Origin of the sequence: Brevibacillus fluminis, from assembly GCF_052072235.1 — a bacterium.
Lineage (GTDB): Bacteria > Bacillota > Bacilli > Brevibacillales > Brevibacillaceae > Brevibacillus_D > Brevibacillus_D fluminis_A.
In genome coordinates this window covers 4,101,405-4,159,075 of record NZ_CM125436.1, presented here as the reverse complement: position 1 = coordinate 4,159,075, position 57,671 = coordinate 4,101,405, and the positions used below count along the sequence as shown (strand labels likewise).

Here is a 57,671-nt window from a genome sequence, read left to right as displayed (position 1 = left end):
TGGCGAGCGCAGGGCCGGGCGAAGGAAAAACGACGACCATCGCGAATTTGGCTGTTGTCATGGCGATGACAGGCAAACGGACGATCCTGGTCGATACGGATTTGCGCCGTCCAACCGTGCATCGCGCTTTCCAGCTCACAAACCGTGTCGGACTGACCAATTACTTGACCAGGCAAGCCCGGTTTCCCGAAATCATCCACACGATACCGGAGATCCATTTGGATGTGATCACGTCAGGGCCAACGCCTCCCAATCCTACCGAGTTCATCCAATCCAATGCGATGCAGTCGCTCGTTCATGAACTTGGCCGGCTTTACGATATCGTCCTGTTCGATGCACCGCCGATTTTGCCCGTTACAGATGGACAACTTCTCGCCAGCTATGTAGATGCGGTCCTTTTGGTATTGCGGGCCAGTAAAGTGTTGCAGACAAATGCGGAGCGGATGAAAAGCTTGCTCGACCATGTCGGCGCAAATGTGATCGGCACTGTGCTCAACAACAAAAAGATGGATACCAACGTGTATCATTACTAACTTTATCCATTGCGGGTGATGACCGATGATTGACTTGCACTGCCACATTTTGCCTGCCCTCGATGATGGCGCCAGCTCCTGGGACGAAGCCGTTGAGATGGCGCGGCATGCGTCTGCAGACGGGATCACGGATATCGTGGCCACTCCGCATACGCATAACGGGATCTATGTGAATCATCGTGATGACATCGTACCCAAGGTGCTCGAACTCCAGCAGCGGCTCGATCAACGGGGCATTGCGATCCAGCTGCATGCAGGGGCCGAGATTCATATGCATCTGGACCTCGTTGACCGTATCCTGTCAGGCGAAAGCCTCAGCCTGGCTGACGAGAGAAAATACGTCATGATTGAAATGCCCAGCCACCATCTGCCGATGTTCGCCGATGACATGCTGTACGAGCTTTCCACGCGAGGGATTACGCCAATCATCTGCCATCCGGAACGAAACAGCTATTTGCAAGAACATGCGGAACGGCTGGTGAAATGGATCTACCAAGGTGCCGTCATGCAAGTCACTGCCGCGAGCGTGATCGGATTGCGGGGATGGCGGATCAGACGGCTGACAGATACGATGTTCCGGCACAATTTGGTGCATATCATCGCAAGCGACGGACACAACATGGCGGGACGCAAACCGGAGCTGGCGGCGGCTTACACCTATTTGCGAAAGCACCATCCGGACGTGAGCGACATGCTTCTCACCAACGCAGAATTGATCCTGCGGGGCCAGCCATGCATCGTTTGGGAACCGGCGGAACCGCCGAAAAGGCGAACACTGTTTTTTCTACCAACCATATTGAGAAGAAGGTGATCGGACTTTGAATGTAATCATTATCGGCAGCGGCTATGTAGGGTTGACGACGGGGAGCGCACTCGCTTACATCGGGCACAACGTGACATTGATTGACAAAGATGACGACAAAATCAAGTGTTTGAACAGCGGGAACGTCCCGATTCGCGAACGGGGGCTAAAGGAGCTTTTGAACGAAGCTCGCGCCACAATCAGATTCACGTCCGATTGGGACGATTTCGATCAGCAAGCGGATGTCGTGATCATTGCGGTCGGAACACCGAGCAAAGAAAACGGCGACGCTGACCTGACCCACGTCGAAGAGGTCGCCGCCATCATCGGCCAGCGTCTCTCGAAAGGCGCATACCCGGTGATCGTGAACAAATCGACGGTTCCGGTCGGGACCGCCAGACGAGTCGGCTCGATCATCGAGCAGACGCTGCGGCGCAGAGGCATCTTCCAGAACGTGCACGTCGCCTCGAACCCGGAATTTTTGCGGGAAGGGGAGGCGTTGTTCGATACATTTTATCCGGATCGCATCGTGATCGGGGTCGAGTCGCAGGCTGCTGGGGACGTGCTCAGGCGCCTGTACCAGCCGCTGATTGCGCAGGACTTTATTCCGCCGCAAGGGTTGCCGCGCCCCGAGCGTTTTGCTGAGCCCACCTTTTTTTCTACCGATCAGGCAAGTGCGGAACTGATCAAATACGCCGCGAATGCATTCCTGGCGATGAAAATTTCGTTCATCAACGAATTCGCCAACCTTGCTGAAAAAGTCGGGGCGGACATCGCGGAAGTGGCAAAAGGCATGGGCTTGGATAAACGGATTGGCCCGCGCTATCTGCAGGCAGGCATCGGGTGGGGCGGCAGCTGCTTTGGGAAGGACACGAGAGCCATTTTGCATACAGGTCGCCAGTATGACTGCGAAATGCGCCTTGTACAAGCGACGATCGACAGCAATGAGCGGCAGCGCGAGCAGGTGGTCCGCAAGCTGAAGGAGCATATGAAAGCGCTGCGGGGGAGGACGATCGGCATTCTCGGCTTATCGTTTAAGCCCAATACAGATGATTTGCGCGATTCACCCGCGATTGCGATCATCCGCCACTTAAACGAGCTGGGCGCACACGTAAAGGCGTATGACCCGATGACCATGCGAAAATGCCAGGACGCGCATCCGGAGCTTTTCGTCGAGTATTGCGAGACGGCGGAGGATCTCTTTGAAAATTGCCATGCGGTCGTATTGGCGACCGAGCTGGAGGAGTTCCGCCATTTGCCGTATGACAAGCTCGGAAAAAAAATGAAGAGACGCTTTCTGCTTGATGGACGGAATGTCCTGGATGAAAGCGCACTAACGCAAGCGGGTTTCATTTACAGGGGGATAGGCAGGTGCTATGAGTCATGGGAAGAAGAGTCCTCATCACAGGCGGCGCAGGGTTTATAGGGAGCCATTTGGCAGATGATCTCCTGCGCCAGGGAGATGAAGTGGTTGCCGTTGATAATTTTGATCCTTTCTATGAGCGGGAAAGAAAAGAGCGCAATCTGAGAAACCAACGCGATTATCGCAACTACACGTTCATCGAAGCGGATATTCGCGACGGCGAGAGGATGGCGTGCATACTATCCGATCAGCGGCCGGAGATCGTCGTGCATCTGGCTGCGAAGGCCGGGGTGCGGCCGTCCTTGCTGGACCCGAGAGGCTACGTGGAAACGAATGTGAACGGCACGTTGAATATGCTGGAGGCAAGCGTGCATACCGGTGTGAAAAAGTTCATTTTCGGATCAAGCAGCTCGGTGTATGGCGATTCGCCCCATACGCCGTTTTCTGAAGCGGAACACCCCCGGCCGCTCTCTCCTTATGCCGCCACCAAAGTGGCCGGCGAGGCACTGTGCAGAAGCTATGCGAATTGCTACAAGCTGCCAACCGTGTCTTTACGCTTTTTTACAGTTTATGGCCCGCGCCAGCGTCCCGATTTGGCGATTCATACCTTCGCTTCCAAAATCAGCAGCGGTGAAAAAATTACGCTGTTTGGCGACGGAAAGAGCAGCCGCGATTATACGTATGTGAGCGACGTCATCGCCGGGATTACGGGCGCCATGGCATTTGATGGGGACTGTCTGTACGAAACCTTCAACCTGGGCAGCGACAGACCGGTACTGCTTTTGGACGTAGTCAGCGGCCTGGAGGAGGAGCTGGGGCGAAAAGCGGCATTTGACTGGCTGCCGATTCAAAAAGGAGATGTCCCTTACACGTGGGCGGATTTATCCAAATCAAGAGAATGGCTGCGGTACGAGCCAAAGACCGAGTTTCAGACCGGCTTGCGGCGCTTTGTAGAATGGTTCCGTTCGGGTGAATCGGCATGGAACGAATCCTGACGCTCTTCTCCGGCCATTTTGTGCGAAATGTATTCATCCTGATGACAGGAAGCGCATTTTCGCAATTGCTGCTGATCGCAGCGTCTCCCGTCATCAGCCGCATGTATAACGCGTCGACTTTTGGGATTTTCGGCATTTTTACCGCGATCATTTCGGTCCTTAGCGTCATCATCTGCTTGCGCTACGAGCAGACGATCGTGCTGCCGGAGAAGGAAGAAGATGCAGCAGCGTTGACCGCGCTTGCGCTAAGCATTGTCGGCGCATGTACGGCGCTTGTCCTGCTGATCGTCGTTTTTGCCCGCGGGTACCTCGCGACCTTGTTTCGAGTGCCCGAGTCCCTGTTTTGGTGGGTGCCGCCTAGCATCCTGTTGCTGGGAATCTCGCAAATCATGCGGTATTGGAATACGCGGAAGCAGCAATTCGGATTTTTGTCCATCACCGAAATGTCACGGTCGCTGACCACGATTGCGGTGCAGCTGCTGGCCAACTTTTCGGGTGTGTACGGGCTGATCGGCGGCAAAGTTTCGGGCGATGCCGTAAACGCATTGCAATCGATGGGAAAGTACCTCCAAACACAAAGGCAGGCTGTCAAATCTTCTTTTTCGCCCCAGCAGATGATGGCACTGGCCAAACAATATGCCAGCTTTCCGCTCTACGGCACTCCGCAAGCACTGTTCAATTCGCTGTCACAGCAGCTGCCCATTTTTTTGTTGACGTTTTTTTTCGGCGTGGAGATGGCGGGGTTTTACGCCCTGACGTACCGGGTCCTTATTACCCCGATCTACTTTGTGTCCGAGCCTGTCCAGCAAGTGTTTCTTCAAAAGGCGTCCGAGCTGCATAACGGCGGGAACAGCATGTTTCCTTACTTTGTCCGTTTGACCCTCCTCCTGCTGGCAATCGCCATCGTGCCATGCTTGATCGTCATTTTGTATGGTGAATCACTCTTTCATCTCGTCTTTGGCGAGCATTGGATGATGGCGGGTACGTTTTCCAGCGTATTGGTTCTCTGGGTGCTGACGAGCTTCATCAACGTCCCGAGCACGACGGCACTGACGGTCTACCATCTGAACAAATTTGCGCTCATTTTTGGGATCGTGTCGAATGTGCTGCGCGCGCTGTCCATCATCATGGGCGGGTATTTTCACGATGTCATGCTTTCCTTGCTGCTATACTCGCTTACCGGCGCAGTTGCAAACGTGTTTTTGATTCTGTATGCGGGGAGAATCATCGTTCGGAAAGGGCGGGAGTACGGCAAAGCGGAACCTGACGTCACTTGAAACAGGGAGGCAGGGATGTCCTGCCAAGCGATCGGAAAGGAGCTGTCATCTTGCGAAACGAACTGACCAGCATCTCTATCTTTTTGCCGAACCTGGCCGGTGGCGGCGCCGAGCGCATGATGCTGAATTTGGCGGAGGGCTTCATTGCGCAAGGTATACAAGTGGATTTTATCGTGGCCAAAAGAGAGGGAGCGTACAAAGACCAGTATGAGGGGAAAATTCGGTTTATCGATCTGAATGCCAGTCGCGTGCTGTGGGCGATTCCCAAATTGATGGCGTACCTGAAAAAAAAGCGGCCCTCCGTTTTTTTGACGACGCTGGATCATGCCAATGTAGCGGCCCTGCTTGCCAAGCGGCTGTCCCGCGTTCCGACCAGCATCGTAATCAGGGAGGCAAATACGCTCTCAAGCGTGACCGGACACACAGGAAGCATGAAGGAAAAACTGCTGCCATTTTTGATCAAGCGGCTCTACAAACATGCAGACGGGATTATTTCCGTCTCTGCCGGCGTCGCTCAAGATTTGGCGTCGCACGCTGGCATTCCGCTGGAAAAGATTCACGTCATCTATAATCCGGTGGTCAATGCCGATTTGCTGGAAAAAGCGGAAGAACACAATGACCATCCCTGGCTGCGTGAAGGAGAGCCGCCTGTCCTTTTGGCGGCGGGGAGACTTACGAAGCAAAAAGACTTTCCCACGCTAGTGAAAGCGTTCGCCATGCTGCGTGCCGAGGCGCAGGCAAGACTGATCATTTTAGGGGAAGGCGAGGAGCGCCAAACATTGGAAAAGCTTTGCGTGGAACTTGGCGTACGAGAGGATGTCGATTTGCCAGGCTTTGTGCAAAACCCGTTCTCCTATATGTCCAGAGCGAGCGCGTTCGTTCTTTCGTCGACATGGGAAGGGCTGCCCGGCGCATTAATCCAAGCCATGGCATGCGGCTGTACGGTCGTCAGCACGGATTGCCCAAGCGGTCCGGATGAAATTTTGAATGGCGGCACGTTCGGGATACTGGTGCCGCCGGGCGATGCGGGCAGTTTGGCTGCCGGTATGGCGGAAGCGCTCCGCAATCCGTTTCCGTCATCGCTCTTGAAGGAGCGGGCGGCCGCCTTTTCAGCCGGGACCATCACCGAGCAGTATGCGGACCTGCTTGTACACGTGTCTTCGAAAGGAAGCGGGCTGCAGAGGACGACGGTATGACAGGGGTTCTCCTCTTTTTTTCCGTCTTTTCCTTGTTCATGATCAGTCTGGAAATCATGCGCGTCAGCCGAATGAAACGGGCAGACTATTTGACCTTGATTACGCTGGTGTTCATTCTCTTTTTCGGCGTTGCGCCAATTCTTTGGTACTGGGCTGTTGAAAACCGCGTGCCCCATTACTGGGGCGTCTATGGCGATTTCGCGGAGGAAAGCTTTCTCATCATCCTGGTCTGTTTGGTGACGGCCTTTTTTTTCGCGATGCGGCTCGGCTGGTCGATCGGCACTTATTTCTGTGTCCGCCGCCAGCCCCAACCGCTGGCTGATGAAACCTTCTGCATCAAAAACATCACCGTTCCGGCATGGGTGCTCTTTTTCCTCTCGTTTGTCTCCTATTATCTCTACACCAAAGCGTACGGAGGTTTTATCGGCATTTTTCACTATACGACCGCGATCCGCGGCGGCTGGATCGATGTGGAAAATTCATGGTCGTTTCTCCAGCGGTTCGGCGGGCTGTCCATGTTTTCTTCCTATCTTTTCTACTGCGGGCTTATGTACCAGGCTCCGCGCTTCCGCAAGCCCGTGCATTTGTGGGCAGGCTTCGCAGTGTCGTTTCTCTTTTCCATCTATGTTTTGCTGACATGGGAAGGCAGACTGGGCCTTGCTACCTACATTCTCACCTTTTTTTTAACCCGCATGATCAACAATCCGAAAGACACGCGCATGTGGAAAACGGCCGGATTATTCACTACGTTTGGAATTTTGCTTTACTACAGCCGTTCCGCCATCGCGCTTGCGAAAGACGCCCTCTTGGGAAGCACAGCAGCCGAGCAAAGCCATCTGGCCCAGTTTGACATTTTCGATTTTTATTTGAAAGAGTTCTCGTTTCCGCTTGTATCCATCTACACGTCTGTAAAAGAAACGTACCACGGCTTCTTTTCAACACGGTTGTTTCTCGACTATCCGACCGCTGTTCTCTATTTGATCCCCAAAAGCTGGATGCCGCCGATTCCTGACAAAATCTCAACGATCAATACGCATTTCATTGACCCTGGGTTCGTCGGGGAAATTCCAACGGACATGATCTCTCTTGGTGTCTACAATCTGGGCGTGTTTGGCGCACCGGTGCTCGCGGTCTTGTTCGGCATCTTTGCGAGAGTGCTCCAGCATCAAATGACGAAAATTTATCCCAGTTCGCTCCGAGCGATTATGACCGTTGTGTTTGGGTTATGGATCGCAAAGTCGGTCATCTATAACGATCCGGTCAATATGCTGATGGCCGTTTTCTATATCGCAGCTGGCGGCGGGATCACGTGGGTCTACATGAAGCTGCGCCCTGCAGCGAGGAGGAGTTATTTGTGAGGAAAGAGGCCAGACCGTTTCGTCTCGCATTGGTCACAACCGGCCTTACGTATGGAGGTGCTGAAACGCAGGTTGTCAATTTGGCGATCGCGTTTAAGCGGCGCGGCTGGGAGGTCATGGTGGTGACGTTGATCCCGCCGCTTGCATATGTGGAGGAATTGTCCGAGAACGGGATACCGGTAGAGTCGCTCAACATGTCGCGCGGGGTTCCCGACCCGCGGGCGATTTTTCGATTGGCTCGGCTGCTGCGGAAATGGCGGCCATCCGTCGTGCACAGCCATATGGTACATGCCAATCTGCTCGCGCGCATCGCGAGGCCGATCGCGGGCGTGCCTGTGCTCATTTCCACTGCCCATAACATCAAGGAGGGGGGGAAGTGGCGGGAATGGGCCTACCGACTCACCGAGTGGCTGTGCGATTTGACGACAAACGTCAGCCAGGCTGCGGTTGAGCGCTATGTCCGCGTAGGAGCTGCATCGGCGCACAAAATCGAGTTTATGCCAAACGGGGTTGATGTGGACAAATTCGCGCCGGATGATGCGGGGCGACAACTGGCGAGGAAACTGCACGATGTCGAGAGCAGCTATGTTTGGCTTGCGGTCGGCCGGCTGGAGCCGGAAAAAAATTACCCGCTGATGCTGGAGGCATTTTCGCGGATCACGACACGATTTCCTAGCGCTGTGCTTTTGATTGTGGGGCAAGGGAAGCTAAGACAGGAGCTGGAGAGGATCGCCGCTGAACTGGGCCTTGAGCGGCACGTACGATTTTTGGGTGTGAGAAAAGACATCCCCCTTCTAATGAAGGCGGCAGATGCATATGTATTATCCTCAGATTGGGAGGGGATGCCGATCGTCCTGCTAGAGGCATCAGCTAGCGCATTGCCCTGTGTGGCAACCAGAGTCGGCGGCAATCATGAGGTGATTCTGCATGGGAGAAGCGGACGATTGACGCAGCCGGGCGATGCGGAAAGTCTAGCAAAGTCGATGATGAGGCTGATGGAATTGCCGGAGGATGCCCGAAACAGGATGAAACAAGCTGCCAGGAATCATGTCGTGGATTGCTATGACCTCACGCTGGTTGCGGATCGTTGGGAAATCATGTATCGCCGATTGATGAAGGCCAAAAACATCCTCCCTGTGGGCGAGATGGCGATGGATTCCTAGGAACAGTCGAACGCGAATTTCCGCAGAAGGAGAATGAATGTGAAAATTGTCCAGATCATCACACGCTCGGAAGTCATTGGGGGGGCACATGTCCATGTGCTGGACATCGCAAAGCATTTGGTGAAAAAGGGCAACGAGGTCATCATCTATGCAGGAGGAGAAGGCCCGTTCACCGAGGAGATCGGCAAGCTCAATCTTCCCTATCGGGCACTGGCTCATTTGGTACGACCGATCTCCGTAACGAAAGATTGGCAAGCGTTTTGGGAAATTCGCGAAGCATTGCAAAGAGACAACCCCCAACTTGTCGCCACCCACTCCTCAAAGGCAGGGCTGCTCGGCAGGCTTGCGGCAAGGTCGCTCGGCATCCCGGCGATTTTCACCGCGCATGGGTGGGCATTCACGGAAGGGGTGCCGCCCCGCAGGAGGTTGTTTTACCGGATGGTGGAGAGGCTGGCAGCGCCTTTTGCCACGAGGATCATCACGGTTAGCGAGTATGATCGCGAGCTGGCGCTGCGCTATCGCGTCGGTTCGCAGCGCAAGGTCGTCACGGTGCATAACGGGGTGGACGGGATCGATCGCGGGCTGCTAGCAGACCCTGGCCGCGAGCAGGTGCGGCTGATCATGATTGCGAGGTTTGAAGAACAAAAAGACCATCGCACGCTGCTCACCGCATTGTCGCCATTGCGCCACCTCCCGTGGGAATTGGATTTGGTCGGGGACGGTCCGCTGCTCGCACCGATGAAGCAATTGGCCGCAGAGTTGGGACTTGGCGGCAAGGTTCACTTTTACGGAGCAAGGCGCGACATCCCCGAGCGGTTGGCGAAAGCGCAAATCTTTTTGCTCATCTCCAAGTGGGAAGGATTTCCGCTCAGCATTTTAGAGGCGATGCGCGCAGGCTTGCCCGTCATCGCGTCTTCGGTAGGAGGAGTTTCGGAAGCGATCGTCGAGGGGGTGACCGGCTGCTTGATTCCCCAGCAAGATGCCCGCACGCTGCAAGAAAAGCTGGAACGGCTGCTGCTGAACCCTGATCTGCGGAAAAGCATGGGAAAAGCCGGCATGCAGCTCTATCAAGAGCAATTCACGGTTGACATGATGATGAAGAAAATGATTGACGTCTATGAAGACGCATTGGGACGCTCAAGCCAGCTTCAACATGCGGGCACGGCCATTAACGAAAAGAGGATGTGAACACAAGTGAAAGTACCATATGCTCTCCCGTATATCGGTGAGGAGGAAATTCAGGAAGTCGTCTCCGCCCTTCGGTCCAACTGGCTCAGCAAAGGCCCGAAAACGCTGGAATTCGAAAAAGCTTTTTCATCGCTCGTGGACAGCGCTCACGCGATCGGGCTCAGCTCGTGCACGGCAGGCCTGCATATCGCACAAGTGGTTTCCGGAGTGGGGCCAGGCGATGAAGTGATCACGACGCCGTACACCTTCGTCGCCACGGTGAATACCATTCTCCATTGCGGGGCGAAGCCGGTTTTCGCCGATATTGATCCCGTCACCTTGAATATCGATCCGGAGCAAGTTGAGCGTATGATCACGCCGAAAACGAAAGCGATCATCCCGGTTCATTTTGCCGGATACCCGTGCGACATGCGGCCGCTGCTCGCGCTTGCGGACAAATACAAGCTGACGGTCATCGAGGATGCTGCCCATGCCGTGTATACCCAATATCATGGAAAACCGGTCGGAAGCATAAGCGAACTGACATGCTTCAGCTTCTACGCTACGAAAAACCTCTCAACCGGCGAAGGCGGGATGGTCACCACGAACAATCCGGAATTGGCGGACAAACTCAAAGCCTACAGCTTGCACGGCATGAGCAAGGATGCATGGAACCGCTATTCGGACAAGGGAAGCTGGTTCTACGAGGTGCGTTACCCCGGCTTCAAATACAACATGACCGATCTGCAGGCGGCGCTCGGATTGCGGCAATTGGAGCGACTTGCGCATATGCAGCAAATCCGCATGACGTATGCGCACGCCTATCTCGATGCGTTTTCCCAGCTGGAAGAGCTTGTTCTTCCTGTCGATTCGCCAGAGCACCGGCATGCGTGGCATCTGTTTTTTATCCGGATTAGGCAAGGCGCGCTGACAATCACGCGGGATGAATTCATCGACCTGCTGAAGGAAGAGGGGATCGGCACCAGCGTGCATTTTATCCCCGTTCCTCTTCATCCGTACTATCAGCAGGCGGGATATCGGATCGAGGATTATCCAGTCGCCAAGGAAGCATATGAGGGAGTGATTTCGCTGCCGCTTTATCCGGGCATGACGGTCGAACAGGTGAATTACGTCATCGATGCTGTGGTCGGCATTGTGAAGAAGTACCGGAGATAGGGCGATGAACAGAGCCTATTTCATGATGAAACGAATGATCGATGTCATTCTCGCAGGGGCAGGCGTCTTGCTGATCAGCCCGATCTTGCTGGTGATCGCTCTGTGGATCAAGGCAGATTCGGCGGGGCCAATCCTGTTTCGCCAGCAAAGAGTGGGCCGTCACGGAAGGCTGTTCTGGATCTACAAATTCCGTACGATGGTCCATGCCGGGTCCGGCAATCAAAAGCTGCTGACGATCGGCCGCGATCCGCGAATCACGCGCAGCGGGGCAATCCTGCGAAAATACAAGCTGGATGAGCTTCCACAGCTTTTCAATGTGCTGAAGGGGGAGATGAGTCTGGTTGGGCCAAGGCCCGAGGTTCCTTATTACGTGAGGTACTATACGGACAGCCAGCGGAAAGTGCTTCAGGTGAAGCCCGGCATTACCGATTGGGCTTCCATCAAGTACAAAGACGAGAGCTTGCTGCTCGATCAGGCGGATGAACCCGAGGACACCTATATCAAGCACATCATGCCGGACAAATTACAGTTGAATTTGCGTTACATCAACGAGGCATCCATTTTCAAAGATATCCAGATCATCCTCCAAACGATGCTGAAAATATGCAAGTGACCCGTATTGCAACACATGGCATCTGGTGAGAAAAGGTGAGGAAAACATATGGATTACCGGAAACGAATGTGGATTCTTGGCGGTTTGGATGTGTGCACGGTCGCGGCTGCGGTAATTCTCGCCTATGCGCTCCGCTTTGACGTCCACATTCCGCCTGACTATGTGGCCAGCCTGCTGGTGTCGATCCTCGCAAATAGTCTCCTGACGGTTATCCTCTTGCGAAAATACAAAATGTACCGGAGAGTCTTGCGGTATGCGAGCGTAGGAGAGCTGTTGGCCATCGTCAAATCGGTGGCGCTTGCAAAGATCAGCATCTTTTTGCTGGATTTGATCTTCGATGTGTTTTTTCCGCAGCTCCACAGTCCGTTGTCAACCGAGCTTATCTCCTTCTTTCTGATCATCATCGGGATTGGGGGCACGCGGATCTTTTGGCGGATCTACTCGAACGCGTTCCTGCGGGCCAAAACGGATCGGACGAGCAAAAACGTGTTGATCATCGGGGCTGGCAACGCGGGAACACTGGTCGCGAAAGAATTGCTGCAATCGCCTGATTCCGGGCTGGTCCCGGTCGGGTTCATCGATGACAACAGCAAAAAGCACAATTTGCACATCCTCGGATTGCCGGTCTTCGGATCGAGACAGCTGATCAAAGACTTGGTAATCCGGCATGCCATCACCCATATCGTGATCGCCATGCCGTCCGCACCCAAGAAAGAAATCGCCGCGATCATCGAGGTATGCAAGCATACGAACGCCAGCATCAAACTATTGCCCAGCGTATCAGACGTTGTCAATGAAAAGGTTACCATTCAAGCAATCCGCGATGTCCGGATCGAAGACTTGCTCGGCAGGGAGGCGATCACGATGGACCTGTCGGAAATCGCCGGCTATTTGCAAGACCAAGTCATTTTGGTGACCGGTGCCGGCGGATCGATCGGTTCGGAATTGTGTCGGCAAATCAGCAGGTTCCGCCCGAAAAAGCTGCTTTTGCTTGGGCGCGGGGAGAACAGCATCCATGAGATTGAGCAGGAGCTGGTGAGCGGGCGCTTGCGCAAGCAGCAGATCGAAACGATCATCGCGGACATTCGGGACCAGGGCAGGATGTGGGACGTGTTCGAGCAGCATCGGCCATCGGTTGTCTTCCATGCCGCAGCGCACAAGCATGTCCCGCTCATGGAGCAGAACCCGCTGGAGGCAGTGAAAAACAACATTTTCGGGACAAAAAATGTTGCGGAGTGCGCGCATCAGTTCGGAGTTTCCAAATTCGTCATGATCTCTACCGATAAAGCGGTCAATCCGACGAGCGTGATGGGTACGACCAAATGCATCGCCGAGATGATCATTCAGGGCCTCGATCGGATCAGCCAAACCAAATTCGTCACCGTTCGCTTCGGCAATGTGCTGGGGAGCCGCGGGAGCGTCGTGCCGATTTTTAAAAAGCAAATCAAGAACGGCGGACCGGTTACGGTGACGCATCCGGAGATGGAGCGATTTTTCATGACCATTCCGGAGGCGGTGCAGCTTGTCATACAGGCGGGAGCGTTCGCCGATGGCGGGGAAATCTTCATTCTCGATATGGGGCAGCCCATCCGTATCGACAAGCTGGCCCGCGACCTGATCCGCTTGTCGGGATTGGTGCTCGACGAAGACATCCACATTCAATATACCGGCATGCGCCCCGGAGAAAAATTGTTTGAAGAGCTGTTCACCATGGAAGAAGGCTTGACGGCGACGAAGCACGACCGTATTTTCATCAGCAACTCGCTTGCGTTTTCCTGGAACGGCCTGATGCAATCGCTGTTTGAACTCGAATTGATCGCCTTTCGCAAAGGGAGCATTCGTCAGGAGGAGATCATCGCACAGCTGAAAAAAATCGTTCCGACCTACGTGGTCATCCAGCCATCTCCCCCGATCTATCAGAACGCGGAGATTGCTGCGATCGACAGCGTCAAACCGAGCGAAAAGATGCGTGTGGCAATCAGCGGAGCGCAGCCGATGGGGTTGACGAAATAATGAAGGAGATGGCGTCATGAAAGTGAGCAAAGCGATTATACCTGCAGCCGGATTAGGGACGAGATTTCTGCCCGCCACAAAAGCCCAGCCAAAAGAAATGCTGCCGATTGTCGATAAGCCGACGATTCAATATATCGTGGAAGAAGCCATTTCATCAGGCATCGAGGACATCATTATCGTGACCGGACGCGGGAAGCGAGCGATTGAAGATCACTTTGACAAGTCATATGAACTCGAAGCGATTCTGGAAGCGAGCAACAAGCTCGAAGAGCTGAAGGATATGGAGCGGATCAGCAACATGGTGAATATCCATTACATTCGCCAAAAGCAGCCGAGAGGGCTCGGCCATGCGGTCTGGTGCGCGCGGAAATTCATCGGAAACCAGCCGTTCGCCGTGCTGCTGGGGGATGATATCGTAACGTCGGAAATTCCGTGCCTGAGCCAGCTGATGGATATTTTCCATGAGTTTGAGAGCAATGTGATCGGTGTGCAGAAAGTGCCGCTGTCGGATGTAGGCCGCTACGGAATTGTCGGGGGAGAGCCGGTTGCATCCAACAGCCGGGTTTTCCGTGTCCAGGACATGGTGGAAAAGCCTGCCGTGCATGATGCCCCATCGCAGCTGGCGATCATGGGCCGCTATATTTTGCGTCCCGAAATCTTTGACATATTGGAGTATCAAGCACCAGGGGTGAATGGGGAAATCCAGTTGACCGACGCACTGGTGCAGTTAGCCGAGCAGCAGAGCATCATGGCCTATGAATTTGAAGGGAACCGCTATGACGTGGGGAGCAAGCTCGGCTTCATCAAAGCGACCATCGATATTTCACTGTCAAGAAACGACCTGAAAAAAGATGTGATCGGCTTCCTGCTTGACCGCGCAGAAAAACTGACGATTCCGCATAGCTGAAGGCAGAGTCGATGCCATACGGGAACGTGATGAGAGCATGCATGCTGAAGATCAAACAAATCGCGATGATCAAAGGCAAAAAGCTATGGATCGGGATTGGCATCGCCGCCGCGATCGGTGCCGCCGCTAGTTGGGGATATTGGGCATTGGAGCCGAGCCATCATTTCGAGCATGCGCAGATCCCCGTTCTCGCCCAGAGCGGAACGCCTGAAACGAGCGAGCCGGGAACGCCAGGAAGTGATGAAAGCCAGCCGAATCCGGCACCAGCTCCCGCAGCGGCGGCAAACGCGCCGGAGAGGCATACGGATGAGGTCCCCCAATCATTCAACGTCCTGCTGCTCGGGGTGGATACGGAGGAAAGCACGGTCTCCCGCAGCGATGTCATCATGGTGGCGCATATTGTTCCTTCGCTCAAAAAGGTCAACCTGCTGTCGATCCCGCGCGATACCCGCGTGCTCCTTCCGGGGGTCGGGTACACCAAAATCAACCACGCGCACTATTTGGGCGAGCAGGCAGGAGGGAATCACGGGGGAACGGAGAAAGTTGCGGAGACGGTCAGCAGCTTTTTGCAAATTCCCATCAATTACTATGCGAAAACCAATTTTGACGGCTTTCGCCATTTTATCGATGAAATCGGTGGACTTGATATCACGCTGGACAAACCGGTGAAGCTGACATGGGATGAGATGACGATTCCTGCGGGCAAGCAGCATCTGAATGGTGACATGACCTTAAAATTCGTCAGGGAGCGGTACTCGCTCAAAAATGGCGATTTTGACCGGCAGGCCGATCAAGCGCTTGTCCTGAAGGCAATTTTGGAAAAAATGCTGGAATCGCAGACGATTCCCAAAATACCCGCATTGACGGAGCGCGTGTTTCAGGACGTAATCGACACCAATTTCAGCAAAAGCGACATCGTCAGCCTGGCATGGCTTTTCGAAAACATGGACGCAGAAAATATCCGCTACATGCAAATTCCCGGCGGCAGCGGGGTCTTGATGGACCCGCTCGTGAAGCGGGAAGTGTATTACTGGATTCCGAAAAAAGAGAAACTGCGCCAGTTGATCGATGAAAATTTTGGCCGGGACGGCAGTGAGCAAAAAAAATCCCCGGTGTTGCGAATGACCGGGGAAATGCCGTAGGCGATTGCGTTTTTAGCGCACCAATAGCCAATCAAAGGTGGAGCCGGTCGGGGCGGAGGTGGCAAATGCCACGTCAAATCCAGATGCTGATTTGGACGTGATCCGCCAAGTCGTCGCCCATGTTGTGGACAGGAAGAGGCCGTAATTCGCATCGGCTTCGGACGTGGGAAAATCAACATGGGCGGTTGTTGCGCCCCGGGGAATCGAAACTTTGATTCCGCGGAGGTTTTTTGCTTCGGTCGTAGTCGCAGAAATGCCTTTTGTCGACATGAGCGATATGGCAGGTGGAGGAAAAATCGTGGCATCGTTCGTATAGACCGCTCCTGCGGTCATTTTTTTGTCCAGGTTCGCTTTGCTCAGGCTGTCCGCCGGATACGCCTTGATGTGGACGGCTGCGCTTTGCGGGCTCGACGTGAGGTTTGCCAGCGTGACTTTCACCGTGGTATTCGCGCTGTCCAGCCCGACATCGCCAAGAGCCAGCGCTGGCGTCGCATTGGCATATACGTCCGTATATTTCGATTTGGCCAAACTGATCGTACCGCCGGCCATCCCGACCGCGAATGTTTTGCGAATCATCCCGGCGCCGCTGCCATTGCTGACGACTGTCATTTCAATCGTTCCGTAAAACGTATCGCTTTTCGCCAAAAGCTGAATATCCGCTTTTTGGTTGGCGCTGTTGCCTGCAAAAATGACGACAATCAGTTTTTCGGTAAACAGGGAGTGAACCGTGTCTTGCCAGCTGGAGCCGTTCCAGACGAGGAATTTGCCCAGCGTTTGGTCAAAATACGTTTGGCCGGTAGTTGCAAGCTGGGACGGACGAACTGCGGTCGAGCCCGCTTCGATCAGCATGACGTCTCGCGTGCCGCTTGGCGTTTGAATTTTTGGCTTGGAGCCGCCGGCGGGGAACCAGATTTCACCCGCAGCATTTGCGGAGCTCGGAGCGGCAGGCAGCTGCAGCGAGCCCTTCACCTGATTGCGGCCCATCGAGCTTTCGATGCCTGAAATCGCGCCGACGCCCGAAAATTCTGGAACAGTCACACCGCTCATGAACCCGTCCTGGACATCATTGTTTTCCAAAATAAAGTCGGCGTAGGCAATATCCGAGTAGATCGCGGAAACTTTGCAGCCCCAAAAGACATTTCGGACAATGTGCATCGTTTTGAGGTGCTTGATGGAGGAAGTATTTTTCGCGAGGGCGATTTCGATCAAATAGCGTGCGTTTTTGCAGTACGTACGGTTTTCCGCAAACGTAAGCTCTTCTAATGTAAAGACGTTCGTCGGGGTGGTGGATTCGATTTTCAGTACGCGAGGGTCGGGGTAGGCAGTAGGATTGGAGGAGTAGATGTTGTTGCCGGTGATCGAAATGCTGGTGAACATGCCACCGGTCATTTTGTCAGGCTGGTCATTGATCAAATGGAAGGCGATATTGAAGTATTCGATATGGTTTCCGAAGAAGTTTACACCTTCCAAATTGTTTGCCTTAATGGCCGTGGAGCATTTCCAGAAATTGCAGCCTGTCACATTGAGGCTTTCCACGGCAGTATAGGTGACTTTGCTGTCAATCCACATCCCGATGTCGCATTCGGTGAAAATGGACTCCGAGATGGTTCCAATATCGTAATAGTCGGTATACAGCCCGACTTTGAAGCCCCCGTTAATGTGAACGCGATGCAAAAAAGCTTCTGAAATATTGTGAAGGAAGAGGGCATAGGCGGGCTTGGCCGTCGCATTGAAGCGCAAATCTTCGATGCCCAATCCATAGATGATGCCATCTCCATCGGTCCTGTTCGTTTTGAGAATGGCATCGGAGCCCGTATAGAGGATTTCTGCGCCTCTTTCATCCCCGTTGTCTGCCGTGCCTTTGTAGGAATCGCCCATCAGTTTGGTGTTGGCGCTGATCAAGAGGGGCTGGGAAGTTACATAAACACCTGCCGGAAAATAGACGACGCCACCATTCGTATAGCTGGCGTTGATCGCCGCTTGAATGGCTTTCGTATCGTCCTGCGAGCCGTTTCCTTTTGCACCATAGGTCAAGACGTTCAGAATGTTGGCAGAAGCCAAACCGTGTCACTTCCTTTCTTTTGCTATCTCAATTTGCGTGGCTATGCATCAACTTTTCATTTTTTGAAAGTTGGAAAAAGGTTATGCCATTTTATTCGAAAGTACCCCTCCCGGCATCCACAAACGTATAACTCTCGAAAAATATGCGAGTAACGATCTTTTATACCTCTTAGGACCGGATCAGCTTGTGCTTGACGGAAAACATGACTGCTATGGATAATTGGGATGGTAGCGAAAGGAGACATTCCATGGAGCCATTATTCCATCCTCTCACCATTTCATTGGCTGAGCGTGCGGCTTTATTGGTTGTGGCGGCACTGCTGCTCACACGGGTAAAAGCGTTTCGCAGCATTCTCCATCACCGGGCGACGTTGAAAGAAAAACTGATCATGGTGCTGATTTTTTCGGGCATCTCGATTTATGGCACCTATTTGGGCATCCCGTACCAAGACGCCATCGCCAATTCGCGCGTGATCGGGACGGTCATGTCCGGCTTGCTGGCAGGGCCGTGGGTAGGCGCTTTCACCGGTGTGATTGCCGGCATCCATCGCTATTCGCTGGGCGGCTTCACCGCGCTTTCGTGCGCTGTGTCCACCGTGACCGAAGGGGTGCTGGCGGGGCTGGTCTATCATGCTTTGCGCAAAAAACGCGATGTCACCTGGCAGACAGCGCTCGTCGTCGGCTTCATCGCGGAATGGATGCAGATGGGCATCATTCTGTTGTTCTCCCGCCCCTTTGACCAGGCGCTGGAGCTGGTCAAAACGATCTCCATCCCGATGTCTCTCGTGAACTCTCTGGGAATTGCTATTTTTATGATTATTGTCGGTCTGGTGCGGACGGAGGAAGATCGGATCGGGGCGCTGCAAGCCCAGCGTACGCTGCGGGTTGCGGACAGGACGCTGGCCTTTTTGCGGGAAGGCTTGACGCCTGAGGCGGCGGCTTCGGTGGCAGAGGAGATTTTGCGCACGACAAATGTCGCGGCGGTCGCGATCTGCGATACCAAGAAGGTGCTGGCACATGTCGGTGCAGGTTCCTCGCACCATCTGCCAGGCCGGGAGATTATTACAAACGCCACGCGCGAGGTGCTGGAAAAGCAAGAAGTAAAGATTGCCGAGACGAAGGAAGAGATCGGGTGCACGGAGAAAAACTGCACGCTCCGTTCGGCGATTATCGTGCCGCTTTTGACCAAGCGAGGCGCGGTGGGCGTGCTGAAGCTGTACCAGGATCGCACGCGCAAGCTGTCCGCGGTCGACCTGGAGCTGGTTCGCGGCTTGGGCGCACTGATTTCGACGCAGCTTCAGATCGCGGAGCTGGAAAAGCAATCGCGCTTGCTGGCTACCGCAGAAATCAAGGCGCTGCACGCGCAGATCAATCCCCATTTTTTGTTCAATGCACTGAATACGATCGTGTCCTTCATCCGCTTCCGGCCGGAAAAAGCCAGGGAGCTGTTGATCTATTTAAGCGATTATTTCCGGCGCAACCTGCACGACAGCGGCGGGTTCGTGACGCTTGCGCAGGAGATTGAGCACATCGAAGCGTATGTCGCGATCGAGCGGGCCCGCTTTGATGACAAGCTCAAGGTGCATGTGGAAATTGAAAGCGGTGTCGAGCAGACGATCGTGCCGGGACTGGTGCTGCAGCCGCTGGTGGAAAACGCCATCAAGCACGGCTTGCTTCCCAAACGCGAAGGCGGAAGCGTTTCCATTCGGGCGCGGCGCGTCCAGAACAGCCTGGAGCTGACGGTCGCCGACGACGGGGTCGGGATGGAGCGCGATCCGTTTGCCCCGCTGGCACAGGCGCGGGAAGGGGCGGATCGGTTGTCCGGAATCGGCCTCGCCAATGTGAAAGGCAGGCTGCATTCCATCTACGGCCCGCCTTATGGCATCGCGATCCAAAGCGAAAAAGGGAGCGGGACGATCTGTACCATCACACTTCCGTTGGGAGGGGAAAGCGTTGCTCAAAGTGTTTATCGTGGATGATGAAATGCCGGCACGCGCGGAGCTGCGCTATTTGCTGCAGCAGTATGACGACATCGAGGTGATCGGCGAAGCGGCGAGCGGCGAGGAAGCGTTGGAGCGGATTCCGGAGCTTGCGCCGGATGCCGTTTTTTTGGACATCCAGCTGCATGACCGCGATGGCGTCGATGTGGCGATCCATTTGCAGAGCACGCAGGAAAATCCGCCCGTCATCGTTTTCGCCACGGCTTATGAGATGCATGCTGTGCGCGCTTTTGAAGCGGAGGCGGAGGATTACCTGGTCAAGCCGATCAGCGAGGTGCGGCTGGACAAGGCGATCCGCCGGTTGCGCAAGACGGTTGGCAGGACCGGGGAAAAAAGCGGGGAGGACGCCGGGCTAACCATCAAACAGGTGACGGCACTGGTGCAAAGCGCGCTGGAGGAGCAGAAGCCAAAGCGGATTCCGGTCGAGAAAAACGGCAAGATTTTGCTCATCGATCAGCAGGAGATCGTTTATGCCACCGTAGATGGCCGATATGCCCGCATTTACACCGATTGCGAGCAGTATGCGACGTCGTTTACGCTGCAGGAGCTGGAGTTGAAGCTGCCTGCGAACCAATTTTACCGGACGCACCGCGCTTTCATCGTCAATTTGGCGATGACGGCGGAGCTGATCCCCTGGTTTAAAGGCTCCGTCCATCTGATTATGAAGGACAAGGAAAAAACGGAGATACCCGTCTCGCGCAATGCGGTGAAAGAAGTAAAGCGTCTTCTTGGCTTTTAGCCAGAGGGCGCTTTTTTCGTGAATGCGTACCAAAAAACCACCGCGTGGTACCGTTCATCGTGAAATCGGTTTCAATTTCAAACGTCTATAGTGCCATTCACGCATGAATTTTGACTGTTTAGCCAATTTTCATTTTTCCTTTCCCGAATCTTTCGTACACTTCTGACAAGTCATAATTCTTCTATTTTCATTATCAGAAAGGAGTCAACAGAATGAAACGAGGACTTCTCTCAATCATCATCTGGGCGGCCATCGCGGCTGCAGGTGCGGCAGGGTTCGGTGCGCTGGCGCTCTCGCGGGGCGAATCGGTCAATACGATTTGGCTGCTGCTCGCCGCTGTCTGTACGTATGCATTCGGGTATCGCTTCTACAGCCGCTTCATCGCGAACAAGGTGATGGGGCTTTCTGACAGGCGCGCAACGCCTGCGGAAATCAACAATGACGGCAAAGATTTCGTGCCGACGAACAAATGGGTGCTGTTCGGCCACCATTTTGCCGCGATCGCCGGAGCGGGGCCGCTGGTCGGTCCGACGCTTGCCGCGCAGATGGGCTATTTGCCAGGCACCATCTGGATCATCGTTGGAGCCGTTTTGGGCGGGTGCGTGCAAGACTTCGTCATTTTGTTCGCGTCGATGCGCCGCAACGGCAAAAGCCTGGGGCAAATCGCCAAGGAAGAGATCGGGCCTGTCGGCGGTGCGCTGGCACTCATCGGGATTCTCGCCATCATGATCATTTTGATCGCGGTTTTGGCGATGGTTGTTGTAAACGCTTTAGCAGAATCGCCGTGGGCGACCTTTACGATTTTCATGACGATCCCGATCGCCCTCTTGATGGGCGTCTACATGCGATTCATCCGGCCGGGGCGCGTCATGGAGGCCTCCATCATCGGACTTGTCCTGCTGTTCATCTCGCTTTATATGGGGCAAGCGGTAGCGGCATCGCCGACCTGGGGTCCTGCCTTCACGTTCGGCAAAGTGCAGCTGGCGCTGATGATCATCATCTACGGCTTCATCGCATCCGTGCTGCCGGTATGGCTGCTGCTGGCGCCGCGCGATTACCTCAGCTCGTTTCTTAAGGTGGGCACCATCGCGGTGTTGGCCGTCGGCATTATCTTGACGCTGCCGCCGCTGCACATGCCAGCTTTCACCCGATTCGTCGATGGCACGGGGCCGGTTTTTGCAGGCAATCTGTTCCCGTTTTTGTTCATCACGATCGCGTGCGGTGCGATTTCGGGCTTCCACTCGCTCGTCTCTTCCGGCACGACGCCGAAAATGATCGCCAAGGAGTCCCATGCGACGGCGATCGGCTACGGCGGGATGCTGATGGAGTCGATGGTCGCAATCATGGCGATGATCGCCGCTTGCGTGCTGACGCCAGGCATGTACTTTGCCGTCAATGCGCCAGCCGCCGCAATCGGGGTGGATGCCGCCGCTGCGGCCGAGGCGATCAGCAAATGGGGCTTTGTGGTTACGCCTGACCAAATCACCGCGCTTGCCGCAGATGTGGGCGAAAAGACCATCCTGTCGAGGACGGGCGGTGCGCCGTCGCTTGCGATCGGGATGGCGACCATCTTCTCGGCGGTTGTGGGCGGCAAGGCGCTCATGGCGTTCTGGTATCACTTTGCGATCTTGTTTGAAGCTGTCTTCATCCTGACGACGATTGACGCCGGAACTCGTGTCGGGCGCTTCATGGTGCAAGATTTGCTGGGGAACGTGATTCCGAAAATGAAGCAGATCGACTGGCTCCCGGGCAACCTCGTCGGTTCCGCCGTCATCACGGCAGGCTGGGGCTACTTCCTGTATCAAGGGGTAACCGATCCGTTAGGCGGCATTTATACGCTGTGGCCGCTGTTTGGTATCGCCAACCAGATGCTTGCGATCATCGCGTTTGTCGTCGGCACGACGATTATTTTCAAAATGGGCAAGGCGCGCTACGCATGGGTGACCTTGTTACCGATGGCATGGCTCGCATCGGCGACGATGTACGCGGGCTGGCTCAAAGTGTTCTCCTCCGATGTCAAAATCGGGTTCTGGGCGCACGCCCAAGCGTTCGCTGCCAAGCTGGCGGCGGGCCAACTGCCGGCAGGAGTGAAGACGGTCGAGGCGGCGAAAAAAATGATCTTCAATGATCAGATCGATACGGTGGTGTGCGTCATCTTCATGGTGATCACGCTGGCCGTCGTCATCGATGCCCTGCGCCTCTGGTTCACCATCCTGCGCGGCGGCAGCTACACGCTGCAAGAATCGCCGTACGTCGAATCGAAGGGCGACCCGATCGAGACGGGCCATCATGTGGCATGAGATACCGGCGCAAAAATCTGAAAACGTTGCTGCGGCGCATCCGGACCGTGATCAAGACCATTTTCGGCATGCCTGACTATGACCGCTATCTGGATCACTGGTACCGTACCCACGCCAAGCCGGGCGAATTTCCGATGTCGGAAAAAGAATATTACGTGTGTGCGCTGAAAGACCGCTACGAACGCGGCGGCGTATCGCGCTGCTGCTGACGGATTGATAATCCAAAGCAGCTAAAATGCTGGAGGCCTTGTAGAAGGGCCTCCTTTTTTATTTACACCACCGCTGTTTCCGTTCCATTTGACAAACGGCCTTTGATCAAGTAACCTGAAAAAAACATTGTACTAGATAAACTAGTACAACTAGAACAAGAGGTGGGAGCCGTGTGGTTCCAAATCGATCAGCGGTCCAGCACACCCCTGTACGCACAAATCATCAACGGGGTAAAGGAGGCGGCGGCAAAGGGGATCATCACGCCCGGGGACAAATTGCCGACCGTGCGCGAGCTGGCTTCCTCCATCATGATTAACCCGAATACCGTTGCCAAGGCGTATCAGGAGCTGGAGCGCGAAGGCATCATTGTGACGATGCGCGGCCGCGGAACGTTTCTGGCCGCGCCCGGCCAGCGGCTGTCCAAGGAAGAGAAGGCTGCAGCGATCGCGCCGTTTTTGGAAAAATTGCTTGTTGAAACCCACCATTTGCAGATGACAGAGAGCGAGCTGCTCGACATGCTGACAGCGGGCGTTCGCGATTGGTATGAAGAGAGGAGGAAGCAGCGATGACACAGTTGGCCATTCAGACGCAACGGCTGACGAAGCGATACGGCGGTGTGACTGCCGTAGACAACGTGAATCTCGCCATTGAGCATGGCGGCGTTTACGGGCTGCTCGGCCCCAATGGCGCGGGCAAAACAAGCCTGTTGAAAATGCTGCTCGGCATAGTCCTGCCGTCAGAAGGCGAGGGATACTTGTTCGGCAGGAAAATGGATGATGCGACCGGGGAGGTACGGAAGCGCGTCGGTTTCGTGCTGGAGCCGCAGACGATGTATCCGGATCTGAAGGCAGACGAGCTGATCCGTTTATGCGCCGGGCTGTATCCCGCTTGGGACGATGAGCGCTGCCGCAAGCTGAAGCAGATGTTCGCCCTGCCGTGGAACCGCCGCATCCGGTCCTTTTCAAAGGGGATGAGGACACAGCTGGCCCTCTTGATCGCATTATCTTCCAGGCCGCGGCTGCTCATCCTCGATGAACTGACGAGCGGGCTTGATCCAATCGTCCGGCAGACCTGCCTGCAGCTGGTCATGCAGGAGGTTGCTTCCGGTGATACCACCGTGCTCTTTGCCACCCATCAAGTCCACGAGGTCGAGCGGCTGGCGGATCATGTCGGGTTTTTGATCAACGGGAGGTTGATCGTCGATCGCTCGCTCGATGCGCTGAAGGCGTCCTCGCGAATGATCCAGGCCGTTTTTTTGGCAGGGGTTCCCCAAGAGGTTCGTCAAATGGAGGATGTCATCCGGATTCAGGAAGAGGGCAAATTTTGCACGATCACGATTTCGGGCAAGTGGGAGAATTGCTTGGAGAGGGTGAAAGCCGCCCGGCCTGCCCATGTGGACGTTCGGGATGCCGGACTGGAGGAGCTGTTCATCCACGTTGCGCAAAAGGAGGGGTATCGGTATGAGCCGATTCGCTTGGATTAAACCGCTCCTGCGCAAGGAATGGATTCAAAACCGGCTGCTGTTCGTCGTCACCTTTCTTTTGCTCAGCCTGTATCCGACGTTGTCCGGGCTGCTGTACTGGTTCGGGATGGCGTACGAGGATCGTACGTTGACAGGGTGGGCGCGCGCGTTGGAGAAGATGCTGTTGCACAACGATGGCAGCACGCTGACGTTTCTCGGCATCTTTTTGATCCCGACGATCGCAATCCGTTTGATTGGGGATGAACGGCAGGAGCATACCTTGCAGTTTTTGGTCGCGCTACCGATCAGCCGGACACAGATAGCGCTCGTGAAATATATCGCCGGGCTGTTGTTCGTCTGGATCACGGTGTTAGCCAATCTGCTGTTCGTCGTCATCATGACCGAGCTGATCCCGGCCGCCTATCAGATCGGCGACGCCTTCCGCTGGCACGTCGCGACGGGCATGGTGCTGACAGCGCTATACAGCCTTGGATTTCTTTGTGCAACCGTGACCGGCAGACGTATGGCAGCGTATTTGCTCACGGCACTCGTGCTGTTTTTCCCCAAGCTGCTGGCCGCTCTTATGCTGAACCTTTGGTGGAGCGATGCGGAGCCATCGGCTGTCATGCACTTCAATGACTGGACCGACAGACTCTCCCTTCATGTCTATCTGTTTAAGGTAAGCGGCAATTTGCACGAGGGCACGACGTTCGCGCTCACTGCCGTCATGGCGCTGATCAGCGCAGCGCTCCTGACGTTCTCGCTAGCGCTGTTCCGGCGCAATCAGCTGGAACGCAGCGGGTACGCCATAATATTCACGTCCAAGTAAAAGCAAAAAACCAGCCGGTCATGGCTGGTTTTTTGGCTCATTTGAACGACGCGTCCTGATAAACGGCTTTGCCGCCCAACATCGTCAACAGCACTTTTGCGGTATGGATTTGGTTGGCTGGGATGTTGAACAAGTTTTTGTCGAGCACGACCAAATCCGCTTTTTTGCCAAGCTCGATCGAGCCGGTAATGTCGTCGACAAAGTTGTGATAGGCGCCATTGATCGTCACGCTGGCGATCATATCGGCGAGCGTCGCCCGTTCCTCGGGCCACAAAATGTCGGCCGGATCAGTGGAGGCAGAGCCTTCAGGCAAGCGGGTCACGCCGGTCTCAATGCTATGCAGCGGACCGAATTCCTGTGTTACGGGAAAATCGCTTGAGGAGGCGAGCGGCACGCCGAGATTGATCAGGCCTTTGATCGGATACTCTTTTTCCGCGCGCTCTTGACCGAGATAAGGCACCTGGATGTCGTTGTAATAACCCGGCTCCTTGAACGCCCAGAACGGTTGGGCGACCGCCACGACGCCGTCCTTCTTGAAGCGCGGCACATCTTCAGGGCTCACCAGCTGCATATGCGTGATCGCATGGCGCGCATCGCGTTTGCCGTTCTCCGCTTCGGCGAATTCGATGCCATCCAGCGCGAGAGCGACCGCTGCGTCACCGATTGCGTGGTGGTGGAGCTGGAAGCCTGCATGATCCAGGGCGGCAGCAGTCGTTTTGTACGTAAACGGGTCCCAGATGACTTCACCGTGCGAATCGACGTTGTGGTACTTTTCCTTCAAATAGCCGGTGCTGCCCTCAATGACGCCATCCAAAAAGATTTTCACCGTATTCACCTGAAACAGAGGGCCTTTGTTCTCCTCGCGCACCTTGACCAGATCGGGGACCTGCGACATGCCCAATGCAGGGTCCGCTACCAGTGAATTGCGGAACCGGATGGTGAGCTTGTCCGCTTTCTCCAGGTTTTTGTACGCTTCGATGACCGGCTTGCCGCCGACCATCGGCTCGTGGACGCCGGTGATGCCGCGCTCGTTCGCCATCTTTTCGAAAATCTCCAAGCCTTTGGTGTACTCGTCGACGGTCGTGGCGGGGATCAAGCCGTCAAGCAGGTCTTTCGCACTGTCGCGCAGCGTCCCCAGCGCATCGCCATTGGCATCCCGCTCAATGATGCCGCCGGCCGGATTTTTGGTCGTTTTGGTGATGTTCGCGAGTTCGAGCGCCTTTGAATTGACCCAGTAGGAGTGGCCGTCTTCCGAGGTCAAGACGATCGGGATCTGCTTGCTGATTTCATCAAGCCATGCCTTATCCGGCCCTTTCCCCGGAACGACGGTATTGCTCCAGCCCATGCCGGTAATGAACGTGCGCTTCGGATTGGCCGCGATGAAATCCTTGATCGCCTTTTTGTACGCATCGACCGATTCCAGCCCGAACAGATTGACCTGGAACACCTGCTTGACCGTCTCGCTCGCATGGGCATGCGCGTCGAAAAATCCGGGCAAGAGCATCTTTCCGGCCAAGTCGACCACTTTCGTTTTCGGGCCGATGTAGGCGCGAACGTCGCTATTCGAGCCGACGAACACGATCGTATCGCCTTTGACGGCTACGGCTTGGGCCCAGTTTCTGTTTTTGTCCACCGTATAGACGCTGCCGTTTTGAAACACGAGATCTGCTGCATGTTCGCTGACCTGTGCCGGAGCCGGAGCAGCCGGCGCCGCTTGGGCAAAACCCGCGCCAAGAAGCAGTGCGGTCAGCAAAACACCCGAGAATGTTCTTTTCTTCATGCAATGTTCCCCCTGATACCATTTGGTTTCTGTTTGCCATGAATCCATGCAGCAGCTCTCGGTGTCATTATTGCAGTTTCAATTCCGACCAGATGCGGTCGAGTTCTTGCGATTTTTCGCCCAGATCGACCATGTATTGACCGCGCTTCATATCTTCTTGCGGAGGATAGACAGCAGGGTCTTCCAGAATCGCTTTGTCCATCAGCTTGTGCGCTTCCATGTTCGGATTCGCATACGGGAACTCCTTGGAAATTTCCGCGCTGATTTCAGGCTGCAGAATGAAGTTGATGAACGCTTCGGCTGTCTTCTTGTGCGGGCTGTTTTTCGGAATGACGAAATCGTCCTGCCACAGCTCGAAGCCTTCCTCCGGCAAAATCGTTTTGATCGCCGGATTTTCGCGACGCGCCAAGGAAGCTTCCGCCCCGTACACGATCCCGGCGGTCGCCTCGCCATTGAGCAGGAGCGTTTTCGGGCTGTCGCTGTCGAATGCTTTCACGTTCGGCTTCAGGTCGATCAACAGCTGCTTTGATTTTTGCAAGACGGCGGAATCGGTCTCATTGATCGATTTGCCCTGCATGATATTCGCGAGTCCGATCATCGAGCGCGCGTCATCGAGGACGACGAGCTGCTGCTTCAGCTCAGGATTGAACAAATCTTTGTAGCCTTTGATCGGAATCTTCACTTTGTCGGTGTTCACTGCGATGACGACATTTCCCCACAGATAAGGAACGGAAAATTTCGACTCCGGATCGGATGGGGTCGTCAAAAACTCTTTGCCGACATTCTTCAAATTCGGAATGTTCGCATGATCGATTTCCGCAAGCAGGTTTTGCTTCTTCATCGCTTCGACCATATAGCCGCTGGCGACGGACAAGTCATAGCTGGAGGAATCGACCGCCAGCTTGGCAAACATCTCTTCATTAGATGCATAGGTCGCGTAGTTGATTTTGACGCCGTACTTTTGCTGGAATTGATCGAGCACGCTTTGCGGAATGTACTCGGACCAGATGAACAGGTTGAGTTCTTTGGATAGCCCGTCGTCTTTGGAGCCGGCAGCTGCACCTGTACCTGCATCGCTCGCCGTTTCGTTCGGAGTGCTGCCGGACGAACAGCCGGCAATGAGGGAAGCGCCGAGCAGCATCGTGGCAGCCAGGCTTGTCCATTTTTTCAGATTCTTTTTCACAAATACCTTCCTTCCGTCGTGTAGTGGTAGGGTACCAAATTCGATGTTGGGATTACCTCTAACTATCCATCATACCTGTCACTTCTTACATAAGCAAGGGATATGCCAGCATTGTCAGCAAAACGAAAGACCGTGCCGCCCAAGGGATTTGCGAAAAACAGCGGCAGATGAAAGTGATCAAAACTTCCCGCTTTTGAGAATGGACGACTCATTTGTGGGAATATTTCGATCTGTCTTGCTGTTTCGCTTCTCAGATTCCTTTAATGACAAACGGTGTGACATGTGAAATGATAGTATCGGGACGGCGACTGCCCTGAAACTTTTTCACAGATGATTCGTCTATATTGGTTGTATAGAGGATAGAAACCAGGAGGTCACAAATGGCAGCAAATAAAACCAAGAGAAAAAAGAAAAGCAAGTTGCCGCTTTTGGTCATCTCGTTTTTCGTCTTTCTTCTCTTGAGCATCTTTGGGGGATACTTCGCGCTACTGTATGCAGGTCAGCAACTCATTGACCCGCAAAAACTGGAGGATATCAAAACGGAAGCTTCCGTGATTTATGACAAAAACAACCAGCCGGTTGGTACGTTGGCGGTTCAGGAGACACGCGACTATGTGCCGATCAGCAAAATGCCGCCGAACCTGATCAACGCGTTCGTTGCGGTCGAGGACAGACGCTTCTTCGAGCATAACGGCGTCGACTTGTTCCGGGTGGCCGGAGCGATCATCAAGGACGTTCAGCAAGGCTCGATGGCTGAAGGGGGAAGTACGATCACCCAGCAGCTGGCGAAAAACGTGTTTCTCTCGCATGAGAAAACATTCTGGCGCAAAACGAAAGAGATGAGCATCGCCATCAGTTTGGAGCGCAAATACTCCAAGGATGAAATCATGGAGATGTATTTGAATAAAATTTACCTGGGGCATGGCGTCTACGGTGTCGAAGCCGCCTCCCAGCTTTATTTCAACAAGCACGTTAACGAGCTTGATAACGCGGAAGTGGCGATGCTGGCTGCGATTCCAAAAGCGCCGTCCACCTATTCGCCGTTTGCCAAGCCGGCACTGGCGAAAGAGCGCCGCGACACCATCTTGCGGCTGATGAGCGAGCAAGGGTACATTACAGCGGAGCAAAAGCAGCAAGCGCAAGCCGAGCCGCTGCCGACACGCAAAAACCCGACGGAAGCCGGGATCAAGCCAGGCTATGAAGCGTACATCGATTACGTGGTACAGGAAGCGGAAGACAAATACGGCGTGCCGGAAGAGATGCTGTACCGCGGCGGATGGAACATTTACACCGCGCTCGACACCAAGGTGCAGGATGCCATGATCAAGCAGTTCAAGGACGCAAACAACTTCCCGCCCGATGGACCGAAGCAGCAGGTCGAGGGCGCGATGGTCGTGCTTGACCAGCATACGGGCGGGATCGCCGGAATAATGGGCGGCCGCAACTATGTGCACAAAGGCTTCAGCCATGCGACCGACATGCGCAGACAGCCGGGATCGACGTTTAAGCCGATTGCCGTCTATGCCCCGGCGATCGATATGGGGAAAGCCAACCTGTACAGCCAATTGAATAACATGCGGCAAAATTTCAATGGTTATGAACCTCGAAATTACAACAACAAATACAGCGAAACGATCTCCATCCAGGATGCCGTGGCACAGTCCATCAACGTGCCGGCTGTGTGGCTGCTGAATGAAATCGGAGTCAGCAATTCGCTCGATTACTTGAAAAAATTCGGCATCCAGCTCGACCCGCAAAACGACCGCAACCTGGCGATCGCACTCGGCGGCTTGAGCAAAGGGACATCGCCGTTGGAGATGGCGCAAGCCTACTCCGCTTTTGCCGATGGGGGCAAAATGTCCAAAGGCTACGTCATTACAAAGATTTCCAATGAAAAGATGGGCTTTGAAAAATCGGTGTCGCCTGAGCAAACACAGGTCATTTCCCCCCAAACCGCTTGGGATATGCACCAACTGCTGGCAGGCGTCGTACAATACGGAACCGGGAAAAACGCCCGGATCAAAGGCTTCGATGTCGTCGGGAAAACGGGAACCACGCAGTCGACATTGGTCAACGGTGCTGACAAGGACGCATGGTTCGTCGGTTATACCCCGGAATATTTGGGTGCGGTTTGGATGGGCTTCGATACCGAGGATAAGAGCCATGTCATGCGCAAGGAAAGCGGCATTCCGGCGAAAATGTTCTCCAAGGTCATGACGGAGGCACTGGCAGGCGTCAAATCCAAAGGCTTTACCCGCCCGGATGGCGCGAAAGATGAGCAGCCGCCGGAACAGCAAGTAACCGGACCACAGCTTGCTGCGGATTTGACGATCGATGGCGACAAGCTGAAAGTGGTATTGAGCTGGATCGGCAACGAGGGCTCGGACGTGACGTATGACATTTACCGTTTCACCGATTCGATTGATAAGAAAGAGCTGATTGCGGCAGATGTGAAGGACACGTCCTATGTCGACACGCTGACACAACCGACGATGTACTCGTATCTGGTCATCCCGCGCGACGCCCAAGGCGTGGAAGGCCCTCCATCCAATCCGGCCAAAATCGATACAGCCAAGCTGGATAAATTGCTGGAAGATGCGAAGCAGCATGATGACCAGAACCAAGGCGAAACCGATGGCCAGGGCGATCAACAGCCGCCAGTGGATAACCAGGGGCAACAGCCAGGCGACCCGAATCAGCCGTCAGATGGCAGCCAAACGGGACAGCCGGGCGTGGACAATCAGGGGCAGCCGATTCCGCCGACTGGCACAGATACGCAGCCGCCGGCCGATTTCCAGCAAACGCCGAGCGGCACGCCGGACGTCAGCACGCAGCAGGAGCAGCCGGCGGACCAGCAGCCGCAGGAAACAGGGAAGGGCAAGAAGAAGCACAAGGATCGCGACAGCCAGGATTCAAATTAGCAAGCATCTTCTATTTTCAGCGCAGCCGCCACATGCTACAATAAAGAAAAGAGTAGGAATGCACGACGGGAGGGAATAGCGATGGCAGACCTTGCAAAAGTGAATCTTAACGAATTCTTTGGAGAAAAACTAGCGTCAGCAAAGATATACTTTGAACGTGCGCTTGATTGCAAACATACCGAATTCGATGATTTGTACCCGTATATGAATGAGCAACCCCAGTTCTTCTGGTACAAACGTTATGTTGCATGGGCAGAGCTGCTTACCGTCGTCAAGCTTGCCGATCAATTGGGCATTGACTGGACACCGCAATTTTCCGAGGCGCAGGCCGAGTTCATCCGCGGCAAAGTGCTGCAAGGAAAAGTGCTGGATCATTGGTATCCCGAAGGGGATAACAAGCAAGAAGAAGAGCTTAGCGAAATGAAAGAATAAGCTGACATACAAAAGGGCTAGTCCGCAGTCATCAGGCATGATGCGGAGTAGCCCTTTTTTTGTATCATCAATTCAACCAGTGATAGACGATGCCAGGCGTCTCTTCATCGGCATCCGTCGGCAAATAAAACCGGGACGGATTTTTCCAATTCAGCTGCGGCTTCGGTTGATCGGAGATGATGACCTCCGTCCCGGGCGACGCAAACGAGTACAGCTCCTCAACGTCCGCGTTGTGCAGCCGGATACAGCCGAGCGAGACGTCGTGCCCGATGCTCTCCGGCTTGTTGGTGCCGTGGATGGCATGGTTCGCGCTCGTAAACACCATGCCGCGCGTCCCGTACGCATTGGTCGCACTGCCGGGCTGGCTGATTTTTTGCAGGATGGCAAAGTACCCCTCGGGCGTCCGTTCCTCTCTGCCGATTCCGATCGGATATTGCCGCACCAGATGTGGACCGCTCATCACCTGCAGCTTGAACATTTTTTGCTGGACAAACAGCTGCATCGGCTCGAACGGGATGGCCGGTTCCGGATAAAAAGGAAGCGGGAGCACCTTGCTCATGCTTTTCCAGACGTTGTCGCTCACGAGCGCATCCGGATGATACGGAAAATCGATGTACCTCGCTTCGCCCGGCAGCGCCCTCTGTGGTGCGCCATCCCCTGCCTGCTTCGGAGGAACCAGGAGCTGAGGAATTGCCGGGAGGCTGTTCGCCGGATAGGGGCGGGCCAAATCATCCAACCGCTCAGGCAGTTTTCCCGTGCGCTGGTAGGTGCGGTACAGGGCATTGCGGAGCGTCAGAGTCTCTTCCAGCGCAACGCGCTCTTCATGGAACGCCTTGCGCGCGCTCGCTGCCAGCGGATCATCGCCGCAATCGCAAGCGGCGTGAAACCATTTTTCATCCGTAATCGTATCACTGGAAGGATCATAGGTCACGATGCCGCGCATCCGCTGCGGTTGGTAAAACGGCAAAGGGGTATAAAGCGGAATGCCTTCTTCCTCCGGGACGGCGATGACCGTATACGGATGGTCGTAATACGTGCGGCGCGATTGCAAATAGCGCTTCATTTGTACGGCGAGCTGATCGTTGGAGACAGAGCCGGACACCGCGATGACTTCTGTATGACGCAGCGGTATTTTTTTGCCGGGCGTCTGTTCCGCGCTTGACGCTGCAGGAGCGGGTGGCGCCTGTTCCCCGCTGCGGTTGGCTGCAGGAAGCGAGACGGCAAGCAAGGTGAACAAGGTCAACAGACCGCGTCGCAGCCATACCCATGCTGATCTGCGCTTCTCTTTTCGCGTGCGCAGCATCGTCTGGTATGCTACTCGAGCCTCTTCGCTGAAGGAATCGCGCTTCCGGCTGTGCATGGCCCGCCGGTACGCATCGAATGCTTTGTCCGGCTCGCCGCGCTTTTCGAACTCGCGGCCAAGCATCAGCCAGCCGATCGCAAGCGTCGGGTGAGCCGTCACAAAATGCGTGTAAAACGTGAATTCATCCGCTGTGGGATTGGCGATTAAATACGTAGCTTTGGCTTGGAGAAAATCGGTTTTGGTCACCAGCTATCCCCCCTACCGAAAGTATCGGAAAGAACTGGTAACAAGTTTAGGCGAGGAGGAAGGAAACAGATGTACTTGAAAAGCGTAACGATTTTGCGGGACCAATTTCCCGAGAAAAGTCAGGACTATCCGTTTACGATTCCGTCATTGGCAAAAGTCGATACGATTGAATTCCCCCGCAACGTCACATTTTTTGTCGGCGAGAACGGATCAGGCAAATCGACGCTTCTGGAGGCGATCGCGTACCAGTGCGAGTTCAACACCGGGAGCGGGGGGCGCAACAATTATTATCATGTTGACCGGGGGGAAGCGGCGTTTGGCGACTACATCCGGCTGTCCTGGCTGCCGAAAATGACGCAAGGTTTCTTTTTGCGGGCGGAGAGCTTTTATCAATTTGCCAGCCATGTCGATGAAACGGCACGGTTGGCAGTAAGAGGCTATGAAGCGTATGGGGGCAAGTCGCTGCACGAGCAGTCGCATGGGGAAGCATTTCTGGCGTTGTTCACACATCGATTCGGGAAAAAGGGAATTTATTTGCTGGACGAGCCGGAGGCGGCGCTATCGCCGGCGCGACAGCTTTCCCTGCTCGCGGTCATGCGGAGATTGGAGAGGGAGGGAGGATCGCAATTTATCATTGCGACCCATTCTCCGATTTTGTTGGGGTATCCGGGGGCACAGATTTTATCCTTTGATTCGGCCCCGCTGCGAGCGATCGCCTACGAAGAGACGGATCACTATCAGATTACGCGCCGCTTTCTGGAGAATCGGCAGCGGTTTTTGACAGATCTGTTTGACGAGGGGTAGCGAACGCTTCCGTGCGGTAAATACGTTGGCCGCGCTCGGAAAAACGCTGTTCATATTCGGTCATCACATTGCCTTCTGCCTGTGCGGACCGATGCAGGTCGAAGGTGATGTTGTGCAGCTGAAAGCCTTCGTTGGCAAATTGGTTGAGCGAAAACTCGAACAAGCCTTCGTTATCGGTTTTCAGCTCGATGTGGCCGTCTGGTGCAAGCACGCTGCGGTACAGCGCGAGAAACGTTTTATAGGTGAGACGACGCTTGTAATGGCGCGCCTTTGGCCACGGATCGCTGAAATTGAGATAAATGCAGGCGAGTTCGCCTTCCGCAAACAGGTCGGAAAGCATCGCCGCATTATACTGAACCATCGCCAAATTGGGAATGGTCTGCATCTCGGTCTTCTGCGCGGAGCGCAAAATCACTTCAGCCTTCAGCTCGATGGCGATGAAATTGCGTTCCGGATGGCGCGCGGCCAGCGTCGTGATGAAACGGCCTTTCCCGCAGCCGATTTCGACATGGATCGGGTTGTCATTGCCAAAATGCTCGCGCCACTTTCCTTTCAACAAGGTCGGGCTGGCGACAAATACAGGGTATTGGCGCAATGTTTCCTCAGCGCCAGGAATATTTCGTAAACGCATAAGTTCCTCCTTAACTGCCTCACTATCTATACCAATTTATAATCTAAGCTGATCGGATTGCAAGACAAAAGATTTGGCTTTGATGTGGTACAATAGATGAGGTATGACGATGGAAGGGGAGAAGCTTCATGGCATTTCAATTAAATAGAGACGAATTGCAAAAAAATGGACGGGTCCATTTCGGTGATTGGGTAGAGCCGGCATTGGTTCAAATAGAGCGCGCGATTCAACAGCTGGAAGAAGAAGGCGGCCAGCAGGTGGTGCAGTCCGGGCGCATCATCGCGCTGCGGGCCACCGATACGAACAGAGCCTACTCCGCGTTCAAAGCGGCGCTGTATTTGGGCAAATACGATGATATGGCGAACAAGGAGCGCTTTCTCACCAAAATGGTCAAGGCGCACCATTCGTATGAACCGATCCGCGGCGAGTCGATCCTGTTCATGTTCGTCGGCGTGGGCAAGCCGGTGTACGATCACTTGGTGACGTATACGGTGGGACGTCCATCGCGTATCGCAGGCGGGCAGCGCGCCAATTTGCCGTGGGGCTATGAGGTTCCGGCGGAGGCAAGAGACCCGCAAGCCTACATCGACCGCGCGATGCCGATGATCCAGGAAGTCGTTGAATTGACCAAACGCGATGCGGAACGCCCTTCCGAGCAGCTCCAGGCAGCGCGTTCGCTCTTGCCAGTCGGTTATATCATGCCGCCGTTTTTGATGGAATTCAGCGAAGAAGCACTGATCAAAAACGTGTTCCGCCAACGCTTGTTCGAGCGCGGCGCACAAGGCGCAACCGTCGATGTCGTCGGCGACATGTTCGAATGCTGCCTCAAGCTCGACCGCACCAAATGGGAGACGCTGCGCGATTACCACGGTCCGCACACGGTCGCATGGGAAAAGGCGATGCGCACCCTGCGGGACAAGCAGCTGACGATCGATGACCTTTTCACGCTGGCGGAGCGCAACCTGTCCCCGGAAGAGCGCGGCAGCACCAATCTGTACGAACTCTTGATGCAAACCGTCGGCAAAGAAGCCCCGACCATGTGGGAAAAAATGAACAAATAACGGAAAAAACTTTCCCCCGCACGCAACATCGGGGCGATTCATGGAAAAACTTCTATTGAAGATCATTTCAATAGAAGTTTTTTTGTTTTGGTAAATGATTCTATTGAAAAGGAAAGGAGCCGTATAAGGAAGACCAGCAGCAAAGGGATTTTCGGAAATAAGTGGAGCGGCGCCTTTACGATGCCCGCTCAGGCGTAGCGGAAAAGGGAAACATCTTTTGCGCCCCCTATCATCATCGAGATACTCCCGCCGCGCAGCGTGTGGCATTGGGGCGCAGTTTCCCTTTTTCCGCGGAGCCGGTCATCACAGACCCCCAGCAGGCATCGTAACAGCGCCGCGCAACTTGTTTCCGAAAATCCCCGGGCCTCCACTACAGCAACTATTTATTTTTTCGCGGAAAGTGTAATATCCGAAACATGGTATCGTCTAATTCCATACCAACCAATCAACAAGGTGGAGGAACAAGTGGACAGACAAGAATCAATCAAGCGATTGTTTGAACTCTACTGTGATGACGTATTCCGGTACCTGGTATATTACACAGGCAGCAGAGACGTGGAAGATATGGTGCAGGAAGTGTTTATCAAAGCGCTCAAAGCCTATGAGACGTTTGCAGGGCGTTCCCATCCCAAAACGTGGCTGTTGACGATTGCGCGCAATACGGCGATCGACTTCGCGCGAAAAAATCGCAGGTGGAGCTTTTTGCCCGAAAGCTGGCTTGCAAACGTGCAGGCCAATGAGCAAGCCCCCGATGAAATCGTGACGCAAGGCGAAGAGAAGGCGCAGCTGTATGCAGCCTTGTCCCGGCTCAAGCCCAACTATCGCGAGGTGCTGATCCTGCGCGGAATCAAGGAGCTGTCAGCGGCCCAAACCGCTGAAATTTTGGACTGCAGCGAGAACAAAGTCAACGTTACGATGCACCGCGCGATGAAAGCATTGAGAGCACAGATGGGCGATTATGCGGATGAAAGGGAGTTGATCAAGCATGTCCGATAAAACAGGCCAGGAATTGCTGCAAAAGCTTCGGGAACTGCCGGGATTTTCACTGGACAAGGAAAAAAAGCAACAAATACTGGAGAACGTCATGCAGGAGGAAAAACGCTACATGAGACAGACGCGCACGAGAGGATCATTCTCTCTCCTCGGCAAAGGGATCGCGGTATGCGCGCTCGTCGGCGCGGTATGGGTCGGCGCGTCCGTGATGAAGCATCAGGACCAGCAGGTAGCGCAAGCGCCGCTGCCGGAGTCGGTTACCGCGAAACAGCCTGACCCGTCGCTTGCCACGACGCCATCGCCTGTGCCTACGCAAAATCAGGTGCCACCGGCCCAATCCGATCCGGCTGCCCCGATCGCAACCGCTGAAAGAGACGGCTCGCTGCTCAAGCAGCTGTTTGCGCTGTCGCGCCAAGGGCAGGTGGAGAAGGGCGGCATTTCCGTCGAGAACTCGGCGATTGACACGTATGAAAAACAGTGGGGCAAGCCTGACGCGACTCGTTTCGAAGATGGTCTCACCTTTAACACCTACACCAAGAAAGGGCTGGATATCGGCTTTAACAAAGGCATGCAGGTCGTCGAGATTCGGTACCAGACCCCGGCTCTGACGAAATTGACGATGAAGCAGACCAAGCAAGCGTTAGGGCTGCCGCACAGCATTCATACGACGATCAACGACCAGACCGTCTACGTCTACAAACCGAACGACAAGTATTTGTTCGAGGTCGTATTCCCCGCGGCAACCAAGCAAAAGCCTGATCCTGCGATCCAGTACGTCGTTGTCCGCTATCCGCAAGGCGCGGTCAATCTGATGGCACAGCGAGCGCCAGACGAGCTGCTGGGCGAGCTGAAGACGAACGCGGCTAAAGGCCAGCTGCTTGAAGTTCCGGTTACGGTAGGCAAGTCGATGATCGATGAGATGCAACGGGAATGGGGCAAGCCGTCCCGCCAAGATTTCGTCAATGGCCTGCTGTACTCGGTGTTCCCGGATAAAAGCGTCGTGCTTGCCAGCAACAAAGGGGATCAAATCGTCGAGATCCGTTCGTACGATTACCAGCTCCGTCAAATCACGAAATCGCAAGCGTTGAAAACGTTAGGCAAACCGACGGAAACCGTCAAGATCGGCGATCAGCAAATCGAGGTCTACCAAGTCAGCCCGGATTATCAGCTCAAGGTGGTATTCCCGCTGCCGACCACAGCGATTCCTGACCCGACGATTGATCATGTGAACGTCCTCTACCCGAGAGGAACCGTCAATCAGATGGCCCAATAAGCCATGTACGAAAACAGCTGTCGAGCGATCCGGCCCGGCAGCTTTTGTGCGTTGTGGAAAAGGAAAACCCCCGGTGCTCGCCAAACAGGTTGGCAAGGCCGGGGATTTGTTGTTGGAAAGACAGCTTTAGATTTTCAGGACGCCGCCTTTGCTTGCATTTGTCACGAGCTTGGAATAGCGTGCGAGCAAGCCGGTTTTGACTTTTGGCTCAAAGCCTTTCCATTCCGCTTTGCGGCTCGCCATTTCTTCTTCCGAGATTTTCAGTTCGATGGAACGGGTTTCCATATCGATGCTGACGATGTCGCCATCGTGTACGAATGCGATCGGGCCGCCTTCTGCCGCTTCCGGCGATACGTGGCCGATGCTGATCCCGCGGGATGCGCCGGAGAAACGTCCGTCGGTGACCAAAGCGACTTTGGCCCCGAGTCCCATACCGACGATTTGCGAGGTAGGGGCGAGCATTTCCGGCATACCGGGGCCGCCTTTTGGCCCTTCGTAACGGATGATGACGACGTGCCCTTCTTTTACTTTGCCGTTGGCGATGCCAGCCAATGCTTCATCCTGGGAATCGAAGCAGATTGCCGGACCTTCATGGCGGCGAATCGACGGATCAACCGCGCCTGTTTTGATGATGGAGCCTTCTGGCGCGAGATTTCCGAACAGGACAGCCAAGCCGCCTTTCGCACTGTACGGATTGTCCAGGGTACGGATGACATCGGTATCGGTAATGTCATGGCCCGCAATGTTTTCGCGCAGCGTTTTGCCGGTGACGGTGATGCGGTCGAGGTGCAGCGCGCCTTCTTTTTTGGACAGCTCGTTGAGCACTGCGGTCACGCCGCCTGCATTGTGGCAATCCTCGATATGGTAGTCGGAAGCTGGCGCCAGTTTGCAAATGTGCGGCACGCGCTCTGCGACCTGGTTGATGCGCTCGATCGGGTATTCGAGCCCTGCTTCGTGCGCGATCGCCAGTGTATGGAGAACGGTATTGGTCGAGCCGCCCATCGCCATATCCAATGCGAACGCATCGTCAATCGCTTCCAGTGTCACGATATCGCGCGGCTTGATGTCGCGATCGATCAGTTCCATCAAATGTTTTGCAGTAGACTTGATCAATTCGCGGCGTTCTTCGGAAATCGCGAGGATCGTACCGTTACCTGGCAGCGCCAGTCCCAGCGCTTCGCACAGGCAGTTCATCGAGTTGGCGGTGAACATGCCGGAGCAGGAGCCGCAGGTCGGACAGCCGAATTGCTCCAGCTCTTCCAGCTGTGCGTCATTGATTTTGCCTGCTTGGTACGCGCCAACGCCTTCGAATACGGAGGAAAGCGAAATGGAGCGGCCATCGCTCGTTTTACCGGCTTTCATCGGACCGCCGGACACGAACAGCGTCGGGATGTTGACGCGCAGGGCGCCCATGATCATGCCCGGCGTGATTTTGTCGCAGTTCGGAATACAGATCATTCCGTCGAACCAGTGCGCAGCGACAACGGTTTCCAGGCTGTCCGCGATGATGTCACGGCTTGGCAGGGAGTAGCGCATGCCGATGTGGCCCATGGCGATTCCGTCGTCGACGCCGATCGTATTGAATTCAAACGGCACGCCGCCTGCTTCGCGAACCGCTTCTTTTACCAGCTTGCCGAATTCTTGCAAATGGACATGGCCGGGAATGATGTCGATATAAGAGTTGCAAATCGCAATAAATGGTTTGTCGAAATCTTCGTCTTTTACGCCGGCAGCACGCAGCAAGCTACGGTGCGGTGCACGGTCAAAGCCTTTTTTGATCATATCGCTTCTACGTTTTGGCATAATGGTTAACTTCCTTTCCTATTTGGCGAATCCGGTTTTTCAAATTATCTTACCACTTTAAAGTGCTGCGTAACAACCTAAAAAATCTGAACATTCGTTCAGGACAGGCCGCCAAACGGACCGTTCCGTTTGGGTGAAGCGAGCGGGTTATCAGTGGACAAACTTCAATTCGCCGGAGTTTTTCAGCGTCGCTTTCACTTCGATTTTTTCGAGGGAAGCGGGCGTCAGTTGCAGTTGGCCGTCTTTTTGTAATGTTTTCCACAGCTTCACATTTTGGCGGTACATGATTCTGGAAAAGGAGAAAATGTCTGCGTGCATCTTCAGTCCATGCAAATACGTATCGCGGATTTGCTTCTCGATGAGCTTGGCCGACTCTTTTTCCAGTTTGCTCACGCTTGTTTGCTGGTTCAAATCGCTCAGGCTGCCCGACGTTTCCACTTTGATCGTGAAATAAGGCTTGCCGTCTTTCATCCGGTAGGTGATGGTGGGGCGGGGGTCTTCAAAGACGAGATCGGCGATCGGGTTTTTCCCTTCAAACAGGTTGACAGGCGTGCGGACTGTTTTGGTCGACATCCAGCGCAGGCCGCTTGCTTGCGCGACGGACAGGCAGCCCAGCCATTTCCGCTTGCTCAGCACGCAGACGCCGTTGCGCGTGAGCACCGGGTGTTTCCGTAATTTCGATGTCGTGTACACTTTTTCGTTCTGTGTGGAAAGGCGCGGCAAAATTGTCGTCACGCTTTTTTCGTACAGCTGCGCCTCGAATCGATTGAGCATGACGGGCTGGATATAGGAGCTTTGGCGAAAGACGGTTGTCGGGTCGCCCAATTGGGAAAAGATGGCCGGCGTGTTCATCGTCGGATAGAGCAGCAGCAAGTCTTTGACATTGCTCTGCGCCGTGAATGTCCACCACGTATGCCGGAATTCCCCGTAGCGTGAAAAATTGTCCAGAAAAACATCCAGCCCCAGCTTGAGCGCCCCCTCACCAAAGATCACGGCGCGAATATGGCTCCAGTTTACGCGCTGCTGGGTAAACGAGTAGATGTTGAACGCGGCCTCGTCAAAGGAACGTCCTACACCTTTCAGCACGACCATTTCTTGCCCTGTGCGTCGGCCGCCGCCTTCCATTTTTGCAATGACGGAAATATCGACGAGCTGCAGATAAATTTCATACTGGTTGTTGCGGTAATCGATCCCGAGCGCTGTGGGATAACGAAGATGTTCGATCTCCTTGGAGTTCCAGCAGCCTCCTAACAAAAGCGTCGAACAGAGGAGGAGCACAAAGGCGATTTTGTGACGATAGGCCATCACTCATTCTCCTTGTCTTGTTTGATCGTTCGTCCGGAGCAGCTTCGGGCGGTAATTCAACAGCTTGGTCGGGATCGTCAGGATCGAGCGGAACAAATCTTGCCAGATCAACGGCGAGAATGGCGCGAGATAAGGAACGCCGAAAGAGCGCAAATTGACCAGATACGTGATAATCGCCATCAAGGCGAGCAGGAAGCCATACATGCCCAGTGCGGAGGAGAGCAGCAGGACGAAAAGCCGGACGATGCTCATCGAGCCGACAAGCGATTGGCTGGTGAACGTGAACGTCGCCACCGTACTCGCCGCCACGACAACCAGCATGACGGAAGAAGCGAGCCCGGCGCTGATCGCCGCCTGTCCGATGATGAGTCCGCCCACCACGGACAAGGTTTGGCCGACCGCGAGCGGCAGGCGCAGACCGGCTTCTTTAAACAGCTCAAACAAAATGATGATAAGCAGCGCCTCCAGCGGAACAGGCATCGGGATTCCTTGCCGCGCCACGACAACGGTGGCAAGCAAGGTAAACGGCAGCTGGTCCTGATGGTAGGTGGACAATGCGACCCAGAAGCCGGGCAGGAAAACGGCAAGGATGAAGCCGAGAAAGCGAAGCAGCCTCTCCAGCCAAACGAAATAAAAGAAGCTGTGCGTATCCTCGGGCGAGGACAGCAAATACGTAAAATTCGCAGGCGCGATCAAGACGGTGGGTGAGCCATCCACCAAAATCAGCACGCGTCCGGACATCAGGGAGCTGACGGCATAGTCCGGACGCCCGGTATACGCGACCTCGGGAAAAAACGAATAGGTCCGCTTGACCAAAAACTCTTCGATATTGGTCGAGGAAATGACGGCGTCGATCTGAAACTGGTTGAGGCGCTCGCGGATTCGTTCGACGAGATCGGGAGCGCATATGTCTTGGACGTACATAATCCCGACGCGCGTCTGGCTCCGCTTGCCGATGACGAACTGCTGGTAGTGCAGCGAATTGCTGCGCACCCGTTGGCGGATCAGGCCGATATTGACTCCGATTTGCTCGATAAAGCCATCTTTTGCCCCACGGATCGAAATTTCCGTATTCGGCTCTTCCGGCGACCGTTTGGGGTGATTGGCCATGTCGAGACTCATCAGCCGATCGATATGACGCCAGTAAATCAGCAGCTCTCCTGCAAAGACGCGGTCCACGATCTCATGCTCCATGTCATCCGGGTCAAACATGCGGAGGGGCAAGGAAATCGCTTGTTCAATATCGAACAGCGTTGGGGGCAATTGCTGCTCGGAAAGCCGCCGCATGGCCGGAAAGATCAACCGGTTGACTTGTTCCAGATCGCAAAGGCTATCGCAGTAGACGATCAGGGCAGACGCATGATCGTCCTCAAACCCCATTTTCAACCGGCTGAAGGAAACATCTGCACAACCGTCAAACAGTTCGAAGAGGAGCTGTTCGTTCATGAGCTGACGGTCCTTTTGTTTTTGGCAAACACAACCATCACGAAAAGCGTGACGGCGAGCGTAAACGAGAGGATCATGCTGACGGGAAGAAGCGTGCTGAGCGCCTTGATAAACATAACATCGTTATACGGCAAATAAATCGTTGCCGCCAAAAGCAAAAAGAGCCCGCCCATGATCGCTGTGCGCTTTTTGCTTACAGGAACCATGTACAGATCGGGAATCAGAAACATCGTCAGGGAAATTCTCGTATAGGCGCCGGTCAGCCACTGATAGATCGAGAGGAAGTCCAGATGCTCGATATACCGTCCGAGGCTGACCAGGCGCCACTCTTCATAGGCGGGATAGCGCATCGACTGAGCGCGATCCAAACCGAATTCGCTGATGGAGCCAAGCAATGGGCCGACAATCAGGCCAGCCAACATCACGCTGATCATCAGGAGGCCGCCCGTCCTCGGCGGCTTGCGCAGATGGTGCTGCTGGAAGAGTATAATCGTCAATTCGGCAAGACTGGAACAGACAAACAGGACACCGTGCCAAACAGGGTCCCACCCGTTTTCCAGCATCGGCATGATATCCTTGTAGTCTTTGTGCTGCATGTTGGCTGACATGACAAAAAAGCCGAAAAGAACGACGAGGGGAAGCGTGATCCCCGCGGAAAGAGCGATGCTGCGAATCCCGCTGTGCGCGTTGTAAAAGCAGAGGCCAACAAGCAAGATCGCCAAAAAAATAGCCGGTGACTGCGGAAAATAAGAAATTCGCGTCCAATTGACGGTGTCCGCCAATGTGAGTGCTGCCATCCAGAACAAGTACAAGCTGGCAAGAGTCGCGTACAAACGAGCGACAAACGTGCCGTAGCGGGCTCTTAACCATTCATAGGGATGCTGCATCTGCAATTTGCGCATTGTGAAATGGAGCAGTAGGATATAAGGGACCAGCAGTCCCAGCCCGATGAGAACCGAAAGCCAGCCATCTCGCCCCGCTGCATCCAGAAGCAAGGGGATAATGATGACATGATTCAACAAGCCGATCGTCAGCATCAATAGCGTACCGAGTTGATAGGAAGAGATGGTATCTTGTTTCATGGGCACGACCTCGTAGGAAGAATTCGCGCGCTGTGCGCGGATGCAATCGCTAGTAGCGTATCCCAAAAACGGCAGCTTCATTAAATTTTTACAGTTTTGGAGGGGGAAGGATGATTGAAGAATTTTGTGTGGTAGTGGAAAATGGAGAGGAGGTTTCGGAACAGACTGATCGCGCACGGCACCGGAACCTTTATGCTGTTGGGAAGCCCGCAGGACTAAATGGCCTGCAAGCCGCCCAAATCGGAAATATAGGCAAGCATTTTCGATGAGAGCGGAACGATAAATTCCATGTCCTCCCGCTCAACGACACCGGAGCGCGTGACGATCCGCACCCATTTTGCTGTCAGTTTGTAATAGTCGGAAGAAAATTCCGATCGAATAAATTCGGCCTGATGCCGAAATGACACATTTTTGGATGGGACGGTCACAGGCAGCATACTCAATATATCAGCCAGAAAGAGATGGTATGTGGTGTGCGGCTTCTGGAAGACAAGCTCTTTGCTGGTGACGGAGCATGACAAGCTGTTCGTCATCTGCGTCAGCTTCAACTCGCCTTCCAGGTTTTTCAAGCGAATAAAATCTGCGTTCATCGGCACTTCCCTCCTTCCGTCAGGCTGATGATCTCTTCATCATAGCGAATGACAGAAAGGGTGTGCAAGGGAAATGATTGAGAGAAACGGTAAAGGAGTCCTGACCATGATTGAAATCGCCATACAGGCCGCACGTGCAGCAGGAAGCTATTTGAAGGAATGTTTCAATGAAAAATCGATACCGGATGAAGAGCTGCACAATGATGTGAAGCTGCCGGAGGATAAGGAAAGCGAGCGGCGCATTATCGAAGTGCTGCACCGGCATTTTCCTGCTCATTCGATTTACTCGGAAGAAGTCGGCGCGCTGGATCGGGAGGAAGAATACTTGTGGATCATTGATCCGCTCGACGGAACGAACAATTACTTTATCGGCTATCCGTATTTTTCCGTCTCCATCGCGTTGCAGCACGCGGGGGAGATCGTTCTCGGAGTGGTTTATAATCCGATCGCCGATCAAATGTTTTGGGCGGAGAAAGGCAAGGGCGCGTTTCTCAATGGCAACCCGCTTCACGTAAACGAACGCGCTGAGCGGAAGATGGCTGTGGGCACGTATGTGCGCGGCCGCCATTCGGTGACGCGCGAGCAGGAGCTGGCATTTACGGAGCCGTTTATGCTGGAGACGAAGCGGCTGATGCGCAACGTCGGACCGGCGCTCGACTGGTGCCTGTTGGCGCGCGGATGGATCGACTATGTCGTGATGCAGAAATCCGGCATTATGGATGTGGCCGCCGGCATTTTGATCGCCCAGGAGGCGAATGCGCGCGTGACCTATTGGGACGGATCGCCGTATCAACATCAGCCGTTTGACGAGACCCATCTGCCATCGCTTCTGGCAACAAACGGTGTTTTGCATGAAGAACTGCGGAAATTGATTGCGGAATAAGGGAAGAACCCGAGCGTTGCCGACACAGCAGCCGCTCGGGGTTTTATTTTTCCAGTACCCAGCGAAAATGGGAAGGGATGCGTGAGCACCAAAGTACGATGGAATGCTTGCTGGTATGGGCAACGAGGACAGCGCGGCAGATGGGACAGAACTCCAGTTGTTTACCTTTCATTTCTATCATCCTCTGTTAAGAAAACTGACATATAAAATATTGTAACAAAAAAACAGCTGCCGGTATATGCCGGACAGCTGTTTTTTCTAAGGTCAAACCGATTATTTCGTTGGCGCCGGTGCTGCAGGAGTGGTTACCGGGGCTGCTTCACCTTCGTCGCTGTAAAGATCGTCCCAGTATTTTTGCTCCTCGTCATGATTTTCCTTTACGGATTTCAGGATCGCGTACAGGTAGCCTTTTTCATTGAAGTTGCCCAGCGCTTTTTCATCCTTGTAGATCGTATCGAGCGTGACAGCCTCAGTTGCGTTCGGATAAGCGATTTGCGGCGCTTTGCCGTAGTTCCATACCAAACTGTTGGACTCGAAACCGATCGTGATCGGCTCTTTGACGGTCTCCACTTTTGGATCGAATGTCACTTTCACCGTTGCTTTTTGGCTGACAGGAAGTTTGTCGGAGCCAATCAGGTAATCAAAGTCCAGATTGACAGCGAGCAGGCCTTCTTGTTTCGCCAATTCTACGACTTTGTCTACCGGGTAATCTTTTTGTGTTTGCGCCAGCCAGCCTTTCAGGAACGCGATGCCCATGTCGACGGACGTTGTTGCTTCCGCTCTCAATTGCTCATCGGTCAACGGTTTTTCCGGCGGGGTGGTGTCTTGTTCGAACTTGCTGAACAATGTAGCAACATCGATTGCAAATGCGCGCACATCTGCGTTGGCAGTTGCATCATTTGCGGTATAGTAGAACATTTTGATCAGTTCTTTCATGTCGAGCGAAATAGCGATGTGAGTTGCCTGAACGGATTCGCCATTTGGCAGCTTGACGGTTTCCGTACCCAGGTTTTTCACTTGGGACAAGGTGTAGCCGTATTTGGAGATGTACTTTTTCAGGAATTCAAGCGTCAGCTTGTTCAGCTTATCTTGGAAATCTTTGAATTTTTTCGCGTCGATTTCCGTGTTTTGCAACGGGCTGGTGTTGTCGATCAGCAAGTATTTCGCATCGATCGGGGATTTGACGTACAGCTTGGTGTCGTCGATCAGCAGATCAGCAGCAGCTTTTTTGTCGCCGGTCCACAGATTTTTTTCGCGGAGCGGCTTGTCGTCGTTGGCGGTAAAGGTGATTTTCGCGTGGTGCAAATCGGTTTGCACGCCTTGGAGCGTCACGCCTGCTGCCAGCGCGCGAAGCACGGTGGTCATTTCTTTTTTCTCGTCGCTTGTCATGGAAGCGTCCGGCAGTTTCTCCAGCTTGTCTACATCGGCAAGCAGTTTCAAAGAACCTTGGAATTCATAGTTTGGCTTGTCGATGGTCGCAACGACAGAATCGCGGACAAGCGCTGCTTGTCCCGAACATCCTGTCAAGAGCAGCAACATGGCCAGGAGTAAGAAACTCCCTTTTTTAAGCATAGGTTTTCCTCCTTCTGTATGTAACAGCAAAATGAAACCCGCGCCAAACCGATGGCGGGGCGAGGCTGAAATAAGCCTACTCTTATTACTACGGCATTTTGAAAAAAATGTTTCACATTTTGTGAAAAAAAGGGAAAGGCTGAGAATGCTGACTTTCCCCACTTTTGTGTACTCATTCGCATAATTGCGTTATGATTATACTAAAAGTAGCGAATTTCAAGGGGTAAATTGAGGCAAAACGCCGAATTCATAGAGCAGGGAAGTAATTGTTAGAGGGGCGTAGCACATGTGGACGTGGTTAAAAAACTTATTGAATGCAGTGCGTGGCATGGAGTGGGAGGACGAGCAGCAAGACACGCAAGTCCGGACGCAGCAGCCGGTGCAGTATACACAAAATGGGCAAAATTTACGGGTTCAAGCGAAAGCGAAAAGCATTTATCCGAAGGAAAGGCAAGGGAGCGTGCAGCCTGAGAGCAGACTGCCGGAAAAGCCGCGGCAATTCCGTTTTCCGGTCATTCCTGACGCGAAAAAGGAGCAAAAGACGGATGCGGACGTGACGACCTCACATCAGCAGGTCGATGCCTTTGGCGGACGAGAGCGGTCGCGGCCAGTCGAAAAGGCTGGGCAGACGGATCATCAACGGCGTGGGTCCGAGCGAACCGGTGCCGGCGATCGCCAAAGACAGGCGGAGCGCGAAGCGGCACGGGAACGGCAGCGGAAGCACGAGCCAGCGAGCCCGTTGGAGCAGCAGCGGATGATCCAGCAGCATAAGCGGGAGGCTAAGCAGGCAGCGGAGCAGCCGACGAGCCCGCAAGTTTTTGTGCAGTCGCGGCATCAGTCGGGAGCGAAGAAGCCGTACAAGCCGACAGAAATTTTTTCGCCGATCTATGGCAAAGTGGACCCGCGGCCGCCGAAAAAGAGGACGCCGGACGAACCGCAGCGCAGACAGGAGAGAGAGGAGGCACAGCGGAGGGAAGAAAAGCCGTTGCAGCCGCTCTGGCCGCTCAAAACATCGAGTGAAAAAATCGAAGAACAGACCGCTGCAAGAAACGATGATGCGGCTGCAGAAGTGCCGTTGGGAGCAGGGCGGCTCGCAATCAGTGAGGAGCAAACGGATGGCCGCGCGCTCGAGCTGGGCAATGCAGGACATGGGGGCGCGGTGCACAGTGCACAGACGCCAGAAGGGCTGAGCGCAGCGGTTGCGTCTGAACCGGAGAAACCTCCTGTTTTTGCACATGAGGAAGTACAAAACGTTGTACATCCAGAAACCGAACGGCAAGCAGATACCGTGGCTGATCGTCAGCCGATGATGCAGGCGGGGCATACAGACCATGCACAAAGCCAAGCAAGCCAATCGGTTCCGCAAGTGGAGGACACGGACGCGCCCGATGCGTCGTCGCAACCGGACGAACCAACAACAGCGCGCGAGCACGCGCGGCTCCAACCGCCGGAACCGCTGCAAATTCATATCGGCAAGCTGTTTGAAAACAAACCGATCGCAGTCCATGAAGGGGAGCAGCCTGCAGAAAACGGGCTGAATCAGCCGGTTGAAACGGCGCCCCTTGAAGCAGGCGCAGAGGAGCTGACGGTTGAGGCGATAAGCGAGGCGGAAGCCTTTGCGGCAGAAAGCGCAGCGATGGTTCGTCCGGCCATGGAGGAAGTTGCGGCAGTTCGCCTCGAATCGAACGATGAGGAGCAGGCAGAAGCGCTGTCCTTGCCAGCTGATCCGCTTATGAAGGAAGCAGCCGATCCGTATGCGGGACATGCAGAGATTGCAGGGAGTGCAAGCGCTGCTTGGCAGCTGGCTGAAATGGAACAGGGTGAGGAAGCGGGAGACGACGGTCATGATGGCCTGATGGTAGATGCTGCTTTTTCTGATAGGGCTACTGCCGTTCCTGATGATATGGCTGCAGCGAATCCGCAGTCGGCGTTTACGGAGCGTGACGCCTTCCGGGTGATGCAGCAAATCGAGACGCCGGAGCCGCAGGAAGCATCTGGCGAGGAATTGCATTCAGCTTCGTCTGCACTTCATCAGCCAACTGCAGCGGAAGCAACATATCATGCGGAACAAACCGCCCTGGTCCAACCATTCCCTGCGCTTTCGGCAGATCGCCAGGTCGCTGCCACGCAGGAGGTTTCACCGACGATCCCGGCAGTTGCCGCCGAGCCAACCGAGGCCGAGGGGCTGAGGCCGACCTATCATCCGCCACAGCTCGATCTGTTGATTCCGAGCCCGGAAGCGACGGAGGATGATTTGGAATATACGCATGAACAAAAACGTCTGCTGGAAGAGACGCTCGGCAATTTTAACGTGAACGCAAACGTGGTCGGCATCGTCAAAGGACCGTCTGTCACGCGCTTTGAATTGCAGCCTGCCCCAGGGGTGAAGGTGAACAAGATCACCGGATTGTCGGATGACATCAAGCTGAATCTGTCAGCCAAAGACATCCGCATCGAGGCGCCGATCCCCGGGCGTAACGCCGTGGGCATTGAGGTGCCGAACCAGAAGAGCGAGCCGGTGTTCATCAGCCGGATCATCGGATCGGAAAAATTCCGCAACCATCCGTCACCGCTGGCGATCGCGCTCGGGATGGACATCGGCGGAGAGCCGATCGTGGCCGACATCAAAAAAATGCCGCACGGACTGATCGCAGGTTCAACCGGATCGGGGAAAAGCGTCTGCATCAACTCGATCATCGTCAGCCTCCTGTTCAAGGCAAGTCCGGAACAGGTTCGGCTTTTGCTGATCGACCCGAAAATGGTCGAGCTGGCACCATACAATCACCTCCCGCATCTGATCACGCCGGTCGTCACAGAAGCGAAGCAGGCGACAGCCTCGCTCAAATGGGCGGTGGAGGAGATGGAGCGCCGCTACACGGCTTTCGTCGATGCGGGCGTGCGCGACATCGACCGCTATAACACGACGACAGACGAGCCGTTGCCATACATCGTCATCATCATCGACGAGCTGGCCGACCTGATGATGGTTTCTCCGCAGGATGTGGAGGACTGCATCATCCGCATTGCGCAGAAGGCGCGTGCCTGCGGCATCCATTTGCTGCTGGCGACACAGCGTCCGTCCGTCGATGTCATTACGGGGAATATCAAGGCGAATGTGCCGACGCGGCTTGCCTTTGCGGTCTTTTCGCAGATCGATTCGCGGACGATTCTCGACCAGTCGGGTGCGGAGCGGCTGCTGGGACGCGGGGATATGCTCTTTTTGGAAAGCGGCACGACGCCAGTTCGCCTGCAGGGGAATTTTGTCTCCGACGATGAGATCGAGCGGGTAACCCAAATGATCAAAAAGCAGCGCAAACCGAATTATTATTTCAGCAAGGAAGATTTGGAGCAGCAAGTCCAGTCATTCGATGCAGGGGATGACCCGCTTTATTTGGAGGCCCTGCTGTTTGTCGCAGACCAGGGACAAGCCTCTGCTTCCGCGCTGCAGCGCCGTTTTCGGGTCGGGTACAACCGGGCGGCCCGCCTGATCGAGATGATGGAGGCGGAAGGCCATGTGGCCGGACAGTCCGGCGGTAAGCCGCGGGCGGTATTGATCACGCGCGAAGACGCTCAGGCATTAACAGAAGGAACCAGTCTGTTATAGAATAGGATTATCGTGTTCTACTTTTGGATAAGGTGGTTAATGCCTGATGGATCATGTGGCCAAAAAATACCGTGCGATAACCGACGAGCTGGTGCTGTTTCACGATGAATATTACGTAAGCGTGCTGCGCGTGTCGCTTGCCAACACGGATGAAGCGAGGCTCGGCGAAATCTTCAATGAGCTGTATGCCTTCTCCCATGCGGATGTGGAGCTTGAGATCGATATTTCCGAAGAGCGGCAAGGAACCTGGTATCTGCAATTCCTGGTTCCTTACATGCTCACGCTGTCGGACGCCGCAATCAAGAGGATTACCCGCGGTTCGGAAGCCTTGCAGAACTATCTGGACGAGCGGGGAATCAGCCTCGATGTGGAGCTTTTGCGCGGTGCCGACATTTTTGCCTATATGAAACGTTACAATCCGGGCCTTGCGGAAGTGACGAAGTAACAGATTGGCAAAAGCCTCACTTGATCTGTTACAGTCGTGTAGCGTATACTGAATTTTAGAACGAGATTTCACTAGATGAAACGGAAAGAACAGTTGAGAGTGGACATAAGAGTGGAGTGGTACGGATGGATGAGCAAAAATCGACGGTTCGCGCCGTGGAGCGGGCACTGGATATCATGCTCTGTTTTACGGACGCCACCGAGCTGAGCCTGAGCGAGATTGCCAAGCGGATTTCCCTGCACAAAAGCACGGTGCACCGGCTGCTTGCCTCTTTGGAAAGCAAGGGCTTTGTACTGCGCGATTCGCAAACGGACAAGTATCGACTTGGGTTCCGCGTGTGGGAGCTATCGGCCAACCTGACTCATTCGGACGACCCCGCAACGATCTTGCTGCCGGAAATGGAGCGTTTGCGCGAAGGGCTGGGCGAAACGATCAGCCTGTATGTTCGGGACGGGTTGGAGCGCATTCGGATTCAAGCGGTTCAGAGCAACCAGGCGATCCGCCGGGTAGCGCCGATCGGGGCGAGAATGCCGCTTGCAGTCGGGGCTTCGAGCAAGGTGCTGGTTGCTTTTGATGAGCCCACTGTGCTGGAGAGCGTGCTGGCCGATCCGAATTGGCCGGAAACCGTCAATCGCCAAGGGTATCAGGAACAGCTCGCAGAGATTCTCAAGCTCGGCTATGCGATGAGCGTGGAGGAGCGGGAATTGGGCGCAGCTGCGATTTCTGCCCCGATCTTTAATCGGAATGGCAAACTTGTCGCGGCAGTGGCGGTATCGGGGCCGTCCAACCGAATGACGACAGAAGTGATGAAACAGTTTGCCGAGCCGATTATGGAAGCGGCGAAGCGGATGGGAAAAATGCTGAAGTAACAAAAAGGGTGGCCGTTGTTGAACTGCACCCCGTCAAGTAGACAGTACAAAAAATAAAAATCAGTTAAGCGGCCTTGGTCCTGAATTCTATGGGACTGAGGCTGTTTAATTTTTCCTGTAATCGCTCGTTGTTGTAAAAACGGATGTAATCCTCAATGTCTTTTTTGAGTTCCTTAAACGTACTGTATGTACGCAGATAATACCGTTCGCATTTCAGGGCTCCCCAGAAAGCCTCCATTGGGCCATTATCATTGCACCTGCCGACTCGGGACATGCTCTGGTTCACTTCCTTGCCAAACAATTTCTTGAATCGTAAAGAGGTATACTGAAAACCTCGATCACTATGAAGCATAGGCTTGCTTCCACGTGCCATTTTCAGGGCTGCTTTCACCGTTTGGAATACAAGACGATTGCGGTCTGCCGACGCAAATGAAGGGTTAATCGACGATACCCATAGATGCTCCCGACCTGCTCGTGCATGGAGATCATGGCACAAGGTTTTGGTTCTCTATCTCGCGGGAACTGGGTTTGCGATTCAACCATTTGTAATAGCTGGAGCGTCGAATCTTGGCAATTTCACACAATAGCTGCACGCTGAAATGCCCTTCTTGCTGAACAGCTTGAACGGCCAGGTAGACATTCTCCTGTCGGTGTTGGCGTCCCCTCCTTTGAAATTCTTGTAACTTTTTTTAAAATGCATTCTCCGCTCGAAGCCGCTCATTTTCATACTCCAGCTTCTTCATTGCCAGCTTTTGCTGATCTGCTTCGGTTAGCTCTTCTGCTGCCTGATTCCGACCGTGGCGATCCTGCAGGGCATCTTACCCTCCATCCCTGTATTTCTTAACCCATTGATACACTTGAAAATGGCTTGCCGTCGCATGATCGTCATGTTGATGAGCAAGACAGTAGTGAACAATATCGATTCGCTCCTGCCATGTAGTAGTCCGGCCCTTGGTCATAGCTTTTGCTCCTTCTGTTATACGATTGTAAGCTGCTATGACCATTATACTTGTCCACCCAACTCTTGAGTTGAATTTGTAACCAAGGGTGTTATCTCTGAGATTCCGACCTATTCACAAAATTTGTTATGGTATCTGATTAAAACAATGGAGGTTCAGGAGAAGGACTTTTTACAGGTGTTTACGCTCAGAAGCGTTTTGGAAGGTGGGAAATCATAACAGAGCATCCTGCACTTACAGGAGCCCCTGCATACAAGAAGGGATTTCGGATGTCGGTCCTTCAAGCAGTAACAGATCAGGTGTTTGTCATTTATGATGGCTGTCAAAGTAAGATGCTACTTGCTGACGAGTACTAGGCGTTTTAGCAGTGATGCTGATGTTTCACGGAGTCTGTCAACTGAAATATATATTAGATCAGTTAACACTCTGCTAGATGGTGGTCACTTTTTGGGCTGGGAGAGAGGAACATAGAGAATTCGAAACAGAGAAACTGATAGGAGTCGAGGTAAAAGACTGCCTATTTTTTATCTCGAAACAAGAGTAGTTGTTTGATGAAGTTATATACGGCTTCTTGCTCCATTTGCGATCGTCCATGCAGTTGGATAGCGATTTTGTCAATGAAGGTAGAGTCCGATGATTTTAAGGACCGTTCGTATTCGAAGCTGAACAAATCCTCTAGTGTTACATCGAGAGCGGTTGCGATCTTCTCCAAACTGTCGATTGTCGGACTCTTCTCCCCACGCTCTACCTGTCCCAAGTACGAGGGATTTAGCCCCGCTTTAAAAGCCAGTTGCTCCTGGCTTAAGCCCGATCCTTTTCGGAAAAACCTGATTCTATTTCCAACAAGTTGCGCGATTTTACTCACAGTTTTCACCTCTATGAAAACCATAGAGGGTTGAAATTAGAGTAACAACGCACTATAGAAACTATTATTTTTAATGTCTATAGTCATTGAAGTTTAATGTCGATTTCTATATAATTTTTTTGAATCGTGGAAAATCAAGGGATTTGAGTATCAATTTTCATGGTTACATTCGACATTTGCAGACAAGAAAGGAGGCAGTTTTATCTGATTCTCATTTAGAGGGGATGTAAGTCAGCAAGTCGTTTGGTAAACGGTATCACCCCACTAGTTAGATTTTTGTCAAGAGATCAAGAAACAATCGAAATGGAAATTATACCAAAACACTTTGGAAGGTGGAGTCAAAATGGGTTTCGTTAGAGTATTGGGATGGATATTTGTCCCTTACATCATGATTTTATTCCGGTGGAAACTACTAAACACCGCTAAGCGAGTATTTGCAATTCCTTGGGCTTTGGTTGCTTTATTTATGGGGATTGGAATCGTTACCAGTTCAGGACAAGATACGAAACCTACAATGGCAGTATCCTCTCCTGTAAGCAATGAACCAAAGGTTGATGACCAGGCTACAAAAGCAGCCGAGGAACAGGCTAAGAAAAAAGCTGAGGAAGAAGCGAAAGCAAAAGTAGACGCTGAGAAAAAAGCAAAAGAGGAAGCTGAGAAGAAGGCGAAACAAGCGGAGCAAAAATCAGGAACAAAAGTCGCGAATACATTCCAGAATGTAATTCCTCAGTTGGCTGAAGGGCATGAGATGGAAAGTACCACGTACCAATATATCGTGGATCATTATGCCATGTTTCCTGCCAATAACGACAAAGATATTCAACTTGCAACATCCAAAGTGGATTTATCCATTACACCAAAACATCTGACAAAAAATATACAGCCATACTTGGATAAAATGGTTAAATTCACGGGTCAAGTTATTAGTGTCGAAGAAACAAAGCTGGATGATGGAATAGTCACGTATATTCATATTTTGACGCAGGAGGGTGACAACATTACTGGCGTTTACCTGAAAACCACAGGAGATTTGCTGGACGGTGATTATGCAACGATCACAGGCGTACCGACTTTAAACTATTCATTTCCTAACGTAAGTGGTGGCCATACAAACGCCATTATGCTTTCTGCGGCTCATATCCAGAAGGAAATTCAAGCGCAGTAATTCGTTCTAAATTTGGCTCCAGTAGAAACGAGGGATTCATCCATGAAAAAGAGTGCATTATTGATTTTAATAACCGTAGCACTGGCCTTTTCGATGGCTCAGAGTTCCTTTGCGGCAAAAGCGGTTCAGGTTGTTATTAACGGAACAACAAAGCACTTCTCTCAACCTCCCATTATTCAAAATGGTACAACGCTGGTTCCGCTGCGAGATATGTTTGAAGCGCTGGGAGGCGAATTGGTATGGGATGAGGCCAAACAAACCGCTTTTGTGCATAAGGGTGAAACATGTTTATTCGTTGAGATTAATAATGAATACGCAACCGTAGCTCAGTACGAACCTGGTGGGGCATGCAGCAGTCCTGGGATCGTATATATGGGGGTTCCTGCGAAAATTATAAATGGGAAAACGATGGTTCCTTTGCGTTTCGCCAGCGAGTATCTAGGAGCTACAGTACAATGGGATCAACCAAATTACACCATTCGGATTACTACTACACTTGAAGAATCTGCAAACGTTCAACAAAGCAATGTCCCTATTGATGTGAATGGAAGAACGATTCAGGTTAGAGATCGCGTGAAATTTTCATTTTTTATGGGGAAGTAGAAAAGTTTGAAGGAGGGCGCATTTTAGTATATTGGGATTATTATGACCCATCTACCGTAGTAAATGAAAATAATGTGGGTACTTGGGCGATGGTTGCTGGCATTCGCTACAAATCGAGTAGTTGGATTGATGCGAATGTACTGACTGTTGAAAATTGAGTTACAAGAAAAGGCTTACATCTTTGGTAAAAATACCGTATCATCTATCCTAGTTATCCAAAGATGTAAGCTATTTATTAGGGGGAGAAAAATGAGAAGTCGGATTATGTTTGGCGTATTGTTGGTATTTTGTTTGATTGTGCAGTTGATTGCCCCGAGTAGCAGTCATGCTAAAGATGACACGATTGAGTTGCAAGCATGGGGAAAATTGAAAAGTGAACTTCCAGTTGTTACAATGTCATTTAGCCCTGATAGTAAACGGTTAGTCTCGGGGCATGGTAATTATGGAGATACAAAAGTATACCTTTGGGATGTAGAGAATGGAAAGAAGATAAAGGAGTTTGAAGGAAAAGAAACGTCTGGTTATGGCGTGATTTTATCGGATGTACAACTGTCTCCAGATGGCTCAATTCTGGTAGCGACACATACCGGTTCCTCTAGTGACACTGGAAATGGAATAATAGTCTGGGATGTTAAAACAGGTAAGCTTATCCAGTCTAAAGATTTCAGTGCAGATCATGTAGCATTTAGTCCCGATGGGAAAATGTATGTGACATCATTCGAATCACAATTGAAGTTTTGGGATACGCTTACCGGATCGGAACTAATGTCTTTGGAATTCCCATCAAACATCCGTTCCATCGCTTTCCATCCCTCAAACGGTACGATGGCTGTATCCATTGATGGCTCAATAATGATTCGTAATTACAATACCGGAAAGCAGATTACCACACTCTCTACCAAGTCGGATAGTGGAAAAAATGGATATTACAGAGAGAATCTCAATGTTACATTTAGTCAAAATGGAAAGTTTTTACTAACGAATGATGATTATACAGAAAATGATTTGCTAGCGTTTTATGACATTGAAAATAACTATACGAGAATGGAACTTGTTAGTGGTTCTTTTGATAATGGAGCATTGTTTTCGAGTCTTTCTGACTATGTAGTCGCAACTAGTCGTTATAAGGGGACGAACATCTATTCTTTTCCTTCTGGGAATCTAGTAGCCACAGTTGATCATGATAATGATTATAACGGAAAAGCAGCGATCAGTGCTGACTATCAGAATCTTGCCATCCCAAATCTTTATGATATTATTCTCTATGATGCTACAGCGCTTAACCAGAAAAAACTAACTGGAATTCGATTATCACCAAGCTCCTTACAAATCGTTGAGGGAGAGAAAGCTCCAGTAGAAGTAATTGGAGAGTACAGCGATGGTTCCACTGAAAAGATAAAAAAAGACGTAGAATGGGAAACTTCTGATTTCTCAGTTGCGATTGCCGATAAAGGCTATGTTTATGCCAAAGGCACAGGAAGCGCAACGGTCAAGGTTACGTATAAAAAGCTGCAAGCTGAGTTAGAAGTAACGGTAGTAGATAAAAATAGCAACGATCAGTCTATTTTTTCCATAGCCCCGAAAAAGAGTTTTACGCTCCAATTGTCTGGTGGTAAATCACCCTATGAGATCCAGACTGTAGGTAATGGAACTGTAAGCGTAACTGTCAAGAAAGATACGCTCACTATCAAAGGTTTGAAGGAAGGCAGAGATACAGTATTTGTAAAAGATGTAAATGGGGTACAGCTCTCCTTTCAGATAGTAGTTACTCCTTATAAGTTAACTTTCAAAAAGTGAAATGCTATACGAGTTATTACTAATCAGGCTAATTGGGCCTGATTTTTTTTTTGACTTTCCTCTGCAATTTGATTTTTATGGAAAGGCATAGCGTTGCATTAGTATTTTTTGAATTATTCATAATGAATATAAATTTCTGTACTTATTGATGGCAACATTAAAAAATCCTTTACACCGGAAAGGTTAGGTAGTTCCTGTCCCAATCCAACGTAAAGGATCAGCCATGGACAAGCAGACCCTATTTTCTTCATTTGGTAAATGGGTTCTACCCATTAATGCTGTGAAACTTCAACAACGAATTGACGAAATGGATCAAGACAAGTACGTAAAAAAGCTGACAACCAAAGCGTACCTTCTCTTGTTTTTACATGCTCAACTCCAGCAAAGAGAAGGACTTCGGGCGATTGCAGACGATGTTTTATCAAAAAAATTCCAACGAGAGTTAGGGGTGTCTTCCATTAGCCCCGCACAGCTTAACCGGAAAAACAATCGAGTAGATCCTACGCTGCTTGAGAAAATAGTTGTCGACTTTGTTGGGCAAATCCCCTTCAGTAGCGGGTTTTATTATTTCACCTGTCTACTTTAAGGGGAGCATATCGCATGTTTCGACAGACCAATCAGTCATTCATGTTCCAATGAAGCGGAGCTTTTTCAGCCAAACGTCCTTCCACCGCTCCGCCTTCCCGCCGCCAATACTCGATCCCCCCGATCAGCTCCTTAACGGGAAAGCCGAGCGAGGCAAAACGCGCG

The 57,671-nt window shown here is 53.1% G+C and carries 49 protein-coding genes and 1 pseudogene (2 of these 50 cut by a window edge); 36 read left to right on the top strand and 14 right to left on the bottom strand.

Translation table 11 applies throughout. From position 1 onward, the window contains the following. The 14 genes in view from ACTID9_RS20665 to ACTID9_RS20600 are tightly spaced (at most 50 nt apart) and all read left to right on the top strand, a layout consistent with a single transcriptional unit that may run on beyond the window. Positions 1–533, top strand: the 3' portion of a protein-coding gene (locus tag ACTID9_RS20665) for a CpsD/CapB family tyrosine-protein kinase (protein ID WP_441066763.1). Its footprint begins 133 nt before the window's first position; 533 of the gene's 666 nt are visible here — the last part of the coding sequence; the start codon falls outside the window, past its left edge; the stop codon is at positions 531–533. A 25-nt stretch (positions 534–558) separates the two neighbouring features. Further along, positions 559–1,344, top strand: coding sequence for a tyrosine-protein phosphatase (locus ACTID9_RS20660; protein ID WP_441066762.1), 786 nt, complete (start codon positions 559–561; stop codon positions 1,342–1,344). 7 nt (positions 1,345–1,351) lie between these two features. Next, positions 1,352–2,761: a UDP-glucose dehydrogenase family protein gene (locus tag ACTID9_RS20655; protein WP_441066761.1), complete on the top strand. Its 1,410-nt coding sequence runs from the start codon at positions 1,352–1,354 to the stop codon at positions 2,759–2,761. Continuing rightward, entirely contained in the window at positions 2,719–3,693 is a 975-nt protein-coding gene (locus tag ACTID9_RS20650; protein ID WP_441066760.1) for an NAD-dependent epimerase/dehydratase family protein, read from the top strand. The genes ACTID9_RS20655 and ACTID9_RS20650 overlap by 43 nt, the downstream gene beginning before the upstream one ends. Further along, positions 3,678–4,970 carry a lipopolysaccharide biosynthesis protein gene (locus ACTID9_RS20645; protein ID WP_441066759.1) on the top strand — a complete coding sequence of 431 codons (1,293 nt, stop codon included), beginning with the start codon at positions 3,678–3,680 and terminating at the stop codon, positions 4,968–4,970. Before ACTID9_RS20650 ends, ACTID9_RS20645 begins: the two co-directional genes overlap by 16 nt. Positions 4,971–5,020: 50 nt before the next feature. After that, positions 5,021–6,166 carry a glycosyltransferase gene (locus ACTID9_RS20640; protein WP_441066758.1) on the top strand — a complete coding sequence of 382 codons (1,146 nt, stop codon included), beginning with the start codon at positions 5,021–5,023 and terminating at the stop codon, positions 6,164–6,166. Continuing rightward, the gene (locus ACTID9_RS20635) at positions 6,163–7,524 is read left to right on the top strand and encodes a hypothetical protein (RefSeq protein WP_441066757.1); all 1,362 of its coding nucleotides are present in this window, start codon (positions 6,163–6,165) and stop codon (positions 7,522–7,524) included. The genes ACTID9_RS20640 and ACTID9_RS20635 overlap by 4 nt, the downstream gene beginning before the upstream one ends. Further along, on the top strand, positions 7,521–8,687 hold the full coding sequence (locus tag ACTID9_RS20630) for a glycosyltransferase (RefSeq protein WP_441066756.1): 1,167 nt from the start codon (positions 7,521–7,523) through the stop codon (positions 8,685–8,687). The genes ACTID9_RS20635 and ACTID9_RS20630 overlap by 4 nt, the downstream gene beginning before the upstream one ends. 39 nt (positions 8,688–8,726) lie before the next feature. Continuing rightward, on the top strand, positions 8,727–9,875 hold the full coding sequence (locus tag ACTID9_RS20625; protein ID WP_441066755.1) for a glycosyltransferase family 4 protein: 1,149 nt from the start codon (positions 8,727–8,729) through the stop codon (positions 9,873–9,875). A gap of 6 nt (positions 9,876–9,881) precedes the next feature. Then, positions 9,882–11,030, top strand: a complete 1,149-nt coding sequence (locus tag ACTID9_RS20620) for a DegT/DnrJ/EryC1/StrS family aminotransferase (RefSeq protein WP_441066754.1) — start codon at positions 9,882–9,884, stop codon at positions 11,028–11,030. Between the two features lie 4 nt (positions 11,031–11,034). Continuing rightward, positions 11,035–11,643, top strand: a complete 609-nt coding sequence (locus ACTID9_RS20615; RefSeq protein WP_441066753.1) for a sugar transferase — start codon at positions 11,035–11,037, stop codon at positions 11,641–11,643. A 48-nt stretch (positions 11,644–11,691) separates the two neighbouring features. Further along, positions 11,692–13,656, top strand: coding sequence for a polysaccharide biosynthesis protein (locus ACTID9_RS20610; RefSeq protein ID WP_441066752.1), 1,965 nt, complete (start codon positions 11,692–11,694; stop codon positions 13,654–13,656). A 16-nt stretch (positions 13,657–13,672) separates the two neighbouring features. After that, positions 13,673–14,563: a UTP--glucose-1-phosphate uridylyltransferase GalU gene (gene galU, locus ACTID9_RS20605; RefSeq protein ID WP_441066751.1), complete on the top strand. Its 891-nt coding sequence runs from the start codon at positions 13,673–13,675 to the stop codon at positions 14,561–14,563. Between the two features lie 41 nt (positions 14,564–14,604). Beyond that, on the top strand, positions 14,605–15,705 hold the full coding sequence (locus tag ACTID9_RS20600; protein WP_441066750.1) for an LCP family protein: 1,101 nt from the start codon (positions 14,605–14,607) through the stop codon (positions 15,703–15,705). 12 nt (positions 15,706–15,717) lie between these two features. On the opposite strand, the gene ACTID9_RS20595 is transcribed toward ACTID9_RS20600, so the two are convergent. After that, a complete protein-coding gene (locus ACTID9_RS20595) occupies positions 15,718–17,766 on the bottom strand; it encodes a glycosyl hydrolase family 28-related protein (protein WP_441066749.1) in 2,049 nt (682 codons plus the stop codon). Between the two features lie 248 nt (positions 17,767–18,014). Between ACTID9_RS20595 and ACTID9_RS20590 the strand changes: the two genes are divergently transcribed. The 7 genes from ACTID9_RS20590 (at position 18,015) to ACTID9_RS20560 (ending at position 25,306) form a co-directional block, all read left to right on the top strand. Continuing rightward, positions 18,015–19,745: a LytS/YhcK type 5TM receptor domain-containing protein gene (locus ACTID9_RS20590; RefSeq protein ID WP_441066748.1), complete on the top strand. Its 1,731-nt coding sequence runs from the start codon at positions 18,015–18,017 to the stop codon at positions 19,743–19,745. Then, positions 19,720–20,505 carry a LytR/AlgR family response regulator transcription factor gene (locus ACTID9_RS20585; protein WP_441066747.1) on the top strand — a complete coding sequence of 262 codons (786 nt, stop codon included), beginning with the start codon at positions 19,720–19,722 and terminating at the stop codon, positions 20,503–20,505. The genes ACTID9_RS20590 and ACTID9_RS20585 overlap by 26 nt, the downstream gene beginning before the upstream one ends. 212 nt (positions 20,506–20,717) lie before the next feature. After that, positions 20,718–22,805 carry a carbon starvation CstA family protein gene (locus tag ACTID9_RS20580; protein ID WP_441066746.1) on the top strand — a complete coding sequence of 696 codons (2,088 nt, stop codon included), beginning with the start codon at positions 20,718–20,720 and terminating at the stop codon, positions 22,803–22,805. Further along, positions 22,802–23,014, top strand: a complete 213-nt coding sequence (locus tag ACTID9_RS20575; protein ID WP_441066745.1) for a YbdD/YjiX family protein — start codon at positions 22,802–22,804, stop codon at positions 23,012–23,014. Before ACTID9_RS20580 ends, ACTID9_RS20575 begins: the two co-directional genes overlap by 4 nt. A gap of 171 nt (positions 23,015–23,185) precedes the next feature. After that, positions 23,186–23,584: a GntR family transcriptional regulator gene (locus tag ACTID9_RS20570; protein ID WP_441066744.1), complete on the top strand. Its 399-nt coding sequence runs from the start codon at positions 23,186–23,188 to the stop codon at positions 23,582–23,584. Then, positions 23,581–24,498 carry an ABC transporter ATP-binding protein gene (locus ACTID9_RS20565; protein ID WP_441066743.1) on the top strand — a complete coding sequence of 306 codons (918 nt, stop codon included), beginning with the start codon at positions 23,581–23,583 and terminating at the stop codon, positions 24,496–24,498. Before ACTID9_RS20570 ends, ACTID9_RS20565 begins: the two co-directional genes overlap by 4 nt. Continuing rightward, on the top strand, positions 24,476–25,306 hold the full coding sequence (locus tag ACTID9_RS20560; protein ID WP_441066742.1) for an ABC transporter permease: 831 nt from the start codon (positions 24,476–24,478) through the stop codon (positions 25,304–25,306). The genes ACTID9_RS20565 and ACTID9_RS20560 overlap by 23 nt, the downstream gene beginning before the upstream one ends. 37 nt (positions 25,307–25,343) lie before the next feature. On the opposite strand, the gene ACTID9_RS20555 is transcribed toward ACTID9_RS20560, so the two are convergent. Next, a complete protein-coding gene (locus ACTID9_RS20555) occupies positions 25,344–27,086 on the bottom strand; it encodes an amidohydrolase (protein ID WP_441066741.1) in 1,743 nt (580 codons plus the stop codon). A gap of 67 nt (positions 27,087–27,153) precedes the next feature. Further along, a complete protein-coding gene (locus tag ACTID9_RS20550) occupies positions 27,154–28,269 on the bottom strand; it encodes a polyamine ABC transporter substrate-binding protein (RefSeq protein ID WP_441066740.1) in 1,116 nt (371 codons plus the stop codon). Positions 28,270–28,649: 380 nt separating this feature from the next. Here ACTID9_RS20550 and ACTID9_RS20545 point away from each other — a divergent pair, with 380 nt between their 5' ends. After that, positions 28,650–31,190 (top strand): PBP1A family penicillin-binding protein, encoded by a 2,541-nt coding sequence (locus tag ACTID9_RS20545; protein WP_441066739.1) that lies wholly within the window; start codon positions 28,650–28,652, stop codon positions 31,188–31,190. A gap of 81 nt (positions 31,191–31,271) precedes the next feature. Then, positions 31,272–31,622, top strand: a complete 351-nt coding sequence (locus ACTID9_RS20540) for a hypothetical protein (RefSeq protein ID WP_122919087.1) — start codon at positions 31,272–31,274, stop codon at positions 31,620–31,622. 67 nt (positions 31,623–31,689) lie between these two features. Here ACTID9_RS20540 and ACTID9_RS20535 read toward each other — a convergent pair whose 3' ends face one another. After that, the gene (locus tag ACTID9_RS20535; RefSeq protein WP_441066738.1) at positions 31,690–33,171 is read right to left on the bottom strand and encodes a L,D-transpeptidase family protein; all 1,482 of its coding nucleotides are present in this window, start codon (positions 33,169–33,171) and stop codon (positions 31,690–31,692) included. A 69-nt stretch (positions 33,172–33,240) separates the two neighbouring features. On the opposite strand from ACTID9_RS20535, the gene ACTID9_RS20530 reads away from it, so the two are divergent. After that, positions 33,241–33,975 (top strand): AAA family ATPase, encoded by a 735-nt coding sequence (locus ACTID9_RS20530; RefSeq protein WP_441066737.1) that lies wholly within the window; start codon positions 33,241–33,243, stop codon positions 33,973–33,975. Here the strand turns inward: ACTID9_RS20530 and trmB are convergent. Then, positions 33,914–34,606, bottom strand: a complete 693-nt coding sequence (gene trmB, locus ACTID9_RS20525) for a tRNA (guanosine(46)-N7)-methyltransferase TrmB (protein WP_441066736.1) — start codon at positions 34,604–34,606, stop codon at positions 33,914–33,916. The two genes, ACTID9_RS20530 and trmB, sit on opposite strands and share 62 nt — an antisense overlap. A gap of 128 nt (positions 34,607–34,734) precedes the next feature. On the opposite strand from trmB, the gene ACTID9_RS20520 reads away from it, so the two are divergent. The 3 genes from ACTID9_RS20520 to ACTID9_RS20510 all read left to right on the top strand — a co-directional run bounded on the left by ACTID9_RS20520 (position 34,735) and on the right by ACTID9_RS20510 (position 37,933). After that, entirely contained in the window at positions 34,735–35,667 is a 933-nt protein-coding gene (locus ACTID9_RS20520; RefSeq protein WP_441066735.1) for a hypothetical protein, read from the top strand. 465 nt (positions 35,668–36,132) lie between these two features. Continuing rightward, positions 36,133–36,663, top strand: a complete 531-nt coding sequence (locus tag ACTID9_RS20515; RefSeq protein ID WP_441066734.1) for an RNA polymerase sigma factor — start codon at positions 36,133–36,135, stop codon at positions 36,661–36,663. Next, complete coding sequence (locus tag ACTID9_RS20510; protein ID WP_441066733.1) at positions 36,653–37,933, top strand: DUF4309 domain-containing protein; 1,281 nt, start codon at positions 36,653–36,655, stop codon at positions 37,931–37,933. The genes ACTID9_RS20515 and ACTID9_RS20510 overlap by 11 nt, the downstream gene beginning before the upstream one ends. Before the next feature lie 126 nt (positions 37,934–38,059). On the opposite strand, the gene ilvD is transcribed toward ACTID9_RS20510, so the two are convergent. From ilvD to ACTID9_RS20485, 5 genes are all read right to left on the bottom strand, one after another. Then, positions 38,060–39,736, bottom strand: coding sequence for a dihydroxy-acid dehydratase (ilvD, locus tag ACTID9_RS20505; protein ID WP_441066732.1), 1,677 nt, complete (start codon positions 39,734–39,736; stop codon positions 38,060–38,062). A 150-nt stretch (positions 39,737–39,886) separates the two neighbouring features. Further along, entirely contained in the window at positions 39,887–41,041 is a 1,155-nt protein-coding gene (locus ACTID9_RS20500) for a Ger(x)C family spore germination protein (protein ID WP_441066731.1), read from the bottom strand. A 3-nt stretch (positions 41,042–41,044) separates the two neighbouring features. Next, on the bottom strand, positions 41,045–42,487 hold the full coding sequence (locus ACTID9_RS20495; protein ID WP_441066730.1) for a spore germination protein: 1,443 nt from the start codon (positions 42,485–42,487) through the stop codon (positions 41,045–41,047). Then, positions 42,484–43,569: a GerAB/ArcD/ProY family transporter gene (locus tag ACTID9_RS20490; protein WP_441066729.1), complete on the bottom strand. Its 1,086-nt coding sequence runs from the start codon at positions 43,567–43,569 to the stop codon at positions 42,484–42,486. Before ACTID9_RS20490 ends, ACTID9_RS20495 begins: the two co-directional genes overlap by 4 nt. Before the next feature lie 215 nt (positions 43,570–43,784). Then, the gene (locus tag ACTID9_RS20485; protein WP_441066728.1) at positions 43,785–44,159 is read right to left on the bottom strand and encodes a hypothetical protein; all 375 of its coding nucleotides are present in this window, start codon (positions 44,157–44,159) and stop codon (positions 43,785–43,787) included. A gap of 106 nt (positions 44,160–44,265) precedes the next feature. On the opposite strand from ACTID9_RS20485, the gene ACTID9_RS20480 reads away from it, so the two are divergent. Continuing rightward, the gene (locus ACTID9_RS20480; RefSeq protein WP_441066727.1) at positions 44,266–45,042 is read left to right on the top strand and encodes an inositol monophosphatase family protein; all 777 of its coding nucleotides are present in this window, start codon (positions 44,266–44,268) and stop codon (positions 45,040–45,042) included. Positions 45,043–45,315: 273 nt separating this feature from the next. On the opposite strand, the gene ACTID9_RS20475 is transcribed toward ACTID9_RS20480, so the two are convergent. Next, a complete protein-coding gene (locus tag ACTID9_RS20475; protein WP_441066726.1) occupies positions 45,316–46,614 on the bottom strand; it encodes a hypothetical protein in 1,299 nt (432 codons plus the stop codon). 286 nt (positions 46,615–46,900) lie between these two features. On the opposite strand from ACTID9_RS20475, the gene ACTID9_RS20470 reads away from it, so the two are divergent. From ACTID9_RS20470 to ACTID9_RS20460, 3 genes are all read left to right on the top strand, one after another. Then, positions 46,901–50,218, top strand: coding sequence for a DNA translocase FtsK (locus ACTID9_RS20470; protein WP_441066725.1), 3,318 nt, complete (start codon positions 46,901–46,903; stop codon positions 50,216–50,218). A gap of 46 nt (positions 50,219–50,264) precedes the next feature. Beyond that, the gene (locus ACTID9_RS20465; RefSeq protein WP_441066724.1) at positions 50,265–50,663 is read left to right on the top strand and encodes a hypothetical protein; all 399 of its coding nucleotides are present in this window, start codon (positions 50,265–50,267) and stop codon (positions 50,661–50,663) included. 125 nt (positions 50,664–50,788) lie between these two features. Next, complete coding sequence (locus ACTID9_RS20460; protein ID WP_441066723.1) at positions 50,789–51,532, top strand: IclR family transcriptional regulator; 744 nt, start codon at positions 50,789–50,791, stop codon at positions 51,530–51,532. 64 nt (positions 51,533–51,596) lie between these two features. On the opposite strand, the gene ACTID9_RS20455 is transcribed toward ACTID9_RS20460, so the two are convergent. Then, positions 51,597–51,884, bottom strand: a complete 288-nt coding sequence (locus ACTID9_RS20455; RefSeq protein ID WP_441072672.1) for a transposase — start codon at positions 51,882–51,884, stop codon at positions 51,597–51,599. 694 nt (positions 51,885–52,578) lie between these two features. Here ACTID9_RS20455 and ACTID9_RS20450 point away from each other — a divergent pair. After that, positions 52,579–52,710: pseudogene (locus tag ACTID9_RS20450) on the top strand (hypothetical protein); the annotation flags it as partial. A gap of 298 nt (positions 52,711–53,008) precedes the next feature. Here the strand turns inward: ACTID9_RS20450 and ACTID9_RS20445 are convergent. Beyond that, on the bottom strand, positions 53,009–53,356 hold the full coding sequence (locus ACTID9_RS20445; protein WP_441066722.1) for a helix-turn-helix domain-containing protein: 348 nt from the start codon (positions 53,354–53,356) through the stop codon (positions 53,009–53,011). A 343-nt stretch (positions 53,357–53,699) separates the two neighbouring features. On the opposite strand from ACTID9_RS20445, the gene ACTID9_RS20440 reads away from it, so the two are divergent. From ACTID9_RS20440 to ACTID9_RS20425, 4 genes are all read left to right on the top strand, one after another. Next, positions 53,700–54,521 (top strand): hypothetical protein, encoded by an 822-nt coding sequence (locus tag ACTID9_RS20440; RefSeq protein ID WP_441066721.1) that lies wholly within the window; start codon positions 53,700–53,702, stop codon positions 54,519–54,521. Between the two features lie 42 nt (positions 54,522–54,563). Then, entirely contained in the window at positions 54,564–55,124 is a 561-nt protein-coding gene (locus ACTID9_RS20435; protein ID WP_441066720.1) for a copper amine oxidase N-terminal domain-containing protein, read from the top strand. 249 nt (positions 55,125–55,373) lie between these two features. Then, positions 55,374–56,921 (top strand): Ig-like domain-containing protein, encoded by a 1,548-nt coding sequence (locus ACTID9_RS20430; RefSeq protein WP_441066719.1) that lies wholly within the window; start codon positions 55,374–55,376, stop codon positions 56,919–56,921. A gap of 223 nt (positions 56,922–57,144) precedes the next feature. After that, positions 57,145–57,507 carry a DUF4372 domain-containing protein gene (locus ACTID9_RS20425; RefSeq protein ID WP_441066718.1) on the top strand — a complete coding sequence of 121 codons (363 nt, stop codon included), beginning with the start codon at positions 57,145–57,147 and terminating at the stop codon, positions 57,505–57,507. 31 nt (positions 57,508–57,538) lie between these two features. On the opposite strand, the gene ACTID9_RS20420 is transcribed toward ACTID9_RS20425, so the two are convergent. After that, a protein-coding gene (locus ACTID9_RS20420; RefSeq protein WP_441066717.1) for a rhodanese-like domain-containing protein crosses the window boundary here: on the bottom strand, positions 57,539–57,671 show its final stretch. Its footprint extends 317 nt past the window's final position; 133 of the gene's 450 nt are visible here — the last part of the coding sequence; its start codon lies off the right edge, out of view; its stop codon occupies positions 57,539–57,541.

Excerpts from the sequence above, each read along its gene's own strand:
- ACTID9_RS20660 (WP_441066762.1), top strand. The coding sequence starts at position 559 with ATGATTGACTTGCACTGCCACATTTTGCCTGCCCTCGATGATGGCGCC.
- ACTID9_RS20650 (WP_441066760.1), top strand. The coding sequence starts at position 2,719 with ATGGGAAGAAGAGTCCTCATCACAGGCGGCGCAGGGTTTATAGGGAGC.
- ACTID9_RS20645 (WP_441066759.1), top strand. The coding sequence starts at position 3,678 with ATGGAACGAATCCTGACGCTCTTCTCCGGCCATTTTGTGCGAAATGTA.
- ACTID9_RS20635 (WP_441066757.1), top strand. The coding sequence starts at position 6,163 with ATGACAGGGGTTCTCCTCTTTTTTTCCGTCTTTTCCTTGTTCATGATC.
- ACTID9_RS20615 (WP_441066753.1), top strand. The coding sequence starts at position 11,035 with ATGAACAGAGCCTATTTCATGATGAAACGAATGATCGATGTCATTCTC.
- ACTID9_RS20610 (WP_441066752.1), top strand. The coding sequence starts at position 11,692 with ATGGATTACCGGAAACGAATGTGGATTCTTGGCGGTTTGGATGTGTGC.
- galU (WP_441066751.1), top strand. The coding sequence starts at position 13,673 with ATGAAAGTGAGCAAAGCGATTATACCTGCAGCCGGATTAGGGACGAGA.
- ACTID9_RS20600 (WP_441066750.1), top strand. The coding sequence starts at position 14,605 with ATGCTGAAGATCAAACAAATCGCGATGATCAAAGGCAAAAAGCTATGG.
- ACTID9_RS20590 (WP_441066748.1), top strand. The coding sequence starts at position 18,015 with ATGGAGCCATTATTCCATCCTCTCACCATTTCATTGGCTGAGCGTGCG.
- ACTID9_RS20580 (WP_441066746.1), top strand. The coding sequence starts at position 20,718 with ATGAAACGAGGACTTCTCTCAATCATCATCTGGGCGGCCATCGCGGCT.
- ACTID9_RS20575 (WP_441066745.1), top strand. The coding sequence starts at position 22,802 with ATGAGATACCGGCGCAAAAATCTGAAAACGTTGCTGCGGCGCATCCGG.
- ACTID9_RS20565 (WP_441066743.1), top strand. The coding sequence starts at position 23,581 with ATGACACAGTTGGCCATTCAGACGCAACGGCTGACGAAGCGATACGGC.
- ACTID9_RS20560 (WP_441066742.1), top strand. The coding sequence starts at position 24,476 with ATGAGCCGATTCGCTTGGATTAAACCGCTCCTGCGCAAGGAATGGATT.
- ACTID9_RS20555 (WP_441066741.1), bottom strand. The coding sequence starts at position 27,086 with ATGAAGAAAAGAACATTCTCGGGTGTTTTGCTGACCGCACTGCTTCTT.
- ACTID9_RS20545 (WP_441066739.1), top strand. The coding sequence starts at position 28,650 with ATGGCAGCAAATAAAACCAAGAGAAAAAAGAAAAGCAAGTTGCCGCTT.
- ACTID9_RS20540 (WP_122919087.1), top strand. The coding sequence starts at position 31,272 with ATGGCAGACCTTGCAAAAGTGAATCTTAACGAATTCTTTGGAGAAAAA.
- ACTID9_RS20530 (WP_441066737.1), top strand. The coding sequence starts at position 33,241 with ATGTACTTGAAAAGCGTAACGATTTTGCGGGACCAATTTCCCGAGAAA.
- trmB (WP_441066736.1), bottom strand. The coding sequence starts at position 34,606 with ATGCGTTTACGAAATATTCCTGGCGCTGAGGAAACATTGCGCCAATAC.
- ACTID9_RS20520 (WP_441066735.1), top strand. The coding sequence starts at position 34,735 with ATGGCATTTCAATTAAATAGAGACGAATTGCAAAAAAATGGACGGGTC.
- ACTID9_RS20510 (WP_441066733.1), top strand. The coding sequence starts at position 36,653 with ATGTCCGATAAAACAGGCCAGGAATTGCTGCAAAAGCTTCGGGAACTG.
- ilvD (WP_441066732.1), bottom strand. The coding sequence starts at position 39,736 with ATGCCAAAACGTAGAAGCGATATGATCAAAAAAGGCTTTGACCGTGCA.
- ACTID9_RS20500 (WP_441066731.1), bottom strand. The coding sequence starts at position 41,041 with ATGGCCTATCGTCACAAAATCGCCTTTGTGCTCCTCCTCTGTTCGACG.
- ACTID9_RS20495 (WP_441066730.1), bottom strand. The coding sequence starts at position 42,487 with ATGAACGAACAGCTCCTCTTCGAACTGTTTGACGGTTGTGCAGATGTT.
- ACTID9_RS20490 (WP_441066729.1), bottom strand. The coding sequence starts at position 43,569 with ATGAAACAAGATACCATCTCTTCCTATCAACTCGGTACGCTATTGATG.
- ACTID9_RS20485 (WP_441066728.1), bottom strand. The coding sequence starts at position 44,159 with ATGAACGCAGATTTTATTCGCTTGAAAAACCTGGAAGGCGAGTTGAAG.
- ACTID9_RS20480 (WP_441066727.1), top strand. The coding sequence starts at position 44,266 with ATGATTGAAATCGCCATACAGGCCGCACGTGCAGCAGGAAGCTATTTG.
- ACTID9_RS20475 (WP_441066726.1), bottom strand. The coding sequence starts at position 46,614 with ATGCTTAAAAAAGGGAGTTTCTTACTCCTGGCCATGTTGCTGCTCTTG.
- ACTID9_RS20470 (WP_441066725.1), top strand. The coding sequence starts at position 46,901 with ATGTGGACGTGGTTAAAAAACTTATTGAATGCAGTGCGTGGCATGGAG.
- ACTID9_RS20465 (WP_441066724.1), top strand. The coding sequence starts at position 50,265 with ATGGATCATGTGGCCAAAAAATACCGTGCGATAACCGACGAGCTGGTG.
- ACTID9_RS20460 (WP_441066723.1), top strand. The coding sequence starts at position 50,789 with ATGGATGAGCAAAAATCGACGGTTCGCGCCGTGGAGCGGGCACTGGAT.
- ACTID9_RS20455 (WP_441072672.1), bottom strand. The coding sequence starts at position 51,884 with ATGCTTCATAGTGATCGAGGTTTTCAGTATACCTCTTTACGATTCAAG.
- ACTID9_RS20440 (WP_441066721.1), top strand. The coding sequence starts at position 53,700 with ATGGGTTTCGTTAGAGTATTGGGATGGATATTTGTCCCTTACATCATG.
- ACTID9_RS20435 (WP_441066720.1), top strand. The coding sequence starts at position 54,564 with ATGAAAAAGAGTGCATTATTGATTTTAATAACCGTAGCACTGGCCTTT.
- ACTID9_RS20430 (WP_441066719.1), top strand. The coding sequence starts at position 55,374 with ATGAGAAGTCGGATTATGTTTGGCGTATTGTTGGTATTTTGTTTGATT.
- ACTID9_RS20425 (WP_441066718.1), top strand. The coding sequence starts at position 57,145 with ATGGACAAGCAGACCCTATTTTCTTCATTTGGTAAATGGGTTCTACCC.